The sequence below is a fragment of the Streptomyces antimicrobicus genome (assembly GCF_020532625.1).
Classification (GTDB): domain Bacteria; phylum Actinomycetota; class Actinomycetes; order Streptomycetales; family Streptomycetaceae; genus Streptomyces; species Streptomyces antimicrobicus.
In genome coordinates this window covers 1-53,692 of record NZ_JAJAUY010000029.1, presented here as the reverse complement: position 1 = coordinate 53,692, position 53,692 = coordinate 1, and the positions used below count along the sequence as shown (strand labels likewise).

The 53,692-nt window shown below is 74.3% G+C and carries 38 protein-coding genes, 1 tRNA gene and 1 pseudogene; 19 read left to right on the top strand and 21 right to left on the bottom strand.

Annotation, left to right across the window (positions count from 1 at the left end; all coding sequences use genetic code 11):
- Nucleotides 1-499: 499 nt before the first annotated feature.
- The 5 genes from LG632_RS10740 to LG632_RS10720 form a co-directional block, all read right to left on the bottom strand.
- Complete coding sequence (locus LG632_RS10740; RefSeq protein ID WP_226726689.1) at nucleotides 500-2,095, bottom strand: bifunctional phosphatase PAP2/diacylglycerol kinase family protein; 1,596 nt, start codon at nucleotides 2,093-2,095, stop codon at nucleotides 500-502.
- A 332-nt stretch (nucleotides 2,096-2,427) separates the two neighbouring features.
- On the bottom strand, nucleotides 2,428-3,561 hold the full coding sequence (locus LG632_RS10735) for a thioester domain-containing protein (RefSeq protein ID WP_226726688.1): 1,134 nt from the start codon (nucleotides 3,559-3,561) through the stop codon (nucleotides 2,428-2,430).
- Nucleotides 3,562-4,052: 491 nt separating this feature from the next.
- Nucleotides 4,053-4,454 (bottom strand): single-stranded DNA-binding protein, encoded by a 402-nt coding sequence (locus LG632_RS10730; protein ID WP_226726685.1) that lies wholly within the window; start codon nucleotides 4,452-4,454, stop codon nucleotides 4,053-4,055.
- Between the two features lie 91 nt (nucleotides 4,455-4,545).
- The gene (locus tag LG632_RS10725) at nucleotides 4,546-6,459 is read right to left on the bottom strand and encodes a GTPase (RefSeq protein WP_226726684.1); all 1,914 of its coding nucleotides are present in this window, start codon (nucleotides 6,457-6,459) and stop codon (nucleotides 4,546-4,548) included.
- Nucleotides 6,460-6,463: 4 nt separating this feature from the next.
- Complete coding sequence (locus LG632_RS10720) at nucleotides 6,464-8,077, bottom strand: dynamin family protein (RefSeq protein ID WP_226726683.1); 1,614 nt, start codon at nucleotides 8,075-8,077, stop codon at nucleotides 6,464-6,466.
- Between the two features lie 332 nt (nucleotides 8,078-8,409).
- Here LG632_RS10720 and LG632_RS10715 point away from each other — a divergent pair.
- A tRNA-Arg gene (locus tag LG632_RS10715) sits at nucleotides 8,410-8,482 on the top strand.
- Nucleotides 8,483-8,731: 249 nt separating this feature from the next.
- On the opposite strand, the gene LG632_RS10710 is transcribed toward LG632_RS10715, so the two are convergent.
- Nucleotides 8,732-9,010 carry a site-specific integrase gene (locus tag LG632_RS10710; protein WP_374203450.1) on the bottom strand — a complete coding sequence of 93 codons (279 nt, stop codon included), beginning with the start codon at nucleotides 9,008-9,010 and terminating at the stop codon, nucleotides 8,732-8,734.
- 139 nt (nucleotides 9,011-9,149) lie between these two features.
- On the opposite strand from LG632_RS10710, the gene LG632_RS10705 reads away from it, so the two are divergent.
- Entirely contained in the window at nucleotides 9,150-10,484 is a 1,335-nt protein-coding gene (locus LG632_RS10705; protein WP_226726682.1) for an SRA domain-containing endonuclease, read from the top strand.
- A 198-nt stretch (nucleotides 10,485-10,682) separates the two neighbouring features.
- Here LG632_RS10705 and LG632_RS10700 read toward each other — a convergent pair whose 3' ends face one another.
- Nucleotides 10,683-11,204, bottom strand: a complete 522-nt coding sequence (locus LG632_RS10700) for a phospholipase (protein WP_226726681.1) — start codon at nucleotides 11,202-11,204, stop codon at nucleotides 10,683-10,685.
- A 245-nt stretch (nucleotides 11,205-11,449) separates the two neighbouring features.
- Between LG632_RS10700 and LG632_RS10695 the strand changes: the two genes are divergently transcribed.
- The gene (locus tag LG632_RS10695) at nucleotides 11,450-11,965 is read left to right on the top strand and encodes a hypothetical protein (protein ID WP_226726680.1); all 516 of its coding nucleotides are present in this window, start codon (nucleotides 11,450-11,452) and stop codon (nucleotides 11,963-11,965) included.
- Nucleotides 11,966-12,057: 92 nt separating this feature from the next.
- Here LG632_RS10695 and LG632_RS10690 read toward each other — a convergent pair whose 3' ends face one another.
- Nucleotides 12,058-12,822, bottom strand: coding sequence for an alpha/beta fold hydrolase (locus tag LG632_RS10690; protein ID WP_226726679.1), 765 nt, complete (start codon nucleotides 12,820-12,822; stop codon nucleotides 12,058-12,060).
- 207 nt (nucleotides 12,823-13,029) lie between these two features.
- On the opposite strand from LG632_RS10690, the gene LG632_RS10685 reads away from it, so the two are divergent.
- The 4 genes from LG632_RS10685 (at nucleotide 13,030) to LG632_RS10670 (ending at nucleotide 18,373) form a co-directional block, all read left to right on the top strand.
- A complete protein-coding gene (locus LG632_RS10685; protein WP_226726678.1) occupies nucleotides 13,030-13,917 on the top strand; it encodes a 4'-phosphopantetheinyl transferase family protein in 888 nt (295 codons plus the stop codon).
- Nucleotides 13,918-14,243: 326 nt separating this feature from the next.
- Nucleotides 14,244-15,644, top strand: coding sequence for a S8 family peptidase (locus LG632_RS10680; protein ID WP_226726677.1), 1,401 nt, complete (start codon nucleotides 14,244-14,246; stop codon nucleotides 15,642-15,644).
- Between the two features lie 198 nt (nucleotides 15,645-15,842).
- Nucleotides 15,843-17,138, top strand: a complete 1,296-nt coding sequence (locus LG632_RS10675; RefSeq protein WP_226726676.1) for a hypothetical protein — start codon at nucleotides 15,843-15,845, stop codon at nucleotides 17,136-17,138.
- Nucleotides 17,139-17,305: 167 nt separating this feature from the next.
- Entirely contained in the window at nucleotides 17,306-18,373 is a 1,068-nt protein-coding gene (locus tag LG632_RS10670) for a WxL protein peptidoglycan domain-containing protein (protein WP_226726675.1), read from the top strand.
- 157 nt (nucleotides 18,374-18,530) lie between these two features.
- On the opposite strand, the gene LG632_RS10665 is transcribed toward LG632_RS10670, so the two are convergent.
- The 4 genes from LG632_RS10665 to LG632_RS10650 are packed head-to-tail and all read right to left on the bottom strand — an operon-like array spanning nucleotide 18,531 to nucleotide 23,915.
- Nucleotides 18,531-20,030, bottom strand: coding sequence for a CoA-acylating methylmalonate-semialdehyde dehydrogenase (locus LG632_RS10665; RefSeq protein ID WP_226726674.1), 1,500 nt, complete (start codon nucleotides 20,028-20,030; stop codon nucleotides 18,531-18,533).
- 14 nt (nucleotides 20,031-20,044) lie between these two features.
- Nucleotides 20,045-21,922 (bottom strand): 3D-(3,5/4)-trihydroxycyclohexane-1,2-dione acylhydrolase (decyclizing), encoded by a 1,878-nt coding sequence (gene iolD, locus LG632_RS10660; protein WP_226726673.1) that lies wholly within the window; start codon nucleotides 21,920-21,922, stop codon nucleotides 20,045-20,047.
- Nucleotides 21,919-22,953, bottom strand: a complete 1,035-nt coding sequence (gene iolB, locus LG632_RS10655) for a 5-deoxy-glucuronate isomerase (RefSeq protein ID WP_226726672.1) — start codon at nucleotides 22,951-22,953, stop codon at nucleotides 21,919-21,921. Before iolB ends, iolD begins: the two co-directional genes overlap by 4 nt.
- Nucleotides 22,944-23,915 carry a PfkB family carbohydrate kinase gene (locus LG632_RS10650; RefSeq protein WP_226726693.1) on the bottom strand — a complete coding sequence of 324 codons (972 nt, stop codon included), beginning with the start codon at nucleotides 23,913-23,915 and terminating at the stop codon, nucleotides 22,944-22,946. The genes iolB and LG632_RS10650 overlap by 10 nt, the downstream gene beginning before the upstream one ends.
- A 79-nt stretch (nucleotides 23,916-23,994) precedes the next feature.
- Between LG632_RS10650 and LG632_RS10645 the strand changes: the two genes are divergently transcribed.
- The 3 genes from LG632_RS10645 (at nucleotide 23,995) to LG632_RS10635 (ending at nucleotide 26,521) form a co-directional block, all read left to right on the top strand.
- Nucleotides 23,995-24,909, top strand: a complete 915-nt coding sequence (locus LG632_RS10645) for a sugar phosphate isomerase/epimerase family protein (protein ID WP_226726671.1) — start codon at nucleotides 23,995-23,997, stop codon at nucleotides 24,907-24,909.
- A 13-nt stretch (nucleotides 24,910-24,922) separates the two neighbouring features.
- Entirely contained in the window at nucleotides 24,923-25,936 is a 1,014-nt protein-coding gene (locus LG632_RS10640; protein ID WP_226726670.1) for a Gfo/Idh/MocA family protein, read from the top strand.
- Between the two features lie 384 nt (nucleotides 25,937-26,320).
- Nucleotides 26,321-26,521 carry a helix-turn-helix transcriptional regulator gene (locus LG632_RS10635; protein ID WP_226726669.1) on the top strand — a complete coding sequence of 67 codons (201 nt, stop codon included), beginning with the start codon at nucleotides 26,321-26,323 and terminating at the stop codon, nucleotides 26,519-26,521.
- A 66-nt stretch (nucleotides 26,522-26,587) separates the two neighbouring features.
- Here the strand turns inward: LG632_RS10635 and LG632_RS10630 are convergent, their stop codons facing one another.
- Nucleotides 26,588-28,945, bottom strand: coding sequence for an MMPL family transporter (locus LG632_RS10630; RefSeq protein ID WP_226726668.1), 2,358 nt, complete (start codon nucleotides 28,943-28,945; stop codon nucleotides 26,588-26,590).
- A gap of 178 nt (nucleotides 28,946-29,123) precedes the next feature.
- Here LG632_RS10630 and LG632_RS10625 point away from each other — a divergent pair, with 178 nt between their 5' ends.
- From LG632_RS10625 to LG632_RS10615, 3 genes are all read left to right on the top strand, one after another.
- Nucleotides 29,124-29,858, top strand: coding sequence for a TetR/AcrR family transcriptional regulator (locus tag LG632_RS10625; protein WP_226726667.1), 735 nt, complete (start codon nucleotides 29,124-29,126; stop codon nucleotides 29,856-29,858).
- An 85-nt stretch (nucleotides 29,859-29,943) separates the two neighbouring features.
- The gene (locus tag LG632_RS10620; protein ID WP_226726666.1) at nucleotides 29,944-30,177 is read left to right on the top strand and encodes a heavy-metal-associated domain-containing protein; all 234 of its coding nucleotides are present in this window, start codon (nucleotides 29,944-29,946) and stop codon (nucleotides 30,175-30,177) included.
- 87 nt (nucleotides 30,178-30,264) lie between these two features.
- A complete protein-coding gene (locus tag LG632_RS10615) occupies nucleotides 30,265-32,544 on the top strand; it encodes a heavy metal translocating P-type ATPase (RefSeq protein ID WP_226726665.1) in 2,280 nt (759 codons plus the stop codon).
- A 419-nt stretch (nucleotides 32,545-32,963) separates the two neighbouring features.
- Here LG632_RS10615 and LG632_RS10610 read toward each other — a convergent pair whose 3' ends face one another.
- Together LG632_RS10610 and recD2 are read right to left on the bottom strand one after the other, a co-directional pair.
- Nucleotides 32,964-34,253 carry a citrate synthase gene (locus LG632_RS10610; RefSeq protein ID WP_226726664.1) on the bottom strand — a complete coding sequence of 430 codons (1,290 nt, stop codon included), beginning with the start codon at nucleotides 34,251-34,253 and terminating at the stop codon, nucleotides 32,964-32,966.
- Between the two features lie 168 nt (nucleotides 34,254-34,421).
- Nucleotides 34,422-36,650, bottom strand: coding sequence for an SF1B family DNA helicase RecD2 (gene recD2, locus LG632_RS10605; protein WP_226726663.1), 2,229 nt, complete (start codon nucleotides 36,648-36,650; stop codon nucleotides 34,422-34,424).
- Nucleotides 36,651-36,950: 300 nt separating this feature from the next.
- On the opposite strand from recD2, the gene LG632_RS10600 reads away from it, so the two are divergent.
- Together LG632_RS10600 and LG632_RS10595 are read left to right on the top strand one after the other, a co-directional pair.
- The gene (locus LG632_RS10600; RefSeq protein ID WP_226726662.1) at nucleotides 36,951-37,493 is read left to right on the top strand and encodes a DUF937 domain-containing protein; all 543 of its coding nucleotides are present in this window, start codon (nucleotides 36,951-36,953) and stop codon (nucleotides 37,491-37,493) included.
- Nucleotides 37,494-37,508: 15 nt separating this feature from the next.
- Nucleotides 37,509-38,054 (top strand): annotated as a pseudogene (locus tag LG632_RS10595) (GNAT family N-acetyltransferase); the annotation flags it as partial.
- Here the strand turns inward: LG632_RS10595 and LG632_RS10590 are convergent.
- Complete coding sequence (locus LG632_RS10590) at nucleotides 38,005-38,931, bottom strand: EamA family transporter (protein ID WP_226726661.1); 927 nt, start codon at nucleotides 38,929-38,931, stop codon at nucleotides 38,005-38,007. The pseudogene LG632_RS10595 and the gene LG632_RS10590 overlap by 50 nt on opposite strands.
- 82 nt (nucleotides 38,932-39,013) lie before the next feature.
- Between LG632_RS10590 and LG632_RS10585 the strand changes: the two genes are divergently transcribed.
- Together LG632_RS10585 and LG632_RS10580 are read left to right on the top strand one after the other, a co-directional pair.
- The gene (locus tag LG632_RS10585) at nucleotides 39,014-39,964 is read left to right on the top strand and encodes a LysR family transcriptional regulator (RefSeq protein ID WP_226726660.1); all 951 of its coding nucleotides are present in this window, start codon (nucleotides 39,014-39,016) and stop codon (nucleotides 39,962-39,964) included.
- 9 nt (nucleotides 39,965-39,973) lie between these two features.
- A complete protein-coding gene (locus LG632_RS10580; protein ID WP_226726659.1) occupies nucleotides 39,974-41,758 on the top strand; it encodes a glycoside hydrolase family 3 protein in 1,785 nt (594 codons plus the stop codon).
- 69 nt (nucleotides 41,759-41,827) lie between these two features.
- Here the strand turns inward: LG632_RS10580 and LG632_RS10575 are convergent, their stop codons facing one another.
- Both LG632_RS10575 and LG632_RS10570 read right to left on the bottom strand, forming a co-directional pair.
- A complete protein-coding gene (locus tag LG632_RS10575; protein ID WP_226726658.1) occupies nucleotides 41,828-43,255 on the bottom strand; it encodes a serine protease in 1,428 nt (475 codons plus the stop codon).
- A gap of 84 nt (nucleotides 43,256-43,339) precedes the next feature.
- Complete coding sequence (locus LG632_RS10570) at nucleotides 43,340-43,714, bottom strand: hypothetical protein (RefSeq protein ID WP_226726657.1); 375 nt, start codon at nucleotides 43,712-43,714, stop codon at nucleotides 43,340-43,342.
- Nucleotides 43,715-43,925: 211 nt separating this feature from the next.
- Here LG632_RS10570 and LG632_RS10565 point away from each other — a divergent pair, with 211 nt between their 5' ends.
- Nucleotides 43,926-46,157: a serine/threonine-protein kinase gene (locus LG632_RS10565; protein ID WP_226726656.1), complete on the top strand. Its 2,232-nt coding sequence runs from the start codon at nucleotides 43,926-43,928 to the stop codon at nucleotides 46,155-46,157.
- A gap of 104 nt (nucleotides 46,158-46,261) precedes the next feature.
- Here LG632_RS10565 and LG632_RS10560 read toward each other — a convergent pair whose 3' ends face one another.
- The 3 genes from LG632_RS10560 to speB all read right to left on the bottom strand — a co-directional run bounded on the left by LG632_RS10560 (nucleotide 46,262) and on the right by speB (nucleotide 52,984).
- Complete coding sequence (locus LG632_RS10560; protein WP_264201639.1) at nucleotides 46,262-50,137, bottom strand: ABC transporter ATP-binding protein; 3,876 nt, start codon at nucleotides 50,135-50,137, stop codon at nucleotides 46,262-46,264.
- Between the two features lie 71 nt (nucleotides 50,138-50,208).
- Nucleotides 50,209-51,891, bottom strand: coding sequence for a thiamine pyrophosphate-binding protein (locus tag LG632_RS10555; protein WP_226726655.1), 1,683 nt, complete (start codon nucleotides 51,889-51,891; stop codon nucleotides 50,209-50,211).
- A gap of 124 nt (nucleotides 51,892-52,015) precedes the next feature.
- On the bottom strand, nucleotides 52,016-52,984 hold the full coding sequence (gene speB / locus LG632_RS10550; RefSeq protein WP_125639673.1) for an agmatinase: 969 nt from the start codon (nucleotides 52,982-52,984) through the stop codon (nucleotides 52,016-52,018).
- Nucleotides 52,985-53,100: 116 nt separating this feature from the next.
- Here speB and LG632_RS10545 point away from each other — a divergent pair.
- Nucleotides 53,101-53,692 (top strand): PucR family transcriptional regulator ligand-binding domain-containing protein (locus LG632_RS10545; protein ID WP_226726654.1); only part of this gene is annotated, 592 nt, incomplete at its 3' end.

The following is a 53,692-nucleotide window of genomic DNA, read 5'->3' as shown; positions in this document are numbered from 1 at the left end:
TGCCTGGGGAGGTTGGGGCGCGGGCCCTGGACGAGGGCGGGGCGCGGCCTGGGCGAGGCAGCGAGCGCCTGGCGCCCGGCCGCCCGCGAGCACCCGGCCGGTAGTGGCCGGGCGGCCGGGAAGTGGATGCGGGATCGGGTTGAGCCGGCAGGCGGGGCGGGCGGAGCCGCGGCGGTGAGCGGGCGGGGTGAGCGGTGCTCCGCGGTGGCGTCGGCGGGGCCCAGCGGCTGGGCCTCCGCAGTCAGCCGAGGCGACGGGCGCAGGAGAAGCTCCGTATCCGCGAGCCGGGGTGGTCGGCGCCGGGCGCCGCAGGCGGCGGGCGTAGAAGAGGCCCCGCGGCCGCGAGCCCGGGGTGGCCGACGTCGGCGGCGGGCTCGGCAGGCGGCGGGCGCAGGAGGGGCTCTGCGTCCGCGAGCCGGGGTGGCCGACGCAGGCCGCGGCAGACCCGGCAGGCGGCGGGCTCGGCAGCGGTCCGGGGCCGCGTGGGCGGGGGTGTCGGTCAGGTGGGGGTGGTGGGGCGGTAGACCGTGAGGGCCTCCGGTAGGCCGTCGATGACCAGGGACGAGGGCGCCAAGGCGTACTCGCCGTCGTAGGCGAGCGGCGTACCCGGCGGGATGTCGGAGATGCGCAGGCTCCGCAGCCGGGTGGCGGTGTGGACGGGCGAACGCGACAGCGGCCCGGCCAGCGCCGCCGCGAGCAACCGCGGCCCGGGTCGGCCGCCCCCGCGGACGAGCCGTACGTCGAGCAACCCCGCCCCCAGCGAGACCCGGCGCCGGGGCGCCGCACCCCGGCCGTGGTAGACCCCGTTCCCCGCGAACAGCAGCCACACCGCGCGCCGCCGCCCCGCCACCCGCAGCACCACGGGCCGCTCTGCCCGCAGCACCCGCACGGCGGCCACGACCGCGGCGGCCCCGCCCCCGATCCGCGGCGCCCACACCAGCCGGTGCCGCAGCAGCTCGGGGTACACCCCGATGCTGAAGGTGTTCAGGAAGTACCCGGCCCCCGCGCCAGCCCGCGCCTCGCTCCCCGGCCGGGCCTCAGGCCCCGACCGCGGCGCGGTCGGGGCCTCGTTCGGTGGCGCGTCGGTGGGGGTGCCGGTCTGGGCGATGGGGGCGGGGGTGATCCGGCCGACGCCCACCCGGACGGCCTGGCCCCGGGCGACGGCGCGGCACGCGTCCTCGGGCCCGGTCAGACCGAGGTCGAGGGCGAAGTGGTTGAGGGTGCCACCGGGCAGGACCGCCAGCGGTACGCCGGCGCGCAGCGCGGCGGTCGCGGCGGCGTTGACCGTGCCGTCGCCCCCGCAGACACCGAGCACGGTCGCTCGGTCCGCCGCCTCGGCCAGCGCGTCCGGCAGTTCCTCCCCCGAGCACTCGACCACCTCGGCCTTGGGCAGGGCGGAGCGCAGCACGCTCACCGCGGCGGCCGGGGTCCCGGCGCCGGTGTTCACCACGACGACCAGCCCGGCGCCGTCCGGCAGCGCAGGCGCCCCGGTCGCCGCCCGCTCGTCACCGGGCACCGCCCGCGCCTGCTTGGCGTCGCTGGCGAGCCGGCGTACGACGAGCGCGGCGGCGACGCCGAGTCCCGCCCCGGCCAGGACGTCCGTCGGGTAGTGCACCCCGGTGTACACCCGGGAGAAGGCGACGGACGCCGCGAGGGGCAGGGCCAGCAGCCCCCAGCCCGGGTGTTCCAGCGCCAGCCCGGCGGCGAAGGCGAACGCGGACGCCGAATGCCCCGAGGGGAACGAGGTCGTGGTCGGCTGGACGGCCAGCTGCCGCACCACGGGGACCCCCTCCAGCACCGGTCGGGGCCGGCGCACCGACCACTTGCCGACGGTGTTGATGGTGGCGGAGGCCAGCGCCAGCGAGGCCATCCCGCGCAACGCCGCCCGGCGCGCCGAGGCGGAGCCGAAGACGCCGAGAGCGGCGGCCGCGCCGCCCCACAGCACGCCGTGGTTGGCGGCCCGCCCGAGCCGCGGCAGCACCCGGTCGGCCCCGGGCCAGTGCCGCCGGGCCACCGCGTCGAACACCTCCCGGTCCCACCGCGCCGCCGCGCCCCACCAGGTCAACAGATGCTTGTGCGTCCTCTGCTCAGGCATCTTCACCTGATACCCGCGAACCTCTCCTGTATCACCCTCGTATCACCCCCTCGTCGCTCTCCTCCTCGTCTCTCCGTCGCAGTGCTCTTCGCCGAGCTCCGCCTCGATGGGCTCGTCGATCAACTCGTCGAGCGTCTCTCAGAGCCACTCACCGAGCGAGACACCGAGCGGGTCACCGAGCGACTCTCCGATCTCCTCGGCGCTCTTGTCCCGCACCCGCCCCCTCCCCGCTCCCCGCCCCCGCCCCTCCCCGCTCCCGCCTCGCCCCGCCTGGCCGGGCCGGGCCGGGCCGGGCCGGGCCCGGCCTGGCTTCCGCGGCCCTCGCCGCCGCTCTACTCCGCCCCCTGCTCCTGCTCCTCGTCCAGCGGGCGCTTGCGCAGCAGGAGGACGACCATGCCGCCGAGGACCACCAGGCCGATCGCCAGGGAGGCGATCACGGGGGTGGCTGCCGAGCTGCCGCTGGCGGCCAGGCGGTCGTCGGGCTCGTCCGGGGAGGTGACGGAGGCCTGGAGGGTGACCGGGGCGGCCTGGCCGCCCTGGGGGGCGGTGAGGGTCGCCGATTCCGGCCAGACCGCTGTCGCGACGGCCGAGGCGGCGGACTCGCTGGAGCCGGCCACGACCTGTGCCTGCGTCCACTCGCCGCTCGTGAACACCCGCCCCACCGGCACCCGGGTCGAGCCCTGGACCGTCACCGTGGCCATGCCGTCGGCGGTGCCCGCCGGCACCTCGAACCACAGCCGGCTGCCGTGCTTGGCAGCCGTCACCGGCTGGCCCTGCGCGTCCACCACCCGTACGCCCATGGCCAGGGCCGACGCGTCCGGCGTGACCGTCACGCTCTGGGCCCCCGTCCGGACCGTGACCGGCCCGATCCGGCTGCCGACCGGCCCCGCCACCTGGGCCGGGTCCAGGCTCAGCGACGCCGGGGGCTCCGCCAGGCGGCCCGCCTCCTTCTGGAGGTAGTCGGCCAGCTTCTCCGCCGCCGGATCGGCCGCCTCCACCTGTGCCCCGTCGGCCAGCCGCCAGATCGCCACCTGGGTCCCGGCCGCCGCGCTCTCCGCGGTGAGCGCGCCGGCCCCGGCCGCCTTGGCCAATCCGGTCAGGTCGTTCAGCTGGGGGTAGGAGTGCTCCAGGACCCATCGGATCCTGCCGCCCGCCTCGCCGTTCGCGCCGAGCGGGCTGCCGCTCCACGCCGTCTCCGTGTACCGGGCCTGCGGTTGGGCGAAGCCGGTCACGCCGACGCCGTACGTCTGGAGCATCCCGCCGCCGTCGACGCGCATCTCGTAGAGCCCGGCCGGGATCTGCTGGACGCTGCCGTCCCGGCCCCGCAGGACCGCCTGGCCGAAGGTCTTGAGCCCGTCCAGCACGGCCGTCGCGCCCTCCGGCGGACGGTGCGCGCCCCGGTCCCCTTCCGCGGCGGCGGCCGGGGCCCCGGGCGCCGCCGCCAGGGCGGCGGCGAGCAGCGCCACCGCGAACGGACGCCGCGCCGCGGCCCGAGTCCCACCGGTCGGCCCATTGCCGCCACCGGCCGGCCCATTGCTCCCACCGGTCGACCCGCTGCCGCCACCGGTCGGCCCATCGCCTGTGTCGGTCCCGGTGCCTCCACCGCTCCCGCCGACCCCACCGACCCCGCCGACCCGGCCGACCCCGCCGACCCCGCCGACCCGCCCGGTTCCGCCCCGCTCCCCGAGGCCGGCGGCCGGCCCGGACTCACGTGCGGCGGCCGGATCAAGGCGCGGACCAGCGGCAGGCCCGTCAGCAGAGCGAGCGGCAGGCGCCACAGCAGCACCGGCGGAGGGCCCGGCGGCAGAAGCGGAACCTGTGGGATCGGCCCGGTCAGCAGTCGTGGCGGAGTCGGCAGGAACAGAAGAAGCGGGAACGCCAATGGACACAGTCTTCCCCTTCGGGCCAAAGCCCCAGATGCCCGTGGATACCGGGGAATCCTATAGGCCTCGAACACCTAGACCACCGCCCCCTTCTGAGCTTCCGTCAGTGGCGCGCCCGCCGTCGCCGCCCGGCGGAAGGCCGCCGTCCCCCGGCTCAGGTCGTGCCCCGCGGCCAGCGCGTCGATCTCGGCCGAGACCCACCGCTGCCCCTCGCCCTGTTCGTCGCGGACCCGCAGTCTGCCGTGCAGGACCAGCGGCTCGCCCACGGACACCGAGGCCGCGAGGTTCGCGGCCAGCGACCGCCGCGCCCACACGGTGTAGAAGCTCGTCGCCCCGTCCGTCCAGGCCTCCTTCTGGCGGTCGTAGAACCGGGGCCGCACGGCGAAGCGGAATCTCGCCGCCGGTCCACTCGGCGTCTCGCGGTAGTCGATCTGGGTCGCCACATGGCCCACCAGCGTCACCACGGTCTCGTTCATCTGCGGCGCCCCCTCCTCGTCGTCCACGTCCTGCGGCGCGTGGGACCAGACTGCGCCCGGCCCCTCCCACCGCGCCGACGCCTGTGGACAACTACCGGGTTGTGGACAGGCGCGTCCCCCGTCCGGGTGTACCGGCTCCGCCCGCCACGCTCACGAACTGCTCCCGCACCTCCTGGTAGCGCAGCAGTTCCGCCGCCACCGGCTCCAGCACCCGCGCCCGTCCGCACCCGGCCGCCGCCTGCCGCAGCCGCCGTTCGGCGTCCTGCCCGTAGCGCCGTGCCGGGCCGCGGGCGGCCATCGAGCACGCCCACTCCACCAGCGGCCCGCCGACGATGCCCGCCGCCATCAGCAGCACCGGCGGAAGCAGCTTCGGCTCCAGCACGCCCACGATCTGCCCGACCAGCCACAACCCGCCGTAGATCTGCACCAGCGTCATCGCCGCCTGGGCGAGCACGGCCGCCGGCCACCACGCCGGTCGCGGCGGCTTGCCCGTGGGCACCCCGGCCGACAGCGCCAGCTCGTCCAGCGCCTCCGGCAGGCCCGCGGCCCCCCGCGTGGCCGTCTCCCGTACGGCCTGCGCCCACGGATCGGGCAGTCCCGCCGCCGCCTCGTCGGCCACCGTCCGCACCGCCTGCTCAACCCGCTGGCGCGCCGTCACCTCCGCCTCCGGCGGCTCCGGTTCCACCCCGAAGGTGCGCCCGCCGATCGCCGCCAGCGCCGCCAGCCCGCCCAGCCGCTGCGGGGCGCGCCGGCTCTCGTACCAGCGCCACAGCCGCAGCCACGGGGTGCCGCAGGCCTTGCCGGCGTTGCGGCGCCAGGCCCGTTCCGCGGCGAGGCCGGCGGCGTACGCGCCGACGGCCTCGGCGAGCCGGTCCTCGAACTCGGCCCTGGCGCGCTCGCCCAGCTCCGGCAGCGGCCCGTCCGTCACGTACAGCGGCCGCAGCCGCACCGCCGCGCGGTCGACGTCGGCGGAGATCCGCCGGGTGGCCGCGCCCCGCTCCTGGGTGAACTGGCCGAGCAGTTCGCGCAGCTCCGCCACGCCCTCACCGGTCAGGGCGGACAGCCCGAGCACGGTCGCGCCCGGTTCGCCGTGCTCGCCGAGCGCCATCCCGTCCTCGTCCAGCAGCCGGCGCAGGTCGTCCAGGACCAGGTCGGCGGCCTCGCCGGGCAGCCGGTCGATCTGGTTGAGCACGACGAACGTCACCTCGGCGTGGCCGGCGAGCGGGCGCAGATAGCGTTCGTGGAGCACGGCGTCCGCGTACTTCTCCGGGTCCACCACCCAGACCACGGCGTCGACCAGCCCCAGCACCCGGTCCACGTGCGCCCGGTGGGCGCCCACGGCGGAGTCCAGGTCCGGCAGGTCCACCAGGACGAGTCCCTGGAGCGCCCCGGCCGCCTCGCCGGTCTCCCGGGGCCGCCGGCGCAGCCGCCCGGGGATCTCCAGCCGGTCCAAGAGGCCGGCGGCGCCGTCGGTCCAGCTGCACGCGATGGGCGCGGCGGTGGTGGGCCGGCGCAGTCCGGTCTCCGAGATCTGCACCCCGGCGAGTGAATTGAAGAGCGTGGACTTGCCGCTTCCGGTGGCGCCGGCGATCGCGACGACGGTGTGCTGCGGCGACAGGCCGCGCCGCGCCGCGGCCTCGTCGAGCACCCGTCCCGCCTCGGCGAGGGTCTTGCCGTCGAGCCGGGTCCGGGACAGTCCGACGAGGTGGCGCAGCGCCTCCAGCCGGGTGCGCAGCGCCTTGCCCTCGGGGGTGACCGGCGCGGTGGGGAACGTACCGCCGTCGCCGCCGTCACCGGAACCGGAACCTGAGCCGGAACCGGAACCGGAGCCTGAGCCTGAGCCGGAACCGGAGAAGCTGCCCGAGACGGCCCGTACGAGCGCGTCGTCGGCGTCGGGGTCGCCGTCGAGGCCGTGGTCGTGGGCGGAGGGGTCGTCGGGGCGGCGGGAGCGCGCGATGAGCCCGTCGTCCCAGCGGTCGTCGGTGCGATCGGCCAGTGCGGTCACCGCGTCACCTCTCCTTCTGCAGTACGGACAGCGCGGCGATCAGCTCGGCCTGGGCCTCGGGGGTCACTTCGAGCGCGTCGAGGGGGGCGAGGCGCCGGTCGCGTTCGGCGCGCAGGACCTGGTCCAGGTGCTCCCCGACGAGTTCTCCGCCGCGGTCGCGCAGCCGCAGCGCCGCCTGTACGCCGATCCGCTCGACGAGCTTCTCCCCGGCGCCCCGAGCCCGCTTGCCGCCGAGCAGGGCCGCCACCAGCAGCGCGGCCACGCCGTCGGGGTCCGGCGGCGGCTGCTTGGCGAGCTGGGCGACCTCTTCCTCGGCCAGTTCCTCCAGCACCCGCCGCCAGTGCCGTACGGCGACGCCGATGCGCCGGCCGGCCTCCCGGTCGGGGGTGGGCAACGGGATCGCGCCGGCCGCCGGCTCCTTGCGCCAGGCCTCGGCGATGCGCTCGTCGGCGGCGGCGACGGCGCACTGCAGCAGGGCCGACAGGCTCTCGGCGAGGGAGTCGAGGAGCTCGTCCGCGGTGGTGTCGAGGGGGTAGCCGCGCCACCGGGTCAGCGTGTCCCCGGCGAGCACGGCTCCCGCGTCCAACCGGCCCCGTACCCGCTTGCCCTCCCTGCGGTACGCGTCCTCGACGGCCGAGGTCAGCCGTACGGCGGCGGCGTGCTGGGCGGCGACGGCGGAGGCCAGTTCCGGCATCCGGCGGCGCAGCGAGTCGAGCGCGCCGAGGGCGGTACGGCCGACGGCCTGCTGCCGGGCGGCGGGGTCCTGGGTGTGGTGCAGCAGCCAGGCGGCGAGCGGCGCGACCGCGCTGGCGGGCAGCAGCCCACCGCCCCCGGCGGACTCGGGCAGCTCGGGAACCGTGAACCGCGGTACGTCGCCCAGCCCGGCCCGGGTCAGCAGCGCGCCGTACTGCCGCGAGACCTCGGCGAGCACCTGGTGGGGCACCCGGTCGAGGACGATCACGAGGGTCGCCTTGTACTCCTTGGCGGTGCGCAGGATGTGCCAGGGCACGGCGTCGGCGTAGCGGGAGGCGGTGGTGACCATGACCCACACGTCGGCGGCGCAGATCAGCTCGGCGGCGAGGGCACGGTTCTCGACGACGAGGGAGTCGATGTCGGGCGCGTCGAGCAGGGCGAGCCCGCGCGGCAGGGTGCTGACGGTCTCGATCCGCAGCTCACGGCCGCCGGCGGCGGCCCTGGCCTTGGCGGTCCTGCGGCCGGCGGGGGTGAGGAGTTCCTCCTCCTCGTCGGCCGGCAGCCAGACGCGCAGCAGGTCGGGCAGGACGCGCATGCCGGCGAACCAGTGGTGGTCGTCCGGATGGCAGACGAGCACCGGCGTGCGCGTGGTGGGCCGCAGCACCCCGGCCTCGCTGACCTGCCGGCCGACGAGCGAATTGACCAGCGTGGACTTGCCGGCACCGGTCGACCCGCCGATGACGGCGAGCAGCGGTGCCTCGGGTGACTTCAGGCGGGGGACCAGGTAGTCGTCGAGCTGGGCGAGCAGCTCGGCCCTGGTCTGCCGGGCCCGCGGGGCTCCCGGCAGGGGCAGCGGCAGACGCACGGAGGCGACCCGGTCGCGCAGGGCGGACAGGGCATCGAGCAGCTGAGGCCGAACATCCAAGGTCACCACATGCGAAGAATGCCCAATTTGTGACCTTTTTTGAAGCTTATACGCCCTGCGCGCGCCGACCGCGACTCGGGCGGAACATCACAGACACAAGGGGCGAGTGGGGCGCAGGCATAACGAGTGCACAACACCCGGCGCGTGGCGGCGCAAAAGCGGTGCGAGAATCGCACCTGCCTGCGATTATCGGGACCGCTTCACCGAACCTCCACATCGTGGCACGCGAGCGAAGCAACCGGGACAAGGCGACCGGAGCCCTATCCTTGACCCGGCACGGCCGAAGTCCCACCCCCACCACGGGGCTCCAGACCGCACACGGTCACCTTCCGGCCCCCGTAGCTCAGTGGATAGAGCAGGCGCCTTCTAAGCGCTTGGCCGCAGGTTCGAGTCCTGCCGGGGGCGCTCTTCTTCCACAGCCTTCCCTGGCCCTCCGCTGGATCGCATCGGGGGGCTTTTGCGCAGGTCAGGGCACTTTAGCGCGGGGGAAGTAGTGCCGGCGTAAGAGCCGGACGGCGGCCCGGACCACCCGAACGGCCGTCCGACTGCGAGCGGCTGTCTCCGCGGTTCTCCGGGTGTCTCCGCGCTTCCTCAGGTGGCCACGGTGGATGCGCGGTGGCGTTCTCCGCGTCCGTCCGCACGCCGTGCCCCCGCTCACGCTTCCGGCAGGTCTCCCCCGGCCTCGATCCGGTGCTTCAGATCCTTCAGGTGGCCGACGATGCACCGGGCGTAGATGGCGAGCGGGACCGGCACGCCGTTCCCCGCCCACTCCGCCACCTGAGCCGGCGGCACTCCATCGTTCAGCCAATTGGTGAGGCAGGTGTGGCGAAGGTCGTACACCTTCTTCGCGAGTGGGGAGGCGTACCCCTCGACCTCGCGCTCGATGTACCCACGGAGGATTCTCGCGACGCGGGCCGGCAGGGAACGACGCATATGTCGTCCGCCTCCCTGCGCTCCAGGCCACGTTCCTTGCGGATCGCCCCCCGCCCTCCTTGCAGCCCAAACCCGTCTGCACTGTCGGACCGCTGCCGTAGGCTCGGATTGCTGATCTTCTCGACCCATGGGGGTGGGCATGGCGACGTGGCTTCTGGCGTGCAACCAGGACATGTTCGACCTCGACCGGTATCGGCGAGATGGACACGAGCTCAGGTCCTGGAGCGTCGGGCGGCATCTGAAGGAGCTGGCCGCCGGCGACGAGTTCGTCATGTGGGTCACGGGCCCTCGTGGCGGCCTCGTCGGCCGGGGCCGTGTCACGGGCGTCCCCACGCAGCAGCCGACCGCTCCCGACGAGTACTGGCAGGAGCCCCCCGGAACGCGCTGGTACGCGCCGTTGGTCATGGAAGAGTGGCTTGCACAGCCGATACCGCGGCAGCGCTTCACAGAGGACTTGCGATTTCAGGAGGAGTCCCCGCTGAGTACCTTGTTCGCCGCCAATCCGCACAGGGTGACCGCGGAGCAGTGGAGCGCGTTCGAGGAGGCTCTCGCGACCGGACACGTCGAAGGCGGAGTGCCGTCCTGGCACCTCCAGCCCGGCCAGACCATCAAGCGCAAGAAGCTCCACGACCGGTACGGCGGCAGCCGCCAGGGGGGCATCAGCAAGTGCGCCAAGTCCCCCAACGTGCTGCTCTTCACCGATCCGAAGACGGGCCACCAGCACGGCTACTTCGACAAGTGGGCTGAGGACGGTACGTTCCACTACACGGGTGACGGGCAGAAGGGGCCCCAGACCTTCGACAGCCTGGGCAACTCGTCCACTCGGGATCACGTGAGTCTCGGACTCTCCCTGCGGCTGTTCGAGGGGTCGCGCGGCATCGTCCGGTACGTGGGTGAGTTCGCCGTGGACCCGGAGGAACCGTACTCCTGGGGGGAGGCGCCGGAAACGGGCGGAGGGCCGCTGCGAAAGGTGATCCGATTCCACCTGGTACCGGTGGGCAGCACCACCCAGCCCCCCAGTGTCCCGGTCGGATGCGGATACCGCGTGGCGGACGAATCGGTAGAGCTGACGTCCGCCCAACCCGGCCTCACCAACATCGAACTCGTCACGAGGAACCTCACGGCACATCGCAAGCTGCAGAACGACTTGGCGGCCGCTGCAAGGATCGGAGGGCTGGATGTGTTCTCGCCCGGAGTCGCAGACCCCGACTTCGACCTCGGCTGGCGGTCGAATGACGATGACTTGACCGTCTGCGAGGTGAAGTCGCTGACCCGGGCCAACGAGACGCGGCAGCTGCGCGCCGGTATCGGGCAGCTGCTCGACTACCAGGACAGGCTCGCGGACCGGGCGAATTCCGTGCGCGCCGTGCTGTGGGTCGAGCGGGAACCGACGGAGTCACGCTGGATACCCCTCTGTGAGCGGGTGGGGATCACCCTCGCTTGGCCAGGACGTGAGGAGGACGTGTTCGCGTGAGCCTGGCGGCCCCTGCGTCGGAAGGGAACGTTCCGGTGCCTGGGTGGTGCGCTCCTGCGACGTGAAAGCCCGGTGGGGGGGTTTGGCGGGCCCTTTGCGGCATCGGGCCCGCCCTCCAGGTCATGGGCTTGAGGGTCAGGTGGTTTGCGGGCTCGGAGTGGTTTACGGGGTCGGAGCGGTTTGCGGGCTCGGAGTGGTTTACGGGGTCGGAGCGGTTTGCGGGGTGGGAGCGGTTTGCGGGGTCGGGGTGGTTTGCGGGGTGAGGCCCAGGGCGCGGACTGCCTGGTAGTAGGTCCAGGCCGTGCCGTCGCACGAGGTCTTCTTCGCGCCCGAGTAGGTGGAGCAGACCCGCTTGAGGTCGGCGTAGAAGGCGTCGTCCAGGCGCGGCTTGTTGGCCGGGAAGGTGCCGGCCGCCTTGTAGTTGCGGTAGCCGAAGTCGTGGCGGGCGCAGGCGGTCTGGAAGGGGAAGCCGAAGGGGTTGTCCGGGGACTTGCTGCAGTAGTCGGTGGACCAGTCGAAGGCGTACGCGGCCCAGCGGCTCCGGTTCGCGCGGGCGGTCACCCAGGAGTTGTAGCTGGCGGCACTGGTCTGGGTCCAACTGCTCAGGACCTGCGGCTTGTCGGCCGGCACGGCCGCGGCCGGAGTAGCCATGACCATGACACCACTGAGGGCGGTGGCCGCGAGGGCGGTGGCCAGGGCCGGCTGGGAGCGACGTCTCATCGGGTTCCTCCGTGAGTGGGGGTGGGAGAACTCACGGGGAAGGTAGGGTGCGCGCCTTGCATCCCGCTATACGCGTCATCTCTAGCTAACTCCCTGGAGGAGTACGCCGGTTGACGCTCGTTCCGGTGTTCGGGCGTACCGGCCGTACGGCACTGCGGGATGACCCCTGTCCGACTTGAGGCAGGGGGGCGATTCGTCCCTCAGGGGGACCCGTCCGGGGGGGCCGGCTGGTGAGACTGGTGGGTATGAAGCGTCCACTCGTCATCGCCGTGGCGACGGTCGGTGTCCTCGCGACCGCCGCGTTCGTCCTGCCCGAGCTGCCGCCGAACGCGGCGACCGATGCCGTCAAGGCGCAGCTGTTCAAGGAGAAGGAGAAGAGCTTCTCCTCCGCCGCCGACGCGCCGCGCGACAGCGGACGGAGCTTCGCCCTGCCCGCGTGGGTCCCTCAGGACGCCACCCACGTGAAGGTGAAGATACGGACGAACGGTGAAGGCAGGCTGATCCGCTTCACCCTCGGCAGCGCCGGGTTCAGGATGCCGCCCTGCGATGGGCGGACGCAGCCGGTCGGGGCGCCGGCGCTGCGGGCGCGCTGGTGGCCGTCCGACGCCCGGCACGACGCGCGGCCCGTGTGCGGGGACGCGGTGCAGTACCAGGTCGTGGTGCGGGGCAAGAGGGTCTACGCCTGGACCAACGGAGAGGCCTCGCCCGAGGCGGGCAAGGCCGCCACCGCCGTCCCCTCCCCGGGCCCGGCCGCACCCTGACCCCCGCCCCGACCGCTCGCCCCCGCCCAGCTCGCCCCCGCTCCGCTCAGCTCAGCGCCGCCGCCCAGCTCAGCTCGGCGCCCCCGCCCAGCTCAGCTCAGCGCCGCCGCCGTCGCGCGGGCGAAGCCGTCCGGGTTGTCCAGCATGATGTTGTGCCCGCAGTCCGGGACGGCGACCACGGACACGCCCGCCGCCTCGAGCGCCTCCGCGCCGGCGAGCGGGGCGTCGGCCGCCGGGAGCAGGTAGGTCCGCGGGATCGGCAGTTCCAGCAGCAGTTCCCGCATGGTCGGGACGCTGCCCGTGACGAGCCCGACCGCGCTGCGGTGCAGGGCGGTACGGTCCGCCAGGCGCATGGTGGACCACCAGTGCGCCCCGGCCAGGTCGCGGACCTCGGCCCAGCCGCCCGCCAGGAACTCCGCCTCGGTGTACGAGGCGATCCCGCTGCTGCCGACGGTCCCCGGCCGGCGCGGGAGCGGGTCGAGGTTGGCGTCGACGAGCACGAGCCCAGCGACCAGGTGCGGGTGGCGGGCGGCCAGCACGATCGCGACCGAACCGCCCATGCTGTGGGCGATCAGCTCGGCTCCGGCCACGCCCGCCTCGGTCAGGGCCGCGGCCAGCGCGTCGGCGTGTGCGACCAGGGTGTAGTCGAAGTCCTGGGGGCGGTCGCTGTGGCCGTGCCCGAGCAGGTCGACCAGGAGCGAGCGGCGCCCGGCGAGCAGCGGATGGACGGCGCTCGCCGCGAAGTACGCGGGCGAGGTCGCGCCCAGGCCGTGGACGTAGACCCGCGCGGGCTCGGCGCCCGGCAGGTCGACCCAGCGGATCCGGTCGCCCCCGGGCGTGACGGCGGCACTGCGCATCTCCTGCTCCCTCCCCTGTTCCCCAGCCTGCCCCGGCCTTGTCCCGGCCGGTTCGGCCCTTCGGCCCTGCCGGTTCGGCCGGTTCGGCCGGTTCGGCCGGTTCGGCCGGTTCAGCCGGTTCGGCCGGTTCGGCCCGGCCGGTACGGCCCGGCGCACCTTCACCCGGTCGTACGATGATCGTTACGGCGAACGTACTACGCTCGACGGATGATCGCGTACGTGAACCGGCTGGGCGCCGCCGCGCCGCAGGCCGCCGCCCTCCCCGATCCGGCCGGGGTCTCCGTCTGGTCGCTGGACACGACCTCGGACGTGGTGGGGGGCCTGCGGGTCGCCGACGCCGAGCGGACGCTCGACGCCGCCGAGCGGGAACGGGCCGGGCGCCTGGTCCGACCCGCCGACCGGCAGCGCTACCGCGCCTCGCACCTGGGTCTGCGGGTGCTGCTGGGGAACGCGCTGGGGCTGCCGCCGGAGGCGGTGGAGCTGGGCCGCGAGGACTGCCACTGCTGCGGCGAGCCGCACGGGCGGCCGGTCGTGGTGGGCGGCGGCGTGCGGTTCTCGCTCTCGCACAGCGGGGACGTCGCCTACGTCGCCCTGGCTGCCGTGCCGGTCGGCGTCGACGTGGAGGCGGTGCCGAGCGCGGCCGCGGTGGCGGACGTCCTGAACACGCTGCACGCGCGGGAGACCGCCGAGCTACGGGCCCTGCCCGAGGCCGCCCGCCCGCCGGCGCTGGCCCGCCTGTGGGCGCGGAAGGAGGCCTACCTCAAGGCCACCGGCGCCGGTCTCGCCCTGGGCCTGGCCGAACCGTACGTCGGCTCGGCCCAGGCGCCCGCGCCGGTGGCGGGCTGGGACCTGTCCGACCTGCCCGCCCCGGCCGGCTACGCCGCGGCCCTCGCCGTACGGGAGAACGAGCCCCGGGCCGTACGGGAGAACGCGCCCCAGGCCGCACGGGAGAACAGGCCCCACGCCGTACGGGAGAACGCGCCCCACGCCGTGGGTGAGGCCGTGCCCCGGGCCGTGCGTACAGCCGCGCCCCGGGCCGTGCGTACGGCCGCGCCCCCGGCCGTGGGTGAGGCCGCGTCGGACGAAAGGCGCTGACCCGACCCGAGCCCACCCGACCGGTCCGCGCGCCGCGCCCACGCCGGCCGGCACCGACAGCCGCGGCCTCCGCCGTGCCGGTGCGGCCGGCCCCCGAACTGGACCCGGGCGAGGTCCCCTTGGACGCACTCCCGGCGCGGGCGAAGCCCTCGTGGACGGACGCCACGCCCGTGACCCGCCCGGGTCGGCACCCTGTACCCACCCGGCCCGGACCGCCCCCCTGCTCCCCATGAACCCGCCCCGCCCGTCACCCCGGTACGGCGTGTCGTGCGTCCAGTCGGCGCACCCTCCGCGCGGGGCGTCGGCGGCTCGCCGAGCATCGCGGCATGACCCCACTCTCCGTGCTGCTCCCCGCCGCCGCCCTGGTCGCCACCGCCGCCGTGCCCTCGCATCCCGAGGCCCGTCCCGCGCCGCGGGAACCGGACGCGCCCTACGTCGTCGTGCTCCAGGACGGCGCCGCCCCGCGGGCCATGGCCCGCGCCGTGGCCGCGGAGGCGGCCGAGGCCGGTGACGACGTCGGGCACGTCTACGACACGGTGCTCAACGGCTTCGCCGTGCGCACCACCGCGGCGCGCGCCGCCGAGCTGGCCGCCGACCCCCGGGTCGCGTCCGTCGAACCGGACGCCGTGTTCCGGATCAGTGACACCCAGTCGGACGCGCCCTGGCAACTGGACCGGTTGGACCAGCGCGCGTTGCCGCTCGACGGCGGGTACACCTACGACCGGACCGGCGCCGGGGTCACCGTCTACGTCCTGGACACCGGCATCAGCACCCACCACCGGGAGTTCGGCGGCCGGGCCCGCACCGGTGCCAACGCCGTGCTCCTGGAGACCTCGGCCGACTGCAACGGCCACGGCACGCACGTCGCCGGCAGCATCGGCGGGGCGACGTACGGGGTCGCCAAGGAGGCCGAGCTCGTCGGGGTGAAGGTCGCGACGTGCCGCGGCACTGCCCGGCTCTCGGCCATCCTGCGGGGCCTGGACTGGACGGTGAAGGACGTCAAGGCCTCCGGGACCCGGCCCGCGGTGGTCAACATGAGCCTGGGCGGCGACCGCAGCGCGACCATGGACCGCGCGGTGCAGCGGGCGGTCCGGGCCGGGATCACGGTCACCGTCGCGGCCGGCAACGAGAACCGCGACGCCTGCACCTCCTCCCCCGCGGCCGCGCCGGACGCCCTCACGGTCGCCGCGAGCGACCGGCAGGACCGGCGCGCGGGTTACTCCAACTACGGCCGCTGCGTGGACCTCTTCGCTCCCGGCAGCCGGGTCACCTCGGCCTGGATGGGCCTGCCGGGCGCCACCGGGACGATGTCCGGCACCTCCATGGCCGCCCCGCACGTGGCGGGCGTGGCGGCGCAGGTGCTCGGTGCGCGGCCCGGTGCCACTCCCGCGCAGGTCCGCAAGGCCGTGCTGGACGCGGCCGAACCGGGCCGGCTCACGGGCGTCCCGGCCGGCACGCCGAACCTGCTCCTGCACAGCCCGGCCGCGCCGGCTCCGGCACCCGCGACCCCGACCCCGGCACCGACGCCCGCCGCCCCGACCCCGGCGCCCTCGACCCCCGCGTCCCCGGCCCCGACGCCCGCCGCCCCGACCCCCGCGTCCTCGACCCCGGCGTCCCCGGCTCCGGCCCCGGCGTCCCCGGCCCTGACGCCCACGCCCACGCCGACGCCGACGCCGACGCCCGTAACCCCCACCCCGGCACCGTCCCCTGCGGTGACCGCCCCCTGAGCGGCGGTCCGGCGCGCCACCCGTGCCCCACGCCCTGATGGGACATCAATTTCTGTGTGCTTCGGACGAAAGGAGCCGAAAGGAAGTCATTGACTTCTCAGGACCGCGACGCGTCAATGTCGGCCACCGCACCGGCTCGGCCTCCCCCGCACAGCGGGTGGGGGGAGGGTTCGTCCTGACGAAGGAGTCGCGACCGAAGTGAGCACGAGGACGTTCCGACGAAGAGTGCTGGCCGGGGCGGGAGCCCTCACCCTGGCCCTGACGAGTGGTGTGGCGGGTCTTGCGGGGACGGCGCAGGCGGCGACCAGGACCACCCCGGTGTTCATGAAGTGCGTCGCCCCGGCGCCGCAGCCCGGTGCCGAGGGGAACCAGGACTTCACCGTGACCCTGCCCGACGGGGCCAGGGCCGGCGAGACCGTGCCGATCGAGATCGACCCGGGCGAGACCCCGGTCGTACCGATGTTCACGATCGACACCGTCAACACCATCAAGGCCAAGCTGCTCGTGGGCGGGGTCGCGCAGACCGTGACCAGTCCGGCCACGCCCAGCCACCAGGAGGCGGGCAAGAAGGCCGACCCGCCGAAGTTCTCCGGCACGATCAAGATCCCCGACGGCACCGAGGGCACCACGGTCGACGTCACCATCGACCAGGTGATCACGGACGCCGACCTCGGCGGCACGCTCTACACCACCACGTGCACGCCGCAGCCGCGGCCGAGCGCGTCGGTGGGCAGCGTGGCCGTCGCCGCGCTGCCGAAGGAACCGGTCACGACCAAGCTGACGCCCAACAGCGGCAAGGCGGGCACCGCCGTCGTCGCCACCGGCGCCAACTTCCCGGCGGGCGCGGTGACCTGCTCCGCGCTCCTCGCGGGCGCCCCGACCGGTGACACCGGCACCGGCACCGCGGACGCCACGGGCGCCGCCACCTGCACCCTGACGGTCACCAAGAAGGCCGACGAGATCCGCATCGACGGGTCCGTCACGCCGTACCGGGCCTTCGTCTTCGTCGAGGACGTACCGGGCGTGAAGAACCCGGTCGACGTCGAGGTACTGCCGGGTCCGCTCGGCATCGGCCCGCAGGCCGGCAACCCGCCGGTGAACTTCGGCAAGGTCACCATCAACGGCAAGCCGCAGTCGGTGGTCGGCCAGTTCTCGGCCATGACCGTCCAGGACTTCCGCGGCGGCACGCTCGGCTGGGACGTCACGGCCACCCGTACGCCCTTCCTGAACGAGGCCACCGGCCACGCCATGGCCAAGGCGCAGATCGGCATCCAGCCGAGCTGCAAGGTCACCAACCCGGACAGCCCGAGCACCTGCACCGCCGGTGCGCCCGGCGCGATCACGGACACCCCGATGAAGGTGGCCTCGCAGGCGGCGGGCGGGGACCAGCTGACGGGTGGCGAGTTCGAGATCGGCGGCGCGGGGATGATCCAGCTCCCGCCGTTCATGTTCGCCGACACCTACCGGTCGGTGGTCACCTTCTCGATCGCCTGATCCCACCCTGGCGGGGGTGGCGCGGACCGGCGCACCGGCCGCACCGCCCCCGCCCTTCGCCGCCCCGCCCGTCCCACCCCGCCCCGCCCCCCGCCCCGCCCCCGCCCGGTCCCTTCGCCACCCGGTCCCTTCGAGCGCCCGTCCCGTCCACCGATCCGGAGCCCGCCATGCCGCCGCGTCGCCGCCGCCGCACACGCCGCACCCACCGCCTCCGGCTGCTCCTCGGCCTGCTCCTCCCCCCGCTCGCGCTGCTGGCCGCGGGCCTGCTGCCGACGGGGACCGCCGCGGCGGCCGAGAACGGCACCTGGGGGGTGTTCCCGACGCCCCCGGCGGGCGCGGCCATGACCGACCGGGCGTACTTCTTCCACCAGGGCGCGGCGGGCACGACCCTCCACGACAGCGTCACGATCCTCAACAACTCCGATCGCGACCTGACCTTCCAGGTCTTCGCGACCGACGCCGTCAACACGGTGGTCGGCGGTGCCTTCGCCCTGCTGCCGGTCGAGACGAAGCCGACGGGGGTCGGGACGTGGGTGGCGCTGCCGTCCGCGACGGGCACGGCGGTCACGGTGCCGGCGAAGGGCCGCAAGGACCTGCCGTTCACGGTCGAGGTGCCCGAGGACGCCGTCCCGGGCGACCACGTCGGCGGGATCGTGGCACTGAACACCGAGGTGGAGGGCGTCCAGCAGGAGGGCAAGGTCAAGGTCGGCGTGAAGCGTTCCGTGGGCGCCCGGCTCTACCTGCGCGTGCCCGGGCCGTTGACGCCGGGCCTGAGCGTGGAGGACGTACGGGTGCGGCGCGGCGCCCCGCTGCTGCCGTGGGTCGAGGACGCCCGGGCCACGATCTCGTACGCGCTGGTCAACCGGGGCAACGTGGTGGTCGAGCCGAGGATCGCCTTCGCGGCCGAAGGGCTGTTCGGGCGCACGGTGTTCCACCGTCCGCCGCGCGAACTGAAGGTGGTACTGCTGCCGGGCCAGCGGATCGAGCTGACCGAACCCTGGCCGGACGCGCCCCAGTCCGACTGGGTGACCGTACGGGTCACCGCGAGCGCCACGGCCCAGCCGGAGCTGGTGGCGACCGGCACGGCGGACTTCGTGGCGGTCCCCTGGACCGCGGTGGGCGCGCTGCTGGTCCTGGCCGGGGGCGGCTGCGCGGTGTGGGCCGTACGCCGCCGCCGCAGGCGCGCCACGCAGGCCCGGGCCCCGCGCGCCCGGGACCTGACCGGCGCGTCCTGACCGGCGCGCCCTGACCGGCGTGTCCTGACCGACGTGAGTGACCGGCGCGTCCTGACCGGCGCGTCGTGACGGGGCCGCGCACAGCGGAGAACCCCCCGGCCGGTGAGGGTGGGCCAGGGGGTTTCCGCTGCTCAGGGGCCCGCGAAGGGCCGGTGGCTCAGTGGTTGCGCGGGAAGCCGAGGTCCACGCCCGCCGGGGCCTCGGACGGGTCCGGCCAGCGGGTCGTGACGACCTTGCCGCGGGTGTAGAAGTGGATGCCGTCGTTGCCGTAGATGTGGTGGTCGCCGAAGAGCGAGTCCTTCCAGCCACCGAAGGAGTGGTAGCCCACCGGGACCGGGATCGGGACGTTGACGCCGACCATGCCCGCCTGGATCTCCAGCTGGAAGCGGCGGGCGGCGCCGCCGTCGCGGGTGAAGATCGCCGTGCCGTTGCCGAACGGCGAGGCGTTGATCAGGGCCACGCCCTCCTCGTACGTCTCCGCGCGCAGCACGCACAGCACCGGGCCGAAGATCTCGTCGCGGTAGGCGTCGGAGTCGGTGGAGACCTTGTCGAGCAGGGACAGGCCGATCCAGTGGCCGTTCTCGTAGCCGTCGACGGTGTAGCCGGTGCCGTCGAGGACCACCTCGGCGCCCTGGTCGGCGGCGCCGTGCACGTACGAGGCGACCTTGTCGCGGTGCGCGGCGGTGATCAGCGGGCCCATCTCGGAGGTCGGGTCGTTGCCCGGGCCGATCTTGATCTTCTCGGCGCGCTCGCGGATCTTCTCCACGAGCGCGTCCCCGATGGAGCCGACGGCGACGACCGCCGAGATGGCCATGCAGCGCTCGCCCGCCGAGCCGTAGGCGGCCGAGACCGCGGCGTCGGCGGCGGCGTCGAGGTCGGCGTCCGGCAGCACCAGCATGTGGTTCTTGGCGCCGCCGAGGGCCTGGACGCGCTTGCCGTGGGCGGAGGCGGTGGTGTGGATGTGGCGGGCGATCGGGGTGGAGCCGACGAAGGAGACGGCCGCGACGTCGGGGTGGGCGAGCAGCGCGTCGACCGCGACCTTGTCACCGTGGACGACGTTCAGCACGCCGTCGGGCAGGCCGGCCTCCTTGGCCAGCTCGGCCAGCTTGTTGGCGGCCGACGGGTCCTTCTCGCTCGGCTTGAGGACGAAGGTGTTGCCGCAGGCCACGGCCAGCGGGAACATCCACATCGGGACCATCGCCGGGAAGTTGAACGGGGTGATGCCGGCGACCACGCCGAGCGGCTGGCGGATCGCGGCCACGTCCACCCGGTTGGACACGGACGTGGACAGCTCGCCCTTGAGCTGGGTGGTGATCCCGCAGGCCAGCTCGACGATCTCCAGGCCGCGGGCGACCTCGCCGAGGGCGTCGGAGTGCACCTTGCCGTGCTCGGCGACGATCAGCTCGGCGATCTCGTCGCGGTGGGCGTCCAGCAGGGCGCGGTAGGCGAAGAGCACCTTGGTACGGGCGGCCAGCGAGGACTGGCCCCAGGTCTGGAAGGCCTCCTTGGCCACCTGGACCGCCGCGTCGACCTCCTCGGCGGAGGCGAGCGCGACCTGGGTGGTGACCTCACCGGTCGCGGGATCGGTGACCGGGCCGTAGTTGCCCGACGCGCCCTCGACGGTCTTGCCACCGATCCAGTGGTTGACGGTCTTCATTGTGCGTAGCTCCTTCACAGATGGCGACGTCGCTGAGCGGCTTGCCGGTCGTACTCCTCGCGGGCGGAGAGCGCGGACGCACGGGTCGCGGTCTCGGCCACAGGAACATCCCACCACGCCTGTGCGGGGGGTGGGCCCGACACAGTGTCGGGCGTTCGGGTCTCCACGTAGACACATGTGGGGCGGTCCGCCGCGCGCGCCCGGGCGAGGGCTTCGCGCAGGTCACGGACGGTCCGGGCGCGGATCACGGCCATGCCGAGGGAGGCCGCGTTGGCGGCGAGGTCGACCGGGAGCGGCTCGCCGTCGAAGCCTCCGTCGGGCCCCCGGAAGCGGTACGCGGTACCGAAGCCCTCGCCTCCGGTAGCGCCGGAGAGGCCGCCGATGGAGGCGTAACCGTGGTTGTCGAGGACGACCAGCTTGAGGGGGACGCGCTCCTGGACGGCGGTGACCAGTTCCGTCGGGTTCATCAGGTACGAGCCGTCGCCGACCAGGGCCCACACCGGGCGGCCGGGCTCGGCCAGGGCGACGCCGAGCGCGGCGGGGATCTCGTAGCCCATGCAGGAGTAGCCGTACTCGACGTGGTACTGCGACGGTGACCGGGGCCGCCACAGTTTGTGCAGGTCACCGGGGAGGGAGCCGGCCGCGCCGACGATCACGTCCCGGTCGGTGACCAGGGCGTCGAGCGCGCCCAGCACCTGGACCTGGGTGGGTACGGCGTCCTCGTCGGGGGCGGCGAAGGCGGCGTCGACGCGCCGCTCCCAGGCGGCCTTGGCCTCGCCGTAGTCCCGCACGTACGCCGCGTCCACCCGGTGGCCGGCGAGCTCGGCGGTCAGCAGCTCCAGAGTCTCGCGGGCGTCGCCCACCAGGGGGCGGGCGGCGAGCTTGTGGGCGTCGTACGGGTCGAGGTTCAGCCCGAGGAAGCGGACGGCCGGGTTCTGGAACAGCGTGGCGGAGGCGGTGGTGAAGTCGGTCAGCCGGGTTCCGGCGGCGATCACCAGGTCCGCCGTACGGGCCAGTTCGGCGGCCGGGGCGGTGCCGGTGTGGCCGACGCCGCCGACGTCGGCCGGGTGGTCGTACGGCAGGACGCCCTTGCCGGCCTGGGTGACGGCCACGGGGACGCCGGTGGCCTCGGCGAACGCGGCGAGCGCGGACTCGGCCCCGCTGTGCCGGATCCCGCCGCCGGCGATCAGCAGCGGGCGCCGCGCCGCCCGGACGGCCGCCGCGGCGGCGGCGAGCTCGCCGCGGTCGGGCAGCGGCCGGCGCACCGGCCAGACCCGGTCGGCGAAGAACTCCTCCGGCCAGTCGTACGCCTCCGCCTGGACGTCCTGGGGCAGCGCGAGGGTGACGGCGCCGGTGGCGACGGGGTCGGTGAGCACCCGTACGGCCTGGAGGGCGGCGGGGACCAGGGCCTCCGGGCGGGTGACCCGGTCGAAGTAGCGGGAGACGGGCCGCAGGGTGTCGTTGACGGACACGTCGCCCGCGCCGGGCACTTCGAGCTGCTGCAGGACCGGGTCGGCGGGGCGGGTGGCGAAGGTGTCACCGGGCAGCAGCAGGACCGGCAGCCGGTTGACGGTGGCCAGGGCGGCGCCGGTGACCAGGTTGGTGGCGCCCGGGCCGATGGAGGTGGTCACGGCGTGGCAGGAGAGCCGGCCGCTGTGCCGGGCGTAGCCGACGGCGGCGTGCACCATGGCCTGCTCGTTGCGGCCCTGGAGGAAGGGCATCGTCTTCTCGCCGCTCTCCACCAGGGCCTGGCCGATGCCGGCGACGTTGCCGTGACCGAAGATGCCCCAGGTGGCGGCGATCAGGCGGTGGCGGCGGCCGTCGCGCTCGGTGTACTGCGCGGCGAGGAAGGCGACGAGGGCCTGGGCGACGGTCAGCCTGCGGGTGGTCACTGCGGGTCCTCCGCCCGGTAGAAGGGCAAGCGCGGATCGAGTTCCTGGCCGGTCCAGGTGTCCCGGATCCAGCCGTGGTCGGGGTGGTCGCGGATGAGCCACTCCCGGGTCGCGTCGGGGCCGGCCATCACGTTCAGGTAGTACATGTCGTGCCCGGGCGCGGCGATGGACGGGCCGTGCCAGCCGTCGGGGATCAGCACGGCGTCACCGGTGCGCACCTCGGTGAGGATGTCGGTCTTCCCCGCCGGGGACGGGGTGACACGCTGGTAGCCGAGGCCGGGCGTGGCGCCGTGCGGGGCGATCTCGAAGTAGTAGATCTCCTCCAGGCGGGACTCCTCGCCGGGGTGGTGCTCGTCGTGCTTGTGCGGCGGGTACGAGGACCAGTTGCCGCCGGGGGTGAGGACCTCGACGGCGATCAGGCGGTCGCAGGGGAAGGTGCCGGCGGCGGCGAAGTTGTTGACCTGGCGGGAGCAGGTGCCGCGGCCGCGGAGCTCGACCGGGACCGCGCCGGCCGGGCCGTAGCGGGGCGGCAGGCGGCGCCGGGCCGGGGCGCCGGCCAGGGCGAAGCGGCCGCCGGTGGGCCCGGCCGTCACGGTGGCCCCGGCGTCGCGGGGGACGTAGGCGAAGTCGGTGACGCCGGCGAAGACGCTGTCGCGCCCCCGGAGGTCGAACCGCTGCGGGGGCGGCTGCGCGGGGTCCGGGGCTCCGGCCGCCGGGGAAGGCGCCTCGGACACGGCCTCGGTCAGGGAGTCGGACAGGGCCTCGGGCGGGGCCTCGGGCGGGGCCTCGGACACGGACGGGGACACGGACACGGACGGGGACACGGACACGGACGGGGACACGGACGGGACCTCGGACAGGCCCTGGGACAGGTCCCCGCGCCGGACCTCGCACAGGACCTCGCAGGCGCCCGTCAGGGGCAGGACGATCCATTCGTCAGGGCCGCTTGACCAGGTGTACGCCTCCCCCGGGGACAGCGTCAGGATCCTCAGGCGGGTCAGGTCCATGGCCCATTCGGCGGTCAGTGGCATCGCGCGAGCACCTCCTCCACCTCCGCGGGCCAGGGCATCGCCGTGGAGCAGGCGAGCCGGGACGCCACGATCGCCCCGGCCGCGTTCGCGAACCGGAGCGTGCGGTCCAGGTCCCATCCCGCCAGCAGGCCGTGGCACAGGGCGCCGCCGAACGCGTCGCCGGCGCCCAGGCCGTTGACCACCTCCACCGCCACCGGTGCCGCCTGCGCGACCGTGCCGTCGCGGTGCACCGCGAGGACGCCGTCCGGGCCCAGCTTGACCACCGCGAGCTCCGGCCCGGCCGCCAGCAGGGCGCGCGCCGCCTCGCGCGGGTCGTCGCAGCCGGTGGCGACCGCGCATTCCTCCGCGTTGCCCACGGCCACCGTCGCGAGCTCCAGCGCCTCGGCGTAGTACGGCTGCGGTTTCTCCTCCCACAGCATCGGCCGCCAGTCGAGGTCGAAGACGGTCACCCCGGCGCCGCCGGCCCCGAGCCCGGCCCCGGCTGCGGCCCCGGCCCCCGGCAGCGGGGCCCCGGCCCGGGCCCGTAGCGCCGCGAACGTCGCGGCCCGCGACGGCTCCACGCTCAGGCCCGTTCCCGTCATCCAGAAGATCCGCGCGGCCCGGACCGCGTCCAGGTCCAGTTCGTTCGGGTGGATCTCCAGGTCCGGCGCCTTGGGCAGGCGGTAGAAGTACAGCGGGAAGTGGTCCGGCGGGAAGATCTCGCAGAACGTGATCGGCGTGGGGTACGCGGCGACCTCCGTGACCCAGCGCTCGTCCACACCGAACCCGCGCAGCTCCGCCCTCAGGTACGCGCCGAACGGGTCGGCCCCGGTGCGGGAGACCAGGCCGACGCGCCGGCCGAGCCGGGCCGCGGCGACGGCCACGTTGGCGGCCGAGCCGCCGAGGAACTTCCCGAAGGTGTCGGCCTCGGCGAGCGGTACCCCGGTTCTGAGCGGGTAGAGATCCACCCCGATCCGGCCCATCGTGATCAGATCGAACGGGTCGGTGGTCACGAACTGTCCTCCAGTCTCCTCGAAACCTCGCACCCCTAAGGTGGCCGCCATGACGTCCTCCCCACCCGCGTTGACCCGTATCCGCATCGGTTCGGCTCCGGACTCCTGGGGTGTCTGGTTTCCGGACGATCCGCGGCAGACCGGTTGGGAACGCTTCCTCGACGAGGTCGCCGAGGCCGGCTACGCCTGGATCGAGCTCGGCCCGTACGGCTACCTGCCCACGGACCCGGCACGGCTGCGCGCGGAGACCGAACGGCGGGGGCTTCGGGTCTCGGCCGGAACCGTCTTCACCGGACTCCATCACGGTCCCGCCGTGTGGGACGACACCTGGGCGCACGTGTCGCGGGTCGCCGCGCTCACGCAGGCCGTGGGCGCCGGGCACCTGGTGGTCATCCCGTCGTTCTGGCGGGACGACAAGACGGGCAAGGTGCTGGAGGACCGGGAGCTGACGGCGGACCAATGGCGTGAACTGGCCCGCCAGACCGAGCGCCTGGGACGGGAGGTGCGGGAGCGGTACGGGTTGCGGATCGTCGTCCACCCGCACGCCGACACCCACATCGACACCCCGCAGAACGTCGCCCGCTTCCTGGACGCCACCGATCCGGAGGCGGTGTCCCTGTGCCTGGACACCGGGCACTACGCCTACTGCGGCGGCGACAGCGTCGAGCTGATCAAGGCCTTCGGCGAACGGATCGGCTATCTGCACCTCAAGCAGGTCGATCCGCGCGTGCTGGCCGAGGTGGTCGCCGAGGAGGTGCCCTTCGGGCCGGCGGTGGCGCGCGGGGTGATGTGCGAGCCGCCGTCCGGGGTGCCCGCCCTGGAACCGGTCCTGGCCGCGGCGCAGGAACTGGGCACCGAGCTCTTCGCCATCGTGGAACAGGACATGTACCCCTGCCCGCCGGACCGTCCGCTGCCGATCGCCCGCCGCACCAGGGACTACCTGCGCTCCTGCGGCGCCCGTTGAGGAGGAGACCCGTATGACCAGCACGCTCGGCATCGCCGTCATCGGCACCGGCCGGATGGGGGCCGACCACGTCCGCAGGATCGGGCGGACGGTCGGCGGGGCCCGGGTGGTGGCCGTGGCCGACCCCGACGGCGACCGCGTCAAGGAGGTCGCGGCCGGCCTGGAGGGCGCGAGCGCCCACACCGATCCCGCCGCGGCGATAGCCGCGCCCGGGGTCGGGGCGGTACTGATCGCCTCGCCGGGACCGGCCCACGAGGAGGCGCTGCTCCAGGCGCTGGCACGGGACCTGCCGGTGCTGTGCGAGAAGCCGCTGACCCCCGACCCGGCGGGGGCGCTGCGGGTGATGGAGGCCGAACAGCGGCTCGGCCGGCGCCGGATCCAGGTGGGCTTCATGCGCCGCTACGACGCCGAGTACGCGCGGCTCAAGGAGTTGCTGGACGCGGGCGGGATCGGGCGGCCGCTCTTCCTGCACTGCCGGCACCGCAACGCCTCCTCCCCGTCGTTCTTCACCAGCGACATGCTGATCAGCGATTCGGTGGTGCACGAGGTGGACGCGGCCCGCTGGCTGCTCGGGCAGGAGGTCACCGCCGTGTCGGTGCTGTCACCGCGCGCCTCGTCGGCGGCGCCCGAGGGCGTGCAGGACCCGCAGCTGGTGCTGCTGGAGACGGCCGGCGGGGCGGTGGTGGACGTGGAGGTCTTCGTCAACTGCGGCTTCGGCTACCAGGTGCAGTGCGAGGCCGTCGGCGAGCACGGCAGCGCCCGCATCGGCGACGGGCAGGCGATGGTCGTCCAGTCCGCCGGACGCTGGGGCGGCGAGATCCCGCAGGACTTCACCGTGCGCTTCGCCGACGCCTACGACCGCCAGCTGCGCGGCTGGGTCGCGGCGGTCGCCCGGGGGCGGGTGGAGGGACCGGACGCCTGGGACGGCTACGCGGCCGCCGCCGTCTCGGCGGCCGGCCTGACGGCCCGTCGCACGGGCCGCCGCACCCCGGTGGACATGGCCGAACGCCCTCCCCTCTACCGCTGACCTCCGCGCCGGGCTCCGCGCGTCGGGCGCCGGGGGTGCCGGGCTCCGCGCATCGGGCTGCGTGCCGAGCCCCGCGCCGAGCCCCCCTCTGGGCTACACGCTGAGCCCCGCCATCGGCTCCGCGCTGAGCTCCGCTCTGGGCTTCGCGCATGAGGTGCGCCGGTTCTCGTTGGCGGCTCCTGTGCCGCAACCGTCACAGGAGTCGCCTCCGTGTCACACATGTCCGCATTACGCGGGCCTTCCGTCACAGCAGGTCCACAACCACACTCCGGCGGTCACCGAGCGTCGTTCTCCGGGCACAACCCGCGTGATCGTCAGTGCCCGCGCCCCGGCTCCCCCGACGGCCTCCCGGCCGCCCCTGGGGCGCGGACAAGGAGGTGTGCCATGACCGACCGAAAGCTGTGGTCGTACAAGGAGATCGCCGCCCACATCCGGGTGCAGCCGGACACCGTGCGCTCCTATCGCAAGCATGGGCTCCTTCCCGCACCCGACCATGTGGAGGGCGGTAAGCCCTACTGGTACGCGGACACGATCCGCACCTGGGTGGCGCAGCGGCCCGGCAACCGGGGCCGGCGCGAGGGCTGAACCGCGTGCCGGAAGTGGCGGGGCCAGGGGCTCCCAAGGCCCCGCCACCGGCCGGCGCGTGGCGGCTCAGCGGCTGCCCGCCGGCACCTTCCCGGGCCGCTCCCCCTCCGGCCGATCCCCCTCGGGCCAATCCCCCTCGCTCCGTTCCCCCTCGGGCCGTTCCCCCTCGGCCCGTTCCCTTTCGGCCCGTTCGGGCGCGAGAGCCTCCCCGGTGCCCGGCTCCCGCTCGGCCTCCCCCTCGCTGAGTCCGAACCGCTCGTGCAGCCGGCGCAGCGGCCCGGGCGCCCACCAGGTGGCCCGGCCGGTCAGCTTCATCACCGCCGGGACCAGCAGGCTGCGCACCACCATCGCGTCCATCAGAACCGCCAGCGCGATGCCGAGCCCCAGCATCTTGGTGTTGGTCACCCGCGAGGCGCCGATGCCGACCATCACCACCGCCAGGATCACCGCAGCCGCTGTGATCAGCCCGCCGGTGCGGGCCAGTCCGGTGCGCACCGCCCCCTCGTGGTCGCCGGTGCGGTCGTACTCCTCCTTGATGCGGGATATCAGGAACACCCCGTAGTCCATGGAGAGTCCGAAGGCGATGCAGAACATCAGCACCGGCAGGGTGGTCTCGATGTCCCCGGTGGGTGTGAAGGCCAGCAGGTCGGACAGGTGGCCCTCCTGGAAGACCCACACCACCGCGCCGAACATGGCCGTCAGGCTCAGCGCGTTGAGCAGGACCGCCTGCAGGGGGATGAGCACGCTCCCGGTGAGCAGGAAGACCAGCAGCAGCGTGGCCACCACGATCAGCCCCAGCGCCTCGGGCAGTTGGCCGGCTATGGCGTGCCGGGTGTCGACCAGGCGCGCCGCCTCTCCCGCGACCGCCGTCTCGAAGGGGGCGTCGACCGTGCGCACCCGGCCGACCAGGTCCTGCGCCGGCTGCCCGGCGGCCTCGCCCTCGGCGAGCACGGTGAAGTAGGCGTACTTCCCGGAGGTCACCGGCCCCTCGACCCCGAGCACCCCTGGCAGTTCCTGGAGCCGCCCCCGGTAGGCCGCGTAGTCCTGCTCCCCGGCGGTCCCCTCGGTGAGCACCACCAGGGCGGCTCCGGGGCCGGCGGGGAAGCCGTCCCGGATCTGCTGCTGAACCAGGTGCGACGGGGCGGTGGCCGGCAGCTGGCGGTCGTCCACGGTGCCGAACTCGACCCCGAGGAACGGCAGGCCGAGCAGCAGCAGCGCGGCCGTGGTGCCCGCGGCGAACAGCGGGGCCCGGCGCATCACCAGCGTGGCCGAGCGCGCCCAGCCCCGCCCGACGTCCCCGGCCGACCCGTCGGCAGCGTTCCGCGCTGCTTCCCCGCTCCGCTTCCGCTGCGCGGAGCGGCCGCGTCGCCACAGCCGCCGCAGGTCCAGCGCGTCCACCCGACGGCCCAGCAGCACCAGGGCGGCCGGGAGCAGGATCAGCGCGGCCGCCGCCGCGATCAGGACGACGGCGATCCCGGCGTAGGCGAAGGAACGCAGGAAGTACATCGGGAAGAAGAGCATGGCGGACAGGGCGACGGCGACCGTCAGCGCCGAGAACAGCACCGTGCGCCCGGCGGTGCGCAAGGTGGCCGCGACCGCATCGGCCGGCTCCCGGCCCCCGGCCAGCTCCTCCCGGAACCGCCGCACGATGAACAGGGCGTAGTCGACGGCGAGTCCGAGGCCGAGCGCGGTGGTCAGGTTCAGGGCGAAGACCGAGACCTCGGTCACCTCGGTCAGCCCGCGCAGCACGGCGTTGGTCCCGAGGATCGCGACGATTCCGACCCCGAGCGGCAGCAGGGCCGCCACGGCGCTGCCGAAGACCAGGACGAGCAGGACGAGCGTGACCGGCAGGGCGATCAGCTCGGCGCGCAGCAGGTCCTCCTGGATGGTGGTGGTCACCTCGCGCTGGACCGCGACCGGCCCGCCGAGCGAGACGCGCACCGGTCCGTGGCTCCCCCGGAAGGCGGGGGCGAGGCGCTCCAGCGTCCGCGAGGCGGTCTTCTCCTCGCCCTGCACGCGGGCCGTGATCAGGGCCTGCCGGCCGTCCTCGGAGCGCAGGGCGGGCAGCTTCGTCGCCCAGTAGGAGCCGACTCCCACGACCCCCGGCTCGGCGGCGAGCCGTCCCGCCAGCCGGGCCGCCTCGGCGGCGACCGCGGGGTCGTCCACGCCCGCCGGCCCGGCGTCGACGAGGAGCAGCAGGTTCGGCTGGGAGGCGGGGAACTCGCGCTCCAGCGCCTGGGCGGCCCAGGTGGACCGGGCACCCGGGTCCTCCCAGCCGCCGCTGCCGAGCCGGTCGGCCACGCCCCCGCCGGCCAGCACGGCCAGGGCCGTGACCAGCAGGGTGAGCAGCAGCGACAGGCGCGGCCGGGCCGTGACGAACCGGGTCCAGCCCCCGGGCCCCGGCGGTTTCCTCACATCGGACATGACGCGGCGTCCCCCTCCACTCGTACCGCGACGCACACCGTCGACCACGATGTACTTCGACCACAACGCCATAGACTCGAAACGCGAGCTACCACTCGCATTCACTCACCCCACAATGCGAGCGACCCCTCGCGTTTGTCAACCACCTCGGAAGACATCGGGAAACAAGGGAGACGAAGTGCCGGAATCCGGGAACGCCGGGAACGCCGGGAACGCAGGGAGCGCCGGGAAGGCCGGGAGCGCCGGGAGCACCAAGAAGACGGCCGCGCCACGCCGCCGGCAGGCGCGCGGGGAGCGGCGGATCGCCCAGCTCCTGGCGGCCGCGGCCGGCGTGTTCTGCCGCACCGGCTACGCCGCCGCCAGCACGAACGCCATCGCACGGGAGGCCGGCGTGTCGCCGGGCACGCTGTACCAGTTCTTCCCGAACAAGGAGGCCATCGCGATCGAGCTGGGCGGGCAGCTGCTCCAGCGCGCCCACGAGATGCACGGCCAGGCCTTCCTGCCGGAGAACCTGGACAAGCCGCTGCCCGAGCTGCTGGACGCCGTCATCGACCCCGTGATCGCGTTCAACTGCGAGAACCCGGCCTTCTGGGCCCTCATGCACGGCTCCGGCGTGCCCGGCATCACCCAGGAGCACGAGGCGCTGCACGCCGGCCTGCTGGCCCGGGTCGAAGGCATCCTGCACACCTTCACCCCGGACGCGGACCCGGCCCGGCTGCACCACGTCTCGAACATGATCCTCGGCATCTTCAAGGCGTCCCTGGACCTGATCCTCGCCACCGAGGGCGACGAGCGCGCCGCATACGTCGCCGAGCTCAAGACCGTGCTGCTGCGGTACCTGGAGCCGATGGCCACCACGACGGCCGCACCCGCCACGGGAGATGCTCGCGTCGCTCGCCTGGATACCCCCTAGGGGTATATAGTCGAGGAGACGGAAGGCCGGGGCGTACTGTCGCGGCCCGCCGCCGACCCGATACGCGCCCGAAGAGGAGAACGACATGACCGCCGAGACGGACACCCGGACCACCACCGTCTACCGCGTGACCGGCATGACCTGCGGGCACTGCGAGGGCGCGGTGACCGCAGAGATCTCCGCCCTGGCCGGGGTCACCTCGGTCAAGGCCGTCGCCGCCACCGGCGAGGTCACGGTGGTCTCCGAGGCGCCGCTCGCCGAGGACGCCGTGCGCGCCGCCGTGGACGAGGCCGGCTACGAGTTCGCCGGCCAGGTCTGAGCCCCACCCCAGCGTCGACCGCCGGGCCGGTTCCGGCCAGCTGATACTGGTTCTGAACCGACCCGGCCTTCCCCCTTGGAACCGGACATGAGCAGCAGCACTGTGCACGACGGGCCCATAGCGGCGGTGGAACTCTCGATCGGCGGGATGACCTGCGCCTCCTGCGCGGCCCGGATCGAGAAGAAGCTCAACCGGATGGACGGCGTGAGCGCCACGGTGAACTTCGCCACCGAGAAGGCCAAGATCTCCTACGGCGGGGACGTCCAGGTCGCCGACCTGATCGCGACCGTGGTGAAGACCGGCTACACCGCCTCGGAACCCCCACCGCCGGAGCCCGAACCGGAACCGGAAGCCACCGGTCCGGCCCGGGAGGGCGCCCCGGCGCCCGGCCCGGACGCCGAACTGGCGGCCCTGCGCCAGCGGCTGCTGGTCTCGGCCGTGCTCGCCCTGCCCGTCGTCGTCCTGTCGATGGTTCCCGCCCTGCAGTTCGACAACTGGCAGTGGCTCAGCCTGACCCTGGCCGCCCCCGTGGCCGTCTGGGGGGCGCTGCCCTTCCACCGGGCCGCCTGGACCAACGCCCGGCACGGCGCCGCCACCATGGACACCCTGGTCTCGGTCGGCACCCTCGCCGCGTTCGCCTGGTCCGTGTGGGCGCTGTTCTTCGGCCACGCGGGGATGCCCGGCATGCGGCACGGATTCGACCTGGCCCTCTCCCGTACGGACGCCTCCTCGGCCCTCTACCTGGAGGTCGCCTCCGGCGTCGTCACGTTCATCCTGCTCGGCCGCTATCTGGAGGCCCGTTCCAAGCGCAAGGCGGGCGCCGCCCTGAAGGCGCTCCTGGAGCTCGGCGCCAAGGACGTCGCCGTGCTGCGCGGGGGCGCCGAGGTGCGGATCCCGGTCGACCGGCTGCGGGTCGGCGAGCGGTTCGTGGTCCGCCCCGGCGAGAAGATCGCGACCGACGGGACCGTGGTCGAGGGCACCTCGGCCGTGGACGCGTCCATGCTCACCGGCGAGTCCGTCCCCGTCGACGTCCGCCCCGGCGACGGCGTCACCGGGGCCACGGTCAACACCGCCGGCCGGCTCGTCGTGGAAGCCACCCGGGTCGGCGCCGACACCCAGCTGGCGCGGATGGCCAAGCTCGTCGAGGACGCCCAGAACGGCAAGGCCGAGGTCCAGCGGCTGGCCGACCGGATCTCCGCCGTGTTCGTGCCCGTGGTGCTGGTGATCGCGCTCGGCACCTGGCTGACCTGGTGGCTCGCCACCGGCAACGCCACCGCCGCGTTCACCGCCGCCGTGGCCGTCCTGATCATCGCCTGCCCCTGCGCCCTGGGCCTGGCCACCCCCACCGCCCTCCTGGTCGGCACCGGGCGCGGCGCCCAGCTCGGCATCCTCATCAAGGGCCCCGAGGTGCTGGAGTCCACCCGCAAGGTGGACACCGTCGTCCTCGACAAGACCGGCACCGTCACGACCGGCACCATGACCCTCACCGACGTCCGGCCGGCCGACGGAGTGGCCGAGGCCGAACTGCTGCGGCTGGCGGGCGCCCTGGAGCACGCCTCCGAGCACCCGATCGCCCGCGCCGTCGCCACCGGCGCCGTCGAACGGACCGGCGGCGACCTGCCCGTCCCCGAGGGGTTCCAGAACGTCCCCGGCCTCGGCGTGCAGGGCGTGGTGGACGGCCACGCGGTCCTCGTCGGCCGCGAGCGCCTCCTGACCGACTGGTCGATCTCCCTGCCCGCCCCCCTCGCCGCCGCCAAGGCGCAGGCCGAGGCCCAGGGCTCGACGGCGGTCCTGGTGGCCTGGGACGGCGCGGCCCGCGGTGTGCTGACGGTGGCCGACGCCGTGAAGGAGACCAGCGCCGAGGCGGTCGCCCGGCTGCGGGCCCTCGGGCTCACCCCGATCCTGCTGACCGGCGACAACCGGGCGGTGGCCGACACCGTCGCCCGCCAGGTGGGCATCGAAGAGGTCGTCGCCGAGGTGCTCCCCCAGGACAAGGTCGACGTCGTACGCCGGCTCCAGGCGCAGGGCCGTACGGTCGCCATGGTGGGCGACGGGGTCAACGACGCGGCCGCCCTGGCGCAGGCGGACCTCGGGCTGGCCATGGGTACCGGCACCGACGCCGCCATCGAGGCGGGCGACCTCACCCTCGTCCGCGGGGACCTGCGGGTCGCGGCCGACGCCATCCGGCTCTCCCGGCGGACCCTGGCCACCATCAAGGGCAACCTGTTCTGGGCCTTCGGTTACAACCTCGCCGCCCTGCCGCTGGCCGCCGCGGGGCTGCTGAACCCGATGATCGCCGGGGCGGCCATGGCCTTCTCCTCGGTGTTCGTGGTCACCAACAGCCTGCGGTTGCGCTCGTTCCGCTAGTGTCCGGCCTCCGCGCCGCGCACACACCTCCTTCACAGGAGACGCAGATCACAGTGACGGGAACGTAACCATCCGCGGTGGTCGTGGGTCTAATGGGGCGAGCCAGGAACGTCTTGGGGGACGTCCGGCGCAGCTGGGCCGGGGCACGTACCCGCGGGAGCTTTGAGCGGCCTTCCCGACCCGTGCGGGTCCCGGCAGACACCGACGCCCCGGTTCGGGTCCCGTGGGGGGAATCCGTTCCGGGGAAAGGAAAGCGCCCCGACCGTCGACCCGTGGGGGGATCGACGGCGGGGCGCTTTTCGCTTGCCGGAGGGGACCCGGGCCCGGCGGGCCCGGGCCGAAGCCGACGGACCACCAGGCCCGGGCCGAAGCCGACGGACCGGCGGACCCGGGCCCAGGTCAGCCGGCCCGGGCCGAGGTCAGCGGGCCTCGACCGGGACGAAGTCGCGCAGGACCTCGCCGGTGTAGATCTGGCGCGGGCGGCCGATGCGGGAACCCGGCTCCTTGATCATCTCGTGCCACTGGGCGATCCAGCCGGGCAGCCGGCCGAGCGCGAAGAGCACGGTGAACATCTCGGTCGGGAAGCCCATGGCCCGGTAGATCAGACCGGTGTAGAAGTCCACGTTCGGGTAGAGGTTGCGCTCGATGAAGTACTCGTCGGCGAGCGCGTGCTCCTCCAGCTTGAGCGCGATGTCCAGCAGCTCGTCGCTCTTGCCGAGGGCGGAGAGGACGTCGTGGGCGGCCGCCTTGATGATCTTCGCCCGGGGGTCGAAGCTCTTGTAGACGCGGTGGCCGAAGCCCATCAGGCGGACGCCGTCCTCCTTGTTCTTCACCTTGCGGATGAAGGAGTCCACGTCGCCGCCGCTGGCCGCGATGCCTTCCAGCATCTCCAGCACGGACTGGTTGGCGCCACCGTGCAGCGGGCCCCACAGGGCGCTGATGCCGGCGGAGATCGAGGCGAACATGTTCGCCTGCGAGGAGCCGACCAGGCGGACGGTGGAGGTGGAGCAGTTCTGCTCGTGGTCCGCGTGCAGGATCAGCAGCTTGTCGAGCGCGGAGACGACCACCGGGTCGAGCTCGTACTCCTGGGCCGGCACGGAGAAGGTCATGCGCAGGAAGTTCTCGACGTAGCCGAGGTCGTTGCGCGGGTAGACCACCGGGTGGCCGACCGACTTCTTGTACGCGTACGCCGCGATCGTCGGGAGCTTGGCCAGCAGCCGGATCGTGGAGATGTGGCGCTGCTTCTCGTCGAACGGGTTGTGGCTGTCCTGGTAGAACGTCGACAGCGCGCTGACCACGGAGGACAGCATGGCCATCGGGTGCGCGTCGCGCGGGAAGCCGTCGTAGAAGCGCTTGACGTCCTCGTGCAGCAGCGTGTGCTGGGTGATCTCGTTGCGGAACGACGCGAGCTGGTCGACGGTCGGGAGCTCACCGTTGATCAGCAGGTACGCGACCTCGAGGAAGGTCGAGCGCTCGGCCAGCTGCTCGATGGGGTAACCGCGGTACCGCAGGATGCCCTGCTCACCGTCGAGGTAGGTAATGGCGGACTTGTAGGCCGCCGTGTTCCCGTAGCCGCTGTCCAGGGTGACCAGACCGGTCTGGGCCCGCAGCTTCGAGATGTCGAAGCCCTTGTCACCGACGGTGCTCTCGACCACCGGGTAGGTGTATTCACCGTCCGCGTACCGGAGTACTACAGAGTTGTCGCTCACGTCATCCCTCACCGACGTAGTGCCTCTTCTTCGAGGTGCCCTGACTGCCTCTACCTTCCCCCATTTGGCGCAGGAGAGTGCACTCGGGGTCGGCCTTTGGTGTTGAAGGCGGCACTCAGTGCCGCCCAACCTGAACATCCTGCCCCCTCCGGGCCGGTAGCCAAAACCCTAGGTCATGATTCCCACCGGTATGCGGCCGGACAGCCTAGCCGCGACGGCGGTGTACCTCCTGCCTGCGGAAACCGTACGCACGGCCTGCGCCAGCGCCTTGCGGGAACCGACGAGCACGACCAGTTTCTTCGCCCTGGTCACCGCCGTGTAGAGCAGATTTCGCTGGAGCATCATCCAAGCCCCGGTGGTGACCGGTATCACGACCGCCGGGTATTCACTCCCCTGGGAACGGTGGATGGTGACGGCGTAGGCGTGGGCCAGCTCGTCGAGCTCGCCGAATTCGTAGCCGATCTCCTCGTCCTCCTCGGTGCGCACCGTCAGCCGCTGCTCGTCCAGGTCGAGGCCGGTGACCACGCCGACCGTGCCGTTGAAGACGCCGTTGGCACCCTTCTCGTAGTTGTTGCGGATCTGGGTGACCTTGTCGCCGACCCGGAAGACCCGGCCGCCGAAGCGCTTCTCGGCCACGGTGGGCCGGGCCGGGGTGATCGCCTCCTGGAGCAGCCCGTTGAGCGTGCCGGCCCCGGCGGGCCCGCGGTGCATGGGGGCCAGGACCTGGACGTCGCGCCGCGGGTCGAGGCCGAACCGGGCCGGGATCCGGCGGGCCGCGACGTCCACCGTGAGCCGGCCGGCCGCCTCGGTGTCCTCCTCGGCGAAGAGGAAGAAGTCCGGCAGCCCGTCGGTCAGAGGCGGCAGCCCGGAGTTGATCCGGTGCGCGTTGGTGACCACGCCCGACTTCTGGGCCTGCCGGAAGATGCGGGTGAGCCGCACCGCCGGGACCGGGCCGCCCTCGGCCAGCAGGTCCCGCAGCACCTCGCCCGCCCCGACGGACGGCAGCTGGTCCACGTCCCCCACGAACAGCAGGTGGGCGCCCGGCGCCACGGCCTTGACCAGCTTGTTCGCCAGCAGCAGATCCAGCATCGAGGCCTCGTCGACCACGACCAGGTCGGCGTCCAGCGGCCGGTCGCGGTCGTACGCCGCGTCCCCGCCGGGCTTGAGCTCCAGCAGCCGGTGCACCGTGGAGGCCTCGGCCCCGGTCAGCTCCGCCAGCCGCTTGGCGGCGCGGCCGGTGGGCGCGGCCAGCACCACCTTGGCCTTCTTGGCGCGGGCGAGCTCCACGATCGAGCGCACGGTGAAGGACTTGCCGCAGCCCGGCCCGCCGGTGAGCACCGCGACCTTCCGGGTCAGGGCCAGGCGCACCGCGTCCCGCTGCTCCGGGGCGAGGTCGGCCCCGGTCCGCCCGGCCAGCCAGCTCAGCGCCCGGTCCCAGTCGACGTCCTGGAAGCCCGGCATCCGGTCGTCCTCGGCCTGCAGCAGCCGGCGCAGCTGGCCGGTCAGCGACAGCTCGGCCCGGTGGAACGGCACCAGGTAGACCGCCGTGACCGGGTCCCCGCCGTCCGGGTCGGGCACGGCCTCGCGTACGACGCCCTCCGGGTCGGCGGCCAGCTCGGCGAGGCACTCGATGACCAGCCCGGTGTCGACCTGGAGCAGCTTGACCCCGTCGGCGATCAGCCGCTCCTCGGGCAGGAAGCAGTGGCCCTGGTCGGTGGACTGGGACAGGGCGTACTGCAGGCCGGCCTTGACCCGCTCGGGGCTGTCGTGCGGTATGCCGACGGACTGCGCGATCCGGTCGGCGGTGAGGAAGCCGATGCCCCAGACGTCGGCGGCGAGCCGGTACGGCTGGTTCTTCACCACGGAGACGGAGGCGTCGCCGTACTGCTTGTAGATGCGGACCGCGATGGAGGTGGTGACCCCCACTCCCTGGAGGAAGACCATGACCTCCTTGATGGCCTTCTGCTCCTCCCAGGCCGCGCCGATCAGCTTCGTGCGCTTCGGGCCCAGGCCCGGCACCTCGATCAGGCGCTTCGGCTCGGCCTCGATGACGTCGAGCGTGGCCGTGCCGAAGTGCTCCACGATCCGGTCGGCGATCCGCGGGCCGATGCCCTTGATCAGACCGGAGCCCAGGTAGCGGCGGATGCCCTGGATCGTCGCGGGCAGCACCGTCGTGTAGTTCTCGCAGACGAACTGCCGGCCGTACTGCGGGTGGGAGCCCCAGCGGCCCTCCATCCGCAGCGACTCGCCGGGTTGCGCGCCGAGCAGCGATCCCACCACCGTGAGGAGGTCCCCGCCGCCGCGTCCGGTGTCGACGCGGGCGACCGTGTAGCCGTTCTCCTCGTTGGCGTACGTGATCCGCTCGAGCACCCCTTCCACCACCGCCAGATTGGACATGATCCGACGTTACCGCCGCCCGCCGACACCGCGGCCGGCCTGTGGACAACCCCGTCCCCCGCGGCCGGGGAACGATGAAGGGGGCCCGGCCGACGGCCGGACCCCCTCAACGGTTACCCCTCCCGTGCCGGACTTCCCGATCCCCCCAGATCCCCTCCCGGAAGTGCCGACGCACCGTACGACCCGCGGCTCGCGCGAACGGTTGCACGGCCGGAGCGGAGTTTATTTTTCCGTTACCGAACGGCCCGGAGCAGGCGCGTCGTCACCCCGTCAAATCACCACGGACGTAGCGTTTCCGGCATGAGTGAATCTTCCTTCGAGGACGACGTCCTCCACGAGCTCGGCGACGACAGGCTCCAGGAGATCGCCGGGCTGCTCGACACCGACGCGAGCGGCGCCCGCGAGACCGTCGGCACCACCGTCGGCGCCCTCGCCGGCGGACTGCAGGAGCGGGCCGACGGGGACGGGGCCGACGAGGTCCGCCAGGCCTTCGCCGAGGTCGCCGAGCCGCAGTCGGCGCCGCTCCAGGGCGTCGCCTCGCTCGGCGGCGGCCTCGGCGGGCTGCTCGGCGGCGGGATGATGGCCGGGGTGCTCGCCAAGGTGTCCAAGCCCGTGGCGAACGCCGTCGCGAAGAAGACCGGCTTCCCTCCGGCCACCGTCAACCGGGTCGTCGAGATGCTGATCCCGGTCGTCCTGACCGTCCTCGCCAGGCGCGCGGGCGCCAAGGCGGGCGGCCCGCGCGCCGGCGCCGCCCCGGGCGCCGCACCCGGCACCCCTCCCGCCCCCGCCTCCGGCCTCGATCTCGGGGAGCTCCTGGGCCAGGTCCTCGGCGGCAGGAAGTGAGCGTTCGGCGGGCCGGGGCCGCCCGGCCCGCCTAGAATCCGGCACATGGCCGGGCTGGAGGACGTACGACTGCGGGACCCGGAGCCGGGCGACCTCGGCTGGATCGTCGAGCGCCACGGCGCTGTGTACGCCGCCGAGTTCGGCTGGAACACCGAGTTCGAGGGCCTGGTGGCCCGCATCGTGGCGGACTTCGCCGAGGACCACGACCCGTACCTGGAACGGGTGTGGATCGCCGAGCTGAACGGCCGCCGGGTCGGTTCGGTGATGTGCGTACGGGACGACGGCGCGCCCGGCACGGCACGGCTGCGGCTGCTGCTCGTCGAGCCCGAGGGCCGCGGCCGCGGGGTCGGCACCCTGCTCGTGGACACCGTGGTCGACTTCGCCCGCTCGGTCGGCTACCGCGAACTGGTGCTGTGGACCAACGACGTGCTGCTGTCGGCGCGCCGCCGCTACGAGCGGGCCGGCTTCGCCCTGGTCGCCGAGAAGCCGCACCGCTCGTTCGGCGCCGACCTCATCGGGCAGGACTGGCGGCTCCCGCTGCAGGAGCACCGGCCGCGCTGACCGCCGTACGGCCGGCGCCGGAGCGGGCCGGCGCCAGGGAGGTCAGCGCCACCCCGCCGACCAGCAGCACGGCCGCCGCCCAGCGCAGACCCGAGACCTGCTCCCCCAGCACCAGCGCCGCCGAGGACATCCCGAACACCGGCACCAGCAGGCTGAACGGCGCCACCGCCGAGGCCGGGTAGCGGCGCAGCAGGTACCCCCAGGCCCCGAACCCGAACACGGTCGAGATCCAGGCGACGTAGCCGATGACGGCCACCCCGGACCAGTCCAGGGAGCGCAGCGCCGCCAGGTCCCGCTCCGGCCCCTCCAGCAGCAGGGAGAGGACGGCGAGGGGCAGCACCGGCACCGTGCACACCCACACCATGAAGTTCAGCGCGTCCGGCGGCGCGGCCTTGCGGGTCAGGACGTTGGACACGCCCCAGCACAGGGCGCCCGCGACCACCAGGACGAAGCCCAGCACCGGCCCGGAGGCGCCCTGGTCCACGGCGGCCACGGCGATCCCCGCCAGCGCCACGGCCATGCCCGCGACCCGCACCCGGCCTGGCCGCTCGCGCAGCGCCACGGCGGCGAACAGGGCCGTGAAGACGGCCTGGACCTGGAGCACCAGGGAGGACAGCCCGGCCGGCATGCCCGCGGCCATGCCGGTGAACAGCAGCCCGAACTTCGCGACGCCGAGGGCCAGTCCGACGCCCACGATCCACTTCCAGGCGACCTTGGGCCGCCCGACGAAGAACACCGCGGGCAGCGCGGCGGCGAGGAAGCGCAGGGCGGACAGCAGCAGGGGCGGGAAGTGGCCGAGTCCGATCTCGATGACGACGAAGTTGAAGCCCCAGACGGCGGCGACGAGGACGGCGAGTGCGGTGTGAACAGGACGCATGGTCCGAGCCTCGGGCCGCCGACCGTTCAGCACCAGCGCGGATCTCTTCCGGGTCGGATGAAGCGTTGCTTACGATTGCCGCATGCTCGACCTGTCCCGGCTGCGCGCCCTGCACGCCGTCGCCGTCCACGGTTCGGTCGCGGGCGCGGCGGCGGCCCTCGGCTACACCCCGTCGGCCGTCTCCCAGCAGATCGCCAAGCTGGAGCGGGAGACCCGCACCACGCTCCTGGAACGCCGCGGACGCGGGGTCGCGCTCACCGAGGACGCCCACCACCTGGTGTCGGCCGCCCGGGAGTTGCTGGCGATCGTGGAGCGGGCCGAGACCACGCTGGAGGAGCGGCGCGGGCAGCCGGGCGGACTGCTGACGGTGGCAGCGTTCGCCTCGGCGGCGCGCGGGCTGCTGCCGGGCGTGCTCGCCGACCTCGCCCGCCGCCACCCGGGGCTGGACGTACGGCTGTCGGAGGTGGATCCGCACCTGTCGGTGGACCTGGTGGTCAAAGGGGTCACCGACCTGGCGGTCGCGCACGACTGGGACGTCGCCCCGCTGCCCGCCCCCGAGGGGCTGGAGCAGGTCTTCCTCGGCTCGGAGCGGTGCGATCTGATCGTCCCGGCGGACGATCCGTTCGCCGGCCGGGCGCTGGTGCGCCACGACGAGCTGGGCGGCCGGCGCTGGGTCTGCCAGCCGCCGGGCCGGGTCTGCCACGACTGGCTGATGCGCACCCTGCGCGCGGCCGGCCTCGAACCGGACGTGGTGCACGTGGCGGAGGAGAACCACACCCTGGTCGCGCTGGTCGCGGCCGGACTCGGCATCGCCGTGGTGCCGACCCTGGGCACCGGCCCGCTCCCGCCGGGCGCGGTGGCCGTCCCGCTCGAACCGGCGCCGGTCCGGCGGCTGTACGCCCTCTGGCGGGCCGGGGCGGCACGCCGGCCCGCGATCCAGGAGGCCGTGCGGACGCTGCAGGAGCACTGGGCCCGGGCCCGTACGGGGGACGCGGCGAGTGTCCGCGAGCCGGGGGCGGCGGCCCCGCAGTAGCGTGCCCGGGTGCCGTACCACACGTCCCGCCGCATCCTGCTCGCCGCAGCCGCCGCGGCGGCCGTCTCGGCCGCCGGCGCCTCCGCCGCCTCCTTCGTCCCGGGCGGCGCGCCCGAGGCCCCCGACCTCGCCGACCTGTCCTGGGCGCAGCGGCTGGTGGCCCGGATGAGCCTGGCCGAGAAGGTCGGGCAGCTGTTCGTCAGCCGTGCCTACGGCCATTCGGCGACCGATCCGGACCCCGCCGACGCCGAGGCGAACCAGGCCCGGTTCGGGGTGCGCACCGCCGCCGAACTGGTGGCGCGCTACCACCTCGGCGGGATCATCTACTTCGCCTGGGCGCACAACACCCGCTCCCCGCAGCAGATTGCGGCGCTGTCCAACGGGCTCCAGCGGGCGGCCGTCAGCAGCGGCGCCCGGATCCCGCTGCTGCTGTCGACCGACCAGGAGCACGGCATCATCGCCCGGATCGGCGCGCCGGCCACCCTGCTGCCCGGGGCCATGGCGCTGGGCGCCGGCGGGTCGACCGCGGCGGCGCGGCGGGCCGCGCGGATCGCGGGGACGGAACTGGCCGCGATGGGCATCCGGCAGGACTACGCCCCGGTGGCCGACGTCAACGTCAACCCGGCCAACCCGGTGATCGGGGTACGGTCGTTCGGCGCGGACCCGGAGCGGGTGGCGGCGCTGGTGGCCGCCCAGGTGGCCGGGTACCAGGGGGCCGGGATCGCCGCCACGGCCAAGCACTTCCCCGGGCACGGGGACACCGAGACCGACAGCCACGTGGGCCTGCCGGTGCTGGGGCACTCCCGGGCCGAGTGGGAGGAGCTGGACGAGCCGCCGTTCGCGGCGGCGGTGGCGGCCGGGGTGGACGCGGTCATGACCGCGCACATGGTCGTACCGGCCCTCGATCCGTCGGGGGACCCCGCGACCCTCTCGCGGCCGATCATCACCGGGGTGCTGCGCGAACGCCTGGGCTTCCGCGGGGTGGTGACCACCGACGCCCTGGACATGGCCGGGGTGCGCCAGAAGTACGGGGACGACCGGGTACCGGTGCTGGCCCTGCTCGCCGGCTGCGACCAGCTGCTCAACCCGCCGGACCTGCCGCTGGCGCACCGCAGCGTGCTGGCGGCCGTCCGCTCGGGCGAGCTGGACGAGGCCCGGATCGAGGAATCGGTCCTGCGGATCCTGGAACTGAAGGCCCGCCGCGCCCTGTTCACCGATCCGTGGACCTCGCCGGGACGGGTGGCGGCGGCGGTCGGCACACCGGCGCACCACAAGGCGGCGGACGAGATCGCGGCGGGGACCACCACCGTGCTGGCCAATCCCGAGGGGCTGCTCCCGCTGGACCCGGCGGGCCGTCCCCGGTTGCTGGTCACCGGCGCCGACCCGGTCTCGCCGAGCGGCACCACGGGACCGCCGACGGCGGTCCTGGCCCGGGAGCTGACCGCCCTCGGCTGTCCGGCCACGGCCGTGCCGCCCGCGCGGGCGGTGGCGGCGGCCCCGGGGCACGAGGCGGTGCTGGTGTGCACGTACAACGTGCCGGAGGGCGACAGTCCGCAGCGCACGCTGGTGGCGGACCTGGTGGCGACCGGGGTCCCGGTGGTGGCGGTGGCCGTGCGCAACCCGTACGACCCGGCCCGGCTGCCCACGTGCGCGGCGGAGCTGGCGACGTACGCGTGGACGGACGTGGAGATGCGGGCCGCCGCCCGGGTGGTCACCGGCGCGGTGCGCCCGGCCGGGCACCTTCCGGTGCCCGTGCCGGGGCGCTACCCGCTGGGCCACGGGCTCACGTACTGACGCCGTACGGCGTACGTCCCGGGCCCGGCGGGCGGTGGTGCGGTGGTGCGGTGGTGCTGGGCTACGGCCTCACGGGCGCAGCTGCGCAGTGCGCTCCTCGGGCTGGTCGAGGTAGGCGTCCGGCGCGGCGAGCGGAGCGGGGGCGGCGCCGCGGGCGCCGGCGGCCGGGCCGACGCCCGCCCACTCCTGGATCTTGGCGGTGGCCAGGGCCTTCTCGCCGTCGAGCAGCTTGGCGACGTTGGCCCCGTGGTTGGCCCCGGGCGCGATCATCACGTAGCTGTCGCGCGCGGTGTAGCCGAGGTGGAACGGCTCGGCACCCCACGGGTCGTTCTGCCCGTACACGAAGAGCATCTGGTGGGCGTTGTCACGGACCCAGCGGTCCACGTCCGCCATGACCCCCGGCTGGAAGGTCATCGGGATCTCGCGCGGCACGAAGTTGCGCGGCGGCTGGTACCCGTAGCGGCTGAGGTTGCCCAGGTGGGGCTGCTTGATGTCGGGCGAACCGAGCTGGGTGCCGGCCTGGTAGTAGTACGGCGTGTAGGTCTGCAGGCCCTGGTCGGTGTAGGCCGAGAAGCCGGAGATGGCGTCCACCGAGTCCCAGATCTGCTGGTCGGTGGCGGTGGCCGCGTCCGGGATCGTGCCGCAGTCGGCGAGCAGGCTGTACTGCCAGAAGGCCCAGACGTAGTCCAGGACCACGGCCTCGTAGGCCTTGTCCAGGCTGCCGACGGTGGTGAAGGTGTAGCCGTTGTCCGCCGCGTACGCCGCGTACTTGGCCTCCAGCGGCTCCCGGCGGACCAGGGCCTCGCGCTGGACGGCGTTCAGCTTGTCGCGGCACTCCTTGGTGCCGACCTTCTTGAAGAACCGGTCGTAGGCGGAGTCCTCGGTGTCCTTGACGTCGTTGGGCGCGACGTACGCGACCACGCCGTCCATGTCACCGGGGTAGAAGCGCTCGTAGTAGGTGGCGGTCATGCCGCCCTTGCTTCCGCCGGTGGCCAGCCAGTTCTTCGGGTAGATCGCCTTCAGCGCGGAGAAGACGCGGTGCTGGTCGCTGGCGGCCTGCCAGATGTCCAGGTTCGCCCAGTCGGCCGGATCGGGCCGGGACGGGGTGAAGAACCGGTACTCCAGCGACACCTGGTTGCCGTCGACGATGGTCGTCGGCTCGCTGCGGCGCGGGTTGGGGTTGACGTTGTAGCCGGAGGTGAAGAACACCGTGGGCCGGGACGTGTCCTTGTGCAGCAGCGTCAGGCGCTGCTTGAAGGTGCCCTTCCACGGCTGCCGGTGGTCGACCGGCTGCTCGTAGTTCAGTACGAAGAACCGGTAGCCGGGGTACGGCTTCTCCTCGATCAGGCTCATCCCCGGAACGGCCAGGATCTGGTCCTTGATGTCCGGGCCGGTCCCGGCACCGGCGGCGGTGGCCGCCTGGGCCGTGACGCCGGCCGCGCCCACGGTGCCTATGAGCACCACGAGCGACAGCAGCCATCTGAGCGCCTTGCGCATTCACCCTCCCCTTGAGTTCACTGCGGTCGCGGTGAACCTAGCGGGGTCGACTGCGCGGTGAACAGACCTCGTCGGGCCGCAGTCTCAGCACAGGATCCAGCCGGAGGCGACCGCTTCGCGGCCGACCTCGCCGCGTGCGTAGACGCAGCGGTTGACGGTGTGCACGGTGACCGGCCCGGCGTAGTGGCCGAAACGCCCCGCGTCACGCACCGGGACGCCGCCGCGCGGCTGGATGCTCACGGCCAGGTGGCCCCGGGGCCCGGGCCGGTGCGTCACCGTGACGGCGCAGGCCTGGGTGCGGGTGCGGTAGACGCGCATCTCGCCCTCGGGAAGGGTCACGGTGTGCGCCAGCTCGCCCCGGCAGCCGCGGGGGGCCACCTGGGCGCTCGCCTCGGCGCCCGGCGCGGCGAACCCGGCTCCGGCGAGACCGGCACCGGCCGCGAACACCCCCAGGGCCACGACCGAACGGGCCGTCCTCCCCCTTGGCTGGAACACGATTCCCCCCGATAGGTCGTACGTACCACGTGCGTACGTCCGTACGACGTACGAGCCGGGCCGATGGTTGCGCTGTGCAAGCAGAATCGGCGCCGGGCCCGTACGGGGCCGGGACGGCGCGGCTAACCTGATCCGGACCGTACGAGCAGGCCGGGCATTGGCGGGGGTTGGGGACGTGACGCTGCGGGACGGTGATCCGCGCACCATCGGCGGCTACCGGCTGGAGGACAGGCTCGGCGCGGGCGGCATGGGCGTGGTCTACCGCGCCCGGTCCCTGTCCGGGCGGCAGGTCGCGGTGAAGGTCGTCCGGCCCGAGCTGGCCGAGGACACCGCCTTCCGGCAGCGTTTCCGCCGCGAGGTCGCGGCCGCCCGGCAGGTCAGCGGGGCGTTCACCGCGCCGGTGGTGGACGCGGACCCCGACGCGGACGCGCCGTGGCTGGCCACGCTGTTCGTGACCGGGCCCTCGCTGGCCGAACGGGTTCACGAGCACGGCCCGTTGCCGGTGGCCGAGGTGTGGCTGCTGGCGGCGGGGCTGGTCGAGGCGCTGCGGGACATCCACCGGGTGGGGCTGGTGCACCGCGACCTCAAGCCCGGCAACGTGCTGCTCGCCGAGGACGGGCCCCGGGTCATCGACTTCGGCATCGCGCGGGCGGTGGCCGGGTCCGGGGCGACCGCGCTGACGGGGACGGGCGTGGTGGTCGGCACCCCGCCGTTCATGGCGCCGGAGCAGTTCCGGCGCGCCGAGGTCGGGCCGGCCGCGGACGTCTTCGCCCTGGGCTCGGTCCTCGTCCACGCGGCCACCGGGCACGGCCCGTTCGACGGCGACCACGCCCACGCCGTGGGGTTCCAGGTGGTCTACGAGGAGCCGGACCTGACGGGTCTCGCCTCGGAGCTGCGCCCGCTGGTCGTACCCTGCCTGGCCAAGGACCCGGCGGACCGCCCGACGGTCCCCGACCTGATGACCGTCCTGGCGGCGGGCCCGCCCGCGGCGGCCGCCTCCCCCGCCTCCCCCTCCTCCCCCGCCTCCACCGCTCCCGATCCGGCCCCGGCCCCGGCATCGGCATCGGCATCGGCATCGGACGCAACGCCCGCGTCGGACCCGGCGGTCGACGTGCCCGGGGCGCCCGGAGCGCCCGGAGGCGTCTTCGGGCCGCCACCCACGGTCACCGCGGCCCCCTCGCCGCTACCGGACGGGACGACCGCGCCGCCCCCCGGCTCCGGCGGACCGGCCCCGGCGCGGGACGCGGGGGCGGCGGCGCGGCGCACGTCGCGGATCAGGCTTGCCGTGGCGGTCGCGGTCGTGGTGGCGCTCGGCGCCGGCGGGTTCGCGGCCTGGCAGGGGCTGCGCGACGACGACAAGGGGAGGCGCGGCTCCGCCGCGGGCTCCCAGGGGTCGGGCTCCGGCGCGATCGCCCCGGCCTGCGGACCCGACGGGGCCCTCAACTCCGCCGGGGCCAGCGCCCTCAAGCCGGCCATGGACTATTGGAGCGCGGACTACCAGGCGGCCTGCCCCGGCACCCGGCCGACCTACGCGCCCACCGGTTCCGGCGCCGGGATCCAGCAGTTCAAGGAGGGCTCCGCCGACTTCGCCGTGGTCGACCGGACCCTGACGCAGCCCCAGGCCGGGGCGGTCGCCGCCCGCTGCCCGGGCGGGAAACCGGTCCACCTGCCGCTCGGCGTGATGCCGGTGGCCGTCGTCGTCAACCTGCCGGGCGTGGACTCCCTCACCCTGGACGCGCCCACGCTCGCCCGGGTCTTCCGGGGCCACGTCACCCGCTGGAACCACCCGGAGATCACCGCCACCAACCCGGGCCGGCTGCTGCCCGACACGGCGATCCAGGTGGTGACCCCGACCGACGAGTCCGCCACGACGCTGGCCTTCACCCAGTACCTCTCGAAGGTCTCGCCCACCGGCTGGGGCACCCTCCCGCAGTCCTCGCTGGCGGCCGTCGGCGGGGGGCCGGCCGTGACGAGCGCGCTCGTGGCCCAGGCGGTCAAGCAGACCGCCGGGGCCGTCTCGTTCACGCGGCTCGGCGGCGAGGCCACGGGCCTGACCACGGTCCGGCTGGCCACCGGCGCACCCGAGCCGGTCGCCGTCGGCACGGAGTCGGCCACCGCCGCCTTGGCCACGGCCCGGATCTCCGGCACCGGGGCGGATCTCGCCGTGGACCCGGACTTCACCACCAAGGCCGCCGGGGCCTATCCGATCGTCCAGCTCGGGTACGCCGTGCTGTGCGACCGCGGCAACGACGGCGCCGGGCTGGCCCGCTCGCGCCCCTTCCTCGCCTCCGTCGTGGCGGGCGACGCGGGCGGTGCGGGCACCAAAGCGGCCGACCAGGTCGGCTACGGCGCGCTGCCGCCCGCCCTCGCCCGGAAGGTCCGCGAGGCGCTCGCCGCCCTCGGCTGAGCCCGGCGGCGGACCCGGCGCCGGCACCCGGCCGCCGCGCCCCGCGCCGGAGCCGGCCGACCCTCAGGCCACCGGACCCGGGGCCGCCGGACCCCGGCGGTCCCTCAGGCCGCCGCCCGCTCGTCCTCGCCGACGAACGTCCGCCACAGCTCGGCGTACCGCCCGCCCCGGGCCAGCAGTTCGGCGTGGCTGCCGTCCTCCACCACCCGGCCGCGGTCCATGACCACGACCCGGTCGGCCCGCGCCGCGGTGGTCAGCCGGTGCGCCACCACGAGGGTGGTACGGCGGCCCGCCAACCGGTCGGTGGCCTGGTTGACCTGCGCCTCGGTGGCCAGGTCCAGCGCAGCGGTGGCCTCGTCGAGCAGCAGCACGTCGGGGTCGACCAGTTCGGCCCGGGCCAGGGCGATGAGCTGGCGCTGCCCGGCGGAGAGGTTGCGGCCCCGCTCGGCCACGGTGTGCAGGTAGCCGCCGTCCAGGGTCGCGATCATGTCGTGCGCCCCGACCGCCCGCGCGGCCGCCTCGACCTCGGCGTCGCTCGCGTCGGGCCGCCCGTAGGCGATGGCGTCGCGCACGGTCCCCGGGAAGAGGTACGACTCCTGGGGGACCACGCCCAGCCGGTGGCGGTAGCCCGCCAGGTCCAGCTCCCGCAGGTCCACGCCGTCGGCGGTGACCCGGCCGGCGGTGGGGTCGTAGAACCGGGCGACCAGCTTGACCAGGGTGGACTTGCCCGCTCCGGTCTCGCCGACGAAGGCGACGGTCTGGCCGGCGGGTATCCGCAGGTCGACACCGGAGAGCGCGTCGCCCTTCTCGCCGCGCTCCTCGGCGGTGCCGTAGGCGAACCGGACGCCCTCGAAGGCGATCTCGCCGCGCAGCTTCCCGACGGCCTTGGGCCGCTCGGGCAGCGGGGTGGTGGTCGGCTCGCGCAGCAGGTCCTGGATCCGGCCGAGCGAGACCGTGGCCTGCTGGTAGCCGTCGAAGACCTGGGAGAGCTGCTGGACCGGGGCGAAGAACAGGTCGATGTACAGCAGGTAGGCCACCAGCGCGCCGGTGGTGAGCGTCCCGGCCTCGACCCGGCCGGCGCCGACGACCAGCACGGCCGCCGCGGCGCCCGAGGACAGCAGCTGCACGAACGGGAAGTAGACGGATATCAGCCACTGCCCGCGCACCCGGGCCTGCCGGTAGGAGTCGCTGCGCTCGGCGAACCGGGCGGCGCCGGAGCGCTCGCGGCGGAAGGCCTGGACGATGCGCAGTCCGGAGACGGACTCCTGGAGGTCGGCGTTGACCAGGCTGACCCGGTCGCGGGCGAGCTCGTACGCCTTGACGGACTTGCGGCGGAACACGATCGTGCCGACGACCAGCAGGGGCAGGGTCGCGAAGACGATCAGGGCGAGCTCCACGTCGAGCACCAGCAGCGCGACGAGGATCCCGAGGAAGGTGAAGACGGAGACGACGGCGGTGACGAGCCCGGTCTGGAGGAAGGTGGACAGGGCGTCCACGTCCGTGGTCATCCGGGTCATGATCTTGCCGGTGAGCTCGCGCTCGTAGTAGTCCAGCCCGAGCCGCTGGAGCTGGGCGAAGATCTTCACGCGCAGCGCGTAGAGCACCCGCTCGCCGGTCCGCCCGGTCATCCGGGTCTCGGCGACCTGGGCCGCCCACTGGGCGGCGACCACGGCCAGGGCCAGCCCCGCGGCCACCCATACGGCGCCCAGCGCGGCCTGCTGCACGCCCTGGTCGATGCCGTGCCGGATCAGCACCGGCAGCAGCAGGGACGCGCCCGCGTCGGCCGCGACCAGGCCCAGGCTGACCGCGAGCGGGGCCCAGAAGCCCCGCAGCAGCCGGCGCAGGCCGTAGCTGTCCTCGGCGGCGGCCGCCTGGTCCTCGTCCACGTCCGGGGTGTCGGTGGCGGGCGGCAGCGCGGCGACCTGGGCGAGCAGTTCGGGGGTGGCCGGCATGCCGGCGACGGCCCCGGCCATGGAGTGTCCGGCCCCGGGCGCGCCGGAGGCCGCCGCCGGGGCGGCGGAGGCGGCGCCGTCCTGCCGCTCCTGGCGGCGCCACAGCTCGGGGGTGATCCCGTCCACGACCCGGCGCTTGGCGTTGACCGGCTCGGAGTCGATCTCGGCCTCGATCTCCAGGTCCCGGGCCAGGTCCCGCTCCAGCCCGGCGATCACCCGGGCGTCGGACTCCGGCTCCCGCGGCGAGCCGCCGGCCAGCGCGTCGGGGTCGGTCAGCAGCCGCCGGAACAGCGCCGACTTCGCCTCCAGCTCCTCGTAGGTGCCGAGGTCGGCCAGCCGTCCCCGGTCGAGTACGGCGATCCGGTCGGCGAGCGCCAGGGTGGAGCGGCGGTGCGCGATGAGCAAGGTGGTGCGCCCGGCCATGACCGAGCGCAGGGCCTCGTGGATCTCGTGCTCGATGCGCGCGTCCACCGCGGAGGTGGCGTCGTCGAGCAGGAGCAGCCGCGGGTCGGTGAGGATCGCCCGGGCGAGCGCGATCCGCTGGCGCTGGCCGCCGGACAGGGTCAGGCCGTGCTCGCCGACCTTGGTGTCGTAGCCGGCGGGCAGGGCGCTGATGAAGCCGTGGGCCTGGGCGGCGCGGGCGGCGGCCTCGATCTCCGCGTCGGTCGCCCCGGGGTGGCCGTAGGCGATGTTGGCGCGGACGGAGTCGGAGAAGAGGAAGGAGTCCTCGGGCACGAGGCCGATCGCGGCCCGCAGCGAGTCGAAGGTCAGCTCGCGCACGTCGTGGCCGCCGACCCGGACGGTGCCGCGTGTGGCGTCGTAGAAGCGGGGCAGCAGCAGGGACAGGGTGGACTTGCCGCTGCCGGAGGCGCCGACGACGGCGACGGTCTCGCCGGGGGCGACGGTGAGGCTGAAGCCGTCCAGGACGGGCCGCTCGGGGTCGTAGCCGAAGGAGACGTCCTCGAAGGCGACGGTGGCGGGCGCGTCGGCGGGGAGTTCGACGGTGCCGTCCTCGATGGCCGGCTCGGTGTCGATCAGTTCGAGGACCCGCTCGACGCCGGCGCGGGCCTGCTGGCCGACGGTCAGGACCATGGCGAGCATCCGGACCGGGCCGACGAGTTGGGCGAGGTAGGTGGAGAAGGCGACGAAGGTGCCGAGGGTGATGTGGCCGTTGGTGGCCATCCAGCCGCCGAGGGCCAGCATGGCGACCTGGGCGAGGGCGGGGACGGCCTGGAGGGCGGGGGTGTAGCGGGAGTTCAGCCGGATGGTGCGCAGCCGTCCGGCGAACAGCCGCCGCCCGGCCTCGCGCAGCTTGCCGGTCTCCTGGTCCTCCTGCCCGAAGCCCTTGACCACGCGGACGCCCGTCACCGCCCCGTCCACGACGGTGGCGACGGCGGCGGCCTGGCCCTGTGCGTACCAGGTGGCGGGGAAGAGACGGAGGCGGCTGCGCTGGGCGATGAACCACAGGGCGGGCGCCATCAGCAGCGCGACGAGGGTCAGCAGCGGGGAGAGCCAGAGCATGATGCCGAGGGATATCCCGAACAGCAGGAAGTTCCCGATGGTCATCGGCAGCATGAACAGCAGGCCCTGGATGAGCTGCAGGTCGCTGGTGGCCCGGCCGACGACCTGACCGGTGGACAGTTCGTCCTGGCGGCGCCCGTCGAGCCGGGTGAGGGCGGCGTACATCTCGGTGCGCAGGTCGTGCTGCACGTCGAGGGCGAGCCGGCCGCCGTAGTACCGGCGGATGTACGTCAGCACGTACACGAGCACGGCCGCGCCGACGAGCAGGCCCGCCCACGGTCCCATCGGCCGGGTGCCGTCCTCGATGACGTCGTCGATGATCACCTTGGTGACCAGTGGCACCAGGGCCATGACGGCCATCCCGGCGAGGGAGGAGCCGAGCGCCAGCAGCACATTGAGCTTGTAGCGCCACGTGTATCCCGCGAGCCTCCTGGCCCAGCCCTGCGTCCTGTCGGCCGTCTGCGCCGCCGCCACCTGACCTCCCCGGTCCGTCGTCCCGTCCGCCATGCCCCAACGCGCCGACCGGCGGATTTCATCCCGCCGCAACAAGTCTGCGGCGGGTGGGACGGGCGTGCCGGTCAGAGGTGGGTGGGCGCGAACATCCGGAGGGTGGCGTTCAGCACCAGCACCGACGGGCCGGGCGCGGCGAGGGCGGCCTTCAGGTCCGCGGTGAGGGTCTCGGGCGTGGTGGTGGCGGCCGGTACGCCGAACGAGTCGGCCAGGGCCGTGAAGTCGGGGCGGGCCAGCTCGGTGGCGGTGGCCCGGCCGAAGGCCTCGGTGGCGTACTCGCGCAGGATGCCGTAGCCGCCGTCGTCCACGATGAGCCAGGTGACGTCCAGGTCGTGCTGGCGGGCGGTGGCCAGCTCGGCGATCGAGTACATCGCGCCGCCGTCGCCGGAGACGGCCAGCACGGGGGTCCCGGGTTCGGCGACGCAGGCGCCGAGGGCGGCGGGGAAGGCGTAGCCGAGGCCGCCGGCGCCCTGCGCGGAGTGCATCGTGTTGGGGTGGCGGGCGTCGAAGGCCGACCAGGCCCAGTAGGACAGGATCGTCATGTCCCAGAAGGACGGCGAGCGCGGCGGCAGCGCCGCGCGGACCGAGGCCAGCAGGGACTGCTCCAGGGCGAGGTCCTGCGCGTCGATGCGGGCGCGGATCTCGGCGAGGACCTTCGCCACCCGCGCGGGCGCGTCGGGGTCCGGGCGTTCGCCGACGGTCTCCAGCAGGGCCTGCAGGGCGAGCCGGGCGTCGGCGTGGATGCCGAGGGCGGGGTGGTTGGACTCCAGCTTGCCGAGGTCGGCCTCGATCTGGACGACCCGGCCGGCGGGGAAGAACGTGTGGTAGTTCGACGACAGCTCGCCGAGCCCGGAGCCGACGACGAGCAGGACGTCCGCGTCCTCCAGGAAGTCGGTCATGTGGCGGTCCTCCAGCCAGGACTGGAGGGACAGCGGGTGCTGCCAGGGGAAGGCGCCCTTGCCGCCGAAGGTGGTGACCACGGGCGCGTTCAGCCGCTCGGCGAGCTGCTTGAGCTTGCCGGCGGCGTCGGCGCGGACCACGCCGCCGCCGGCGACGATCACCGGGCGGGCGGCTTCCTGGAGCCAGTGGGCGGCGAGCGCGGTGAGCTCCGGGCGCGGGACGAGCTCGGGCGGGGTCGCGTCCACGCCGGTGACCTGCGGGATCACCGTCTCCGCGCGCAGCACGTCCTCGGGGATCTCCACCCAGACCGGGCCGTGCGGGGCGGTCAGCGCCGACTGCCAGGCCGCGGCGACCGCCGAGGGGATCTGCGACGGGGTGCGCGCGACGTGGACCGACTTGACCACCTCCCGGAAGGAGGCCGCCTGGTCGCGCAGCTCGTGCAGGTGGCCGCGCCGGGCCCCGCCCAGGCCCGCGGTCGGCACCTGGGAGGAGATGGCGAGCACGGGCGCGGAGGCGGCGGCCGCCTCCGCCAGGGCGGGCAGCGCGGTCAGCGCGCCCGGTCCCGTGGACAGCAGCAGAGGGGCCGCCTCGCCGGTGACCCGGCCGTACGCGTCGGCCGCGAACCCGGCGTTGTTCTCCACCCGCAGGGGGACCAGGCGCAGGTCGGAGCGGCCGACCGCGTCGAAGAGGGCCAGGGCGTGCTGGCCCGGCAGACCGAAGACGGTGGTCGCGCCGAGCCCGCGCAGCGTCTCCGCGACCAGGTCCCCGCCCGTCCGCCCGGGCGGGGGCGCCAGGGCGGCCCGCGTCTGGGCGTCGGTGGGGCGGAGTACCAGGTCGTGGTCGTGCGTCACGCGCTGCGTGCCTTTCTCGCCGTGTTACGTGCCTCGGCCGTCACCTGCCGCGGGCCGTCACATGCCTCGGGCTGTCACGTGCCGCGGGCCGTCACTTGCCCTGGCCGTCACGTGCCCTCGACCGTCACTTGCCCTTGGCCGCCGCGATCTGACGGCTCATGATCGTGGTCAGCTCGTACGCGGTGTGGGAGGCCGCGACCGAGGTGATCTCGGCGTGATCGTACGCCGGGGCGACCTCGACGACGTCGGCGGAGACCAGGTTGCAGGAGGACAGCCCGCGGATGATCTCCAGCAGCTCGCGGGAGGTCATGCCGCCCGCCTCCGGGGTGCCGGTGCCGGGCGCGTGGGCCGGGTCGAGCACGTCGATGTCGATGGAGATGTAGAGGGGACGGTCGCCGATGCGCTGGCGCAGCTGGTCGGCGATCTCGTCGGCGCCGCGGCGGTAGACGTCGGCGGAGGTCACGATGCCGAAGCCCATCTTGGCGTCGTCGTCGAGGTCCTGCTTGCCGTAGAGCGGGCCGCGGGTGCCGACGTGGGACAGGGCCTCGGTGTCGAGGATGCCCTCCTCGACGGCGCGGCGGAACGGGGTGCCGTGGGTGTACTCGGCGCCGAAGTAGGTGTCCCAGGTGTCCAGGTGGGCGTCGAAGTGCAGCAGCGCGACCGGGCCGTGCTTCTTGGCGACCGAGCGGAGCAGCGGCAGCGCGATGGTGTGGTCGCCACCGAGGGTCATCAGGCGCGAGCCGGCGCCCAGCAGCTCGTCGGCGGCGGCCTCGACGGTCTCGACGGCCTCGTTGATGTTGAAGGGGTTCACCGCGATGTCACCGGCGTCGGCGACCTGCGCGAGGGCGAACGGGGAGGCGTCCTGGGCGGGGTTGTACGGGCGCAGCAGCCGGGAGGCCTCGCGGATGGCGTTGCCGCCGAAGCGCGCGCCGGGGCGGTAGGACACGCCGGAGTCGAAGGGCACGCCGACGACGGCGACGTCGGCGGAGCCGACCTCGTCCAGGCGGGGCAGCCGGGCGAAGGTGGCGGGGCCGGCGTACCGCGGGATGCGGGAGGAGTCGACGGGGCCGCGCGGCGTCTGCTCGGTGCTCATGGGGGTGCCCTTCTGGAGGTCCTGCGGTGTGCGGTCCTTCGAGCGTAAGGGCGTGCCCGGGGGGCGCGAAGTGTACGTTTTATCCATCACGGCGTGTCGGTCTGTACGGAGTATCCATGGAAGCCTCGCCCCCGGGAGCCACCGGAGCCGGAGCGGTCGCCGGAGCAGCCACGGCAGCCGGAGCGGCCACCGCAGCCGGACCGGGCGTCGGCGCCGCCCCCGGACCGGGTCCCGCGGCGCCGCCCGTCCCCCCGGTCCCCCTGTCCGCGCTGCTCGCCGACCGGGACCTGGGGCTGCGCCACCTCGCCGGGCCCGCCGAGGCCGCCGTGCACGGCGTGCACGCCTCCGAGATGGCCGACCCGTCGCCGTACCTGCTCGGCGGCGAACTGCTGCTCACCGCGGGGACTGGGCCCGGCGGCACGTACGAGGCCCACGACGCCTACGTCGCCCAGCTGGTCGCGGCCGGCGCGGCGGGGCTCGGCTTCGGTGTGGCCCCGGTGCACGAGGAGGTCCCGCCCGCGCTGGCCGAGGCCTGCGCCCGGCACGGGCTGCCGCTGCTGGAGGTCCCGCCGCGGACGCCGTTCACGGCGGTCGCCCGGGCCGTGTGGCGGCTGATGGCGGAGGCCCGGACCCGTGAGCTGCGCCGGGTCACCGAGGCCCAGCAGGCGCTGGCGGCCGCCGCCGCCCGGCCGGACCCGGTCCCGGCGG

Coding starts and splice junctions, on each gene's coding strand:
- LG632_RS10740 (WP_226726689.1), bottom strand. CDS start 2,095: ATGCCTGAGCAGAGGACGCACAAGCATCTGTTGACCTGGTGGGGCGCG.
- LG632_RS10730 (WP_226726685.1), bottom strand. CDS start 4,454: ATGAACGAGACCGTGGTGACGCTGGTGGGCCATGTGGCGACCCAGATC.
- LG632_RS10710 (WP_374203450.1), bottom strand. CDS start 9,010: ATGCGTCGTTCCCTGCCGGCCCGCGTCGCGAGAATCCTCCGTGGGTAC.
- LG632_RS10705 (WP_226726682.1), top strand. CDS start 9,150: ATGGCGACGTGGCTTCTGGCGTGCAACCAGGACATGTTCGACCTCGAC.
- LG632_RS10700 (WP_226726681.1), bottom strand. CDS start 11,204: ATGAGACGTCGCTCCCAGCCGGCCCTGGCCACCGCCCTCGCGGCCACC.
- LG632_RS10695 (WP_226726680.1), top strand. CDS start 11,450: ATGAAGCGTCCACTCGTCATCGCCGTGGCGACGGTCGGTGTCCTCGCG.
- LG632_RS10690 (WP_226726679.1), bottom strand. CDS start 12,822: ATGCGCAGTGCCGCCGTCACGCCCGGGGGCGACCGGATCCGCTGGGTC.
- LG632_RS10685 (WP_226726678.1), top strand. CDS start 13,030: ATGATCGCGTACGTGAACCGGCTGGGCGCCGCCGCGCCGCAGGCCGCC.
- LG632_RS10680 (WP_226726677.1), top strand. CDS start 14,244: ATGACCCCACTCTCCGTGCTGCTCCCCGCCGCCGCCCTGGTCGCCACC.
- LG632_RS10670 (WP_226726675.1), top strand. CDS start 17,306: ATGCCGCCGCGTCGCCGCCGCCGCACACGCCGCACCCACCGCCTCCGG.
- LG632_RS10665 (WP_226726674.1), bottom strand. CDS start 20,030: ATGAAGACCGTCAACCACTGGATCGGTGGCAAGACCGTCGAGGGCGCG.
- iolB (WP_226726672.1), bottom strand. CDS start 22,953: ATGCCACTGACCGCCGAATGGGCCATGGACCTGACCCGCCTGAGGATC.
- LG632_RS10650 (WP_226726693.1), bottom strand. CDS start 23,915: ATGGGCCGGATCGGGGTGGATCTCTACCCGCTCAGAACCGGGGTACCG.
- LG632_RS10645 (WP_226726671.1), top strand. CDS start 23,995: ATGACGTCCTCCCCACCCGCGTTGACCCGTATCCGCATCGGTTCGGCT.
- LG632_RS10640 (WP_226726670.1), top strand. CDS start 24,923: ATGACCAGCACGCTCGGCATCGCCGTCATCGGCACCGGCCGGATGGGG.
- LG632_RS10635 (WP_226726669.1), top strand. CDS start 26,321: ATGACCGACCGAAAGCTGTGGTCGTACAAGGAGATCGCCGCCCACATC.
- LG632_RS10630 (WP_226726668.1), bottom strand. CDS start 28,945: ATGTCCGATGTGAGGAAACCGCCGGGGCCCGGGGGCTGGACCCGGTTC.
- LG632_RS10620 (WP_226726666.1), top strand. CDS start 29,944: ATGACCGCCGAGACGGACACCCGGACCACCACCGTCTACCGCGTGACC.
- LG632_RS10615 (WP_226726665.1), top strand. CDS start 30,265: ATGAGCAGCAGCACTGTGCACGACGGGCCCATAGCGGCGGTGGAACTC.
- recD2 (WP_226726663.1), bottom strand. CDS start 36,650: ATGTCCAATCTGGCGGTGGTGGAAGGGGTGCTCGAGCGGATCACGTAC.
- LG632_RS10600 (WP_226726662.1), top strand. CDS start 36,951: ATGAGTGAATCTTCCTTCGAGGACGACGTCCTCCACGAGCTCGGCGAC.
- LG632_RS10590 (WP_226726661.1), bottom strand. CDS start 38,931: ATGCGTCCTGTTCACACCGCACTCGCCGTCCTCGTCGCCGCCGTCTGG.
- LG632_RS10585 (WP_226726660.1), top strand. CDS start 39,014: ATGCTCGACCTGTCCCGGCTGCGCGCCCTGCACGCCGTCGCCGTCCAC.
- LG632_RS10575 (WP_226726658.1), bottom strand. CDS start 43,255: ATGCGCAAGGCGCTCAGATGGCTGCTGTCGCTCGTGGTGCTCATAGGC.
- LG632_RS10560 (WP_264201639.1), bottom strand. CDS start 50,137: ATGGCGGACGGGACGACGGACCGGGGAGGTCAGGTGGCGGCGGCGCAG.
- speB (WP_125639673.1), bottom strand. CDS start 52,984: ATGAGCACCGAGCAGACGCCGCGCGGCCCCGTCGACTCCTCCCGCATC.